The organism is Streptococcus raffinosi (assembly GCF_030284685.1).
GTDB classification, from domain to species: domain Bacteria; phylum Bacillota; class Bacilli; order Lactobacillales; family Streptococcaceae; genus Streptococcus; species Streptococcus raffinosi.
Genome location: NZ_JASUZV010000007.1, coordinates 57,672 through 115,342 on the forward strand (window position 1 = coordinate 57,672; position 57,671 = coordinate 115,342).

60 protein-coding genes, 1 other RNA gene, 1 pseudogene and 1 riboswitch (2 of these 63 cut by a window edge) are annotated in these 57,671 nt (G+C 39.7%); of the genes and pseudogenes, 10 read left to right on the plus strand and 52 right to left on the minus strand.

Annotated features, from left to right (window positions below; translation table 11 throughout):
- Positions 1-88: the end of a potassium channel family protein gene (locus QRD39_RS05885; protein WP_002889193.1), read on the plus strand. It extends 584 nt beyond the left edge of the window; 88 of the gene's 672 nt are visible here — the last part of the coding sequence; the start codon falls outside the window, past its left edge; it ends in the stop codon at positions 86-88.
- Between the two features lie 87 nt (positions 89-175).
- On the opposite strand, the gene QRD39_RS05890 is transcribed toward QRD39_RS05885, so the two are convergent.
- From QRD39_RS05890 to QRD39_RS05990, 21 genes are all read right to left on the minus strand, one after another.
- A complete protein-coding gene (locus tag QRD39_RS05890; protein WP_285955965.1) occupies positions 176-1,006 on the minus strand; it encodes an energy-coupling factor transporter transmembrane component T family protein in 831 nt (276 codons plus the stop codon).
- Positions 999-2,684 (minus strand): ABC transporter ATP-binding protein, encoded by a 1,686-nt coding sequence (locus QRD39_RS05895; RefSeq protein ID WP_285955966.1) that lies wholly within the window; start codon positions 2,682-2,684, stop codon positions 999-1,001. The genes QRD39_RS05890 and QRD39_RS05895 overlap by 8 nt, the downstream gene beginning before the upstream one ends.
- A gap of 68 nt (positions 2,685-2,752) precedes the next feature.
- Positions 2,753-3,298 carry an ECF-type riboflavin transporter substrate-binding protein gene (locus QRD39_RS05900; protein ID WP_002889196.1) on the minus strand — a complete coding sequence of 182 codons (546 nt, stop codon included), beginning with the start codon at positions 3,296-3,298 and terminating at the stop codon, positions 2,753-2,755.
- Positions 3,299-3,307: 9 nt separating this feature from the next.
- Entirely contained in the window at positions 3,308-4,156 is an 849-nt protein-coding gene (locus QRD39_RS05905; RefSeq protein WP_008535880.1) for an SAM hydrolase/SAM-dependent halogenase family protein, read from the minus strand.
- 150 nt (positions 4,157-4,306) lie between these two features.
- On the minus strand, positions 4,307-5,515 hold the full coding sequence (gene sstT / locus QRD39_RS05910; RefSeq protein WP_008535875.1) for a serine/threonine transporter SstT: 1,209 nt from the start codon (positions 5,513-5,515) through the stop codon (positions 4,307-4,309).
- A 123-nt stretch (positions 5,516-5,638) separates the two neighbouring features.
- Positions 5,639-6,331, minus strand: coding sequence for a methionine ABC transporter permease (locus QRD39_RS05915; protein WP_002889200.1), 693 nt, complete (start codon positions 6,329-6,331; stop codon positions 5,639-5,641).
- Positions 6,331-7,398 (minus strand): methionine ABC transporter ATP-binding protein, encoded by a 1,068-nt coding sequence (locus QRD39_RS05920; protein WP_143567532.1) that lies wholly within the window; start codon positions 7,396-7,398, stop codon positions 6,331-6,333. Before QRD39_RS05920 ends, QRD39_RS05915 begins: the two co-directional genes overlap by 1 nt.
- Complete coding sequence (locus QRD39_RS05925) at positions 7,391-8,764, minus strand: M20/M25/M40 family metallo-hydrolase (protein ID WP_285955967.1); 1,374 nt, start codon at positions 8,762-8,764, stop codon at positions 7,391-7,393. The genes QRD39_RS05920 and QRD39_RS05925 overlap by 8 nt, the downstream gene beginning before the upstream one ends.
- Positions 8,765-8,826: 62 nt before the next feature.
- Positions 8,827-9,729: a MetQ/NlpA family ABC transporter substrate-binding protein gene (locus QRD39_RS05930; protein WP_002889205.1), complete on the minus strand. Its 903-nt coding sequence runs from the start codon at positions 9,727-9,729 to the stop codon at positions 8,827-8,829.
- Between the two features lie 163 nt (positions 9,730-9,892).
- Positions 9,893-10,756, minus strand: a complete 864-nt coding sequence (locus tag QRD39_RS05935; RefSeq protein WP_285955968.1) for an amino acid ABC transporter substrate-binding protein — start codon at positions 10,754-10,756, stop codon at positions 9,893-9,895.
- Positions 10,757-10,925: 169 nt separating this feature from the next.
- Positions 10,926-11,642, minus strand: coding sequence for an ABC transporter ATP-binding protein (locus QRD39_RS05940; RefSeq protein ID WP_285955969.1), 717 nt, complete (start codon positions 11,640-11,642; stop codon positions 10,926-10,928).
- Between the two features lies 1 nt (position 11,643).
- Entirely contained in the window at positions 11,644-12,423 is a 780-nt protein-coding gene (locus QRD39_RS05945; RefSeq protein WP_285955970.1) for an energy-coupling factor transporter transmembrane component T family protein, read from the minus strand.
- A complete protein-coding gene (gene cbiM, locus QRD39_RS05950) occupies positions 12,420-13,397 on the minus strand; it encodes a cobalt transporter CbiM (RefSeq protein WP_285955971.1) in 978 nt (325 codons plus the stop codon). Before cbiM ends, QRD39_RS05945 begins: the two co-directional genes overlap by 4 nt.
- Positions 13,398-13,399: 2 nt before the next feature.
- Positions 13,400-14,239: an urease accessory protein UreD gene (locus QRD39_RS05955; protein WP_285955972.1), complete on the minus strand. Its 840-nt coding sequence runs from the start codon at positions 14,237-14,239 to the stop codon at positions 13,400-13,402.
- A gap of 1 nt (position 14,240) precedes the next feature.
- A complete protein-coding gene (gene ureG / locus QRD39_RS05960; protein ID WP_002889216.1) occupies positions 14,241-14,855 on the minus strand; it encodes an urease accessory protein UreG in 615 nt (204 codons plus the stop codon).
- Positions 14,856-14,884: 29 nt separating this feature from the next.
- A complete protein-coding gene (locus tag QRD39_RS05965) occupies positions 14,885-15,598 on the minus strand; it encodes an urease accessory protein UreF (RefSeq protein ID WP_045768779.1) in 714 nt (237 codons plus the stop codon).
- Positions 15,588-16,040 (minus strand): urease accessory protein UreE, encoded by a 453-nt coding sequence (gene ureE / locus QRD39_RS05970; RefSeq protein WP_008535851.1) that lies wholly within the window; start codon positions 16,038-16,040, stop codon positions 15,588-15,590. Before ureE ends, QRD39_RS05965 begins: the two co-directional genes overlap by 11 nt.
- A 138-nt stretch (positions 16,041-16,178) precedes the next feature.
- Positions 16,179-17,897 carry an urease subunit alpha gene (gene ureC, locus QRD39_RS05975; protein WP_285955973.1) on the minus strand — a complete coding sequence of 573 codons (1,719 nt, stop codon included), beginning with the start codon at positions 17,895-17,897 and terminating at the stop codon, positions 16,179-16,181.
- Between the two features lie 15 nt (positions 17,898-17,912).
- A complete protein-coding gene (locus tag QRD39_RS05980; protein ID WP_002886559.1) occupies positions 17,913-18,224 on the minus strand; it encodes an urease subunit beta in 312 nt (103 codons plus the stop codon).
- Positions 18,225-18,236: 12 nt separating this feature from the next.
- Entirely contained in the window at positions 18,237-18,539 is a 303-nt protein-coding gene (locus tag QRD39_RS05985) for an urease subunit gamma (RefSeq protein ID WP_002886558.1), read from the minus strand.
- A 24-nt stretch (positions 18,540-18,563) separates the two neighbouring features.
- The gene (locus QRD39_RS05990; RefSeq protein WP_154864190.1) at positions 18,564-19,079 is read right to left on the minus strand and encodes an AmiS/UreI family transporter; all 516 of its coding nucleotides are present in this window, start codon (positions 19,077-19,079) and stop codon (positions 18,564-18,566) included.
- 424 nt (positions 19,080-19,503) lie between these two features.
- Here QRD39_RS05990 and QRD39_RS05995 point away from each other — a divergent pair, with 424 nt between their 5' ends.
- Complete coding sequence (locus tag QRD39_RS05995; protein ID WP_285955974.1) at positions 19,504-20,901, plus strand: DUF4153 domain-containing protein; 1,398 nt, start codon at positions 19,504-19,506, stop codon at positions 20,899-20,901.
- A 52-nt stretch (positions 20,902-20,953) separates the two neighbouring features.
- On the opposite strand, the gene QRD39_RS06000 is transcribed toward QRD39_RS05995, so the two are convergent.
- The 6 genes from QRD39_RS06000 to QRD39_RS06025 all read right to left on the minus strand — a co-directional run bounded on the left by QRD39_RS06000 (position 20,954) and on the right by QRD39_RS06025 (position 26,882).
- On the minus strand, positions 20,954-21,286 hold the full coding sequence (locus QRD39_RS06000; protein WP_008535848.1) for a DUF805 domain-containing protein: 333 nt from the start codon (positions 21,284-21,286) through the stop codon (positions 20,954-20,956).
- Positions 21,287-21,394: 108 nt separating this feature from the next.
- Positions 21,395-23,491, minus strand: coding sequence for a peptide cleavage/export ABC transporter (locus tag QRD39_RS06005; RefSeq protein ID WP_285955975.1), 2,097 nt, complete (start codon positions 23,489-23,491; stop codon positions 21,395-21,397).
- A 168-nt stretch (positions 23,492-23,659) separates the two neighbouring features.
- Positions 23,660-24,559 carry a helix-turn-helix domain-containing protein gene (locus tag QRD39_RS06010; protein WP_285955976.1) on the minus strand — a complete coding sequence of 300 codons (900 nt, stop codon included), beginning with the start codon at positions 24,557-24,559 and terminating at the stop codon, positions 23,660-23,662.
- Between the two features lie 182 nt (positions 24,560-24,741).
- Entirely contained in the window at positions 24,742-25,392 is a 651-nt protein-coding gene (locus tag QRD39_RS06015) for a phosphatase PAP2 family protein (RefSeq protein WP_285955977.1), read from the minus strand.
- A 22-nt stretch (positions 25,393-25,414) separates the two neighbouring features.
- Positions 25,415-25,972: an ECF transporter S component gene (locus QRD39_RS06020; RefSeq protein WP_021145007.1), complete on the minus strand. Its 558-nt coding sequence runs from the start codon at positions 25,970-25,972 to the stop codon at positions 25,415-25,417.
- Between the two features lie 80 nt (positions 25,973-26,052).
- Positions 26,053-26,268: riboswitch (FMN riboswitch) on the minus strand.
- Positions 26,269-26,372: 104 nt separating this feature from the next.
- Entirely contained in the window at positions 26,373-26,882 is a 510-nt protein-coding gene (locus QRD39_RS06025; RefSeq protein ID WP_021145006.1) for a tRNA (cytidine(34)-2'-O)-methyltransferase, read from the minus strand.
- 289 nt (positions 26,883-27,171) lie between these two features.
- Here QRD39_RS06025 and trkA point away from each other — a divergent pair, with 289 nt between their 5' ends.
- Positions 27,172-28,521, plus strand: coding sequence for a Trk system potassium transporter TrkA (gene trkA / locus QRD39_RS06030; RefSeq protein ID WP_285955978.1), 1,350 nt, complete (start codon positions 27,172-27,174; stop codon positions 28,519-28,521).
- Positions 28,522-28,527: 6 nt separating this feature from the next.
- Complete coding sequence (locus QRD39_RS06035; RefSeq protein ID WP_143567545.1) at positions 28,528-29,967, plus strand: TrkH family potassium uptake protein; 1,440 nt, start codon at positions 28,528-28,530, stop codon at positions 29,965-29,967.
- Between the two features lie 21 nt (positions 29,968-29,988).
- On the opposite strand, the gene yidD is transcribed toward QRD39_RS06035, so the two are convergent.
- The 10 genes from yidD to QRD39_RS06085 all read right to left on the minus strand — a co-directional run bounded on the left by yidD (position 29,989) and on the right by QRD39_RS06085 (position 36,140).
- A complete protein-coding gene (yidD, locus tag QRD39_RS06040; protein ID WP_285955979.1) occupies positions 29,989-30,240 on the minus strand; it encodes a membrane protein insertion efficiency factor YidD in 252 nt (83 codons plus the stop codon).
- Positions 30,237-30,962, minus strand: a complete 726-nt coding sequence (locus QRD39_RS06045; RefSeq protein WP_008535833.1) for a pseudouridine synthase — start codon at positions 30,960-30,962, stop codon at positions 30,237-30,239. The genes yidD and QRD39_RS06045 overlap by 4 nt, the downstream gene beginning before the upstream one ends.
- An 89-nt stretch (positions 30,963-31,051) precedes the next feature.
- Entirely contained in the window at positions 31,052-31,639 is a 588-nt protein-coding gene (gene scpB, locus QRD39_RS06050) for an SMC-Scp complex subunit ScpB (protein ID WP_004183708.1), read from the minus strand.
- On the minus strand, positions 31,632-32,345 hold the full coding sequence (locus tag QRD39_RS06055) for a segregation/condensation protein A (RefSeq protein WP_285955980.1): 714 nt from the start codon (positions 32,343-32,345) through the stop codon (positions 31,632-31,634). Before QRD39_RS06055 ends, scpB begins: the two co-directional genes overlap by 8 nt.
- Positions 32,345-33,106, minus strand: a complete 762-nt coding sequence (xerD, locus tag QRD39_RS06060; protein WP_285955981.1) for a site-specific tyrosine recombinase XerD — start codon at positions 33,104-33,106, stop codon at positions 32,345-32,347. The genes QRD39_RS06055 and xerD overlap by 1 nt, the downstream gene beginning before the upstream one ends.
- A complete protein-coding gene (cbpB, locus tag QRD39_RS06065) occupies positions 33,060-33,542 on the minus strand; it encodes a cyclic-di-AMP-binding protein CbpB (protein WP_004183712.1) in 483 nt (160 codons plus the stop codon). Before cbpB ends, xerD begins: the two co-directional genes overlap by 47 nt.
- Complete coding sequence (locus QRD39_RS06070; protein ID WP_004183713.1) at positions 33,539-34,060, minus strand: metallophosphoesterase; 522 nt, start codon at positions 34,058-34,060, stop codon at positions 33,539-33,541. The genes cbpB and QRD39_RS06070 overlap by 4 nt, the downstream gene beginning before the upstream one ends.
- Positions 34,042-35,016 carry a nucleoside-triphosphate diphosphatase gene (locus QRD39_RS06075; RefSeq protein WP_285955982.1) on the minus strand — a complete coding sequence of 325 codons (975 nt, stop codon included), beginning with the start codon at positions 35,014-35,016 and terminating at the stop codon, positions 34,042-34,044. Before QRD39_RS06075 ends, QRD39_RS06070 begins: the two co-directional genes overlap by 19 nt.
- Entirely contained in the window at positions 35,009-35,824 is an 816-nt protein-coding gene (gene racE / locus QRD39_RS06080; protein ID WP_285955983.1) for a glutamate racemase, read from the minus strand. Before racE ends, QRD39_RS06075 begins: the two co-directional genes overlap by 8 nt.
- A 64-nt stretch (positions 35,825-35,888) precedes the next feature.
- Entirely contained in the window at positions 35,889-36,140 is a 252-nt protein-coding gene (locus QRD39_RS06085; protein ID WP_008535824.1) for a YneF family protein, read from the minus strand.
- Positions 36,141-36,376: 236 nt separating this feature from the next.
- On the opposite strand from QRD39_RS06085, the gene QRD39_RS06090 reads away from it, so the two are divergent.
- Entirely contained in the window at positions 36,377-36,919 is a 543-nt protein-coding gene (locus tag QRD39_RS06090) for a TetR/AcrR family transcriptional regulator (RefSeq protein ID WP_285955984.1), read from the plus strand.
- Between the two features lie 32 nt (positions 36,920-36,951).
- Here the strand turns inward: QRD39_RS06090 and QRD39_RS06095 are convergent, their stop codons facing one another.
- Positions 36,952-38,205: a diaminopimelate decarboxylase gene (locus tag QRD39_RS06095; RefSeq protein WP_285955985.1), complete on the minus strand. Its 1,254-nt coding sequence runs from the start codon at positions 38,203-38,205 to the stop codon at positions 36,952-36,954.
- Between the two features lie 136 nt (positions 38,206-38,341).
- Here QRD39_RS06095 and QRD39_RS06100 point away from each other — a divergent pair, with 136 nt between their 5' ends.
- The gene (locus QRD39_RS06100) at positions 38,342-39,478 is read left to right on the plus strand and encodes a DUF5105 domain-containing protein (RefSeq protein WP_143567552.1); all 1,137 of its coding nucleotides are present in this window, start codon (positions 38,342-38,344) and stop codon (positions 39,476-39,478) included.
- A gap of 36 nt (positions 39,479-39,514) precedes the next feature.
- On the opposite strand, the gene QRD39_RS06105 is transcribed toward QRD39_RS06100, so the two are convergent.
- The 3 genes from QRD39_RS06105 to QRD39_RS06115 all read right to left on the minus strand — a co-directional run bounded on the left by QRD39_RS06105 (position 39,515) and on the right by QRD39_RS06115 (position 41,571).
- The gene (locus QRD39_RS06105; RefSeq protein ID WP_143567554.1) at positions 39,515-40,204 is read right to left on the minus strand and encodes a Bax inhibitor-1/YccA family protein; all 690 of its coding nucleotides are present in this window, start codon (positions 40,202-40,204) and stop codon (positions 39,515-39,517) included.
- 23 nt (positions 40,205-40,227) lie between these two features.
- A complete protein-coding gene (locus QRD39_RS06110; protein ID WP_143567556.1) occupies positions 40,228-40,731 on the minus strand; it encodes an HD domain-containing protein in 504 nt (167 codons plus the stop codon).
- A 102-nt stretch (positions 40,732-40,833) separates the two neighbouring features.
- The gene (locus tag QRD39_RS06115; protein ID WP_143567558.1) at positions 40,834-41,571 is read right to left on the minus strand and encodes a TrmH family RNA methyltransferase; all 738 of its coding nucleotides are present in this window, start codon (positions 41,569-41,571) and stop codon (positions 40,834-40,836) included.
- A 103-nt stretch (positions 41,572-41,674) separates the two neighbouring features.
- On the opposite strand from QRD39_RS06115, the gene QRD39_RS06120 reads away from it, so the two are divergent.
- A complete protein-coding gene (locus tag QRD39_RS06120) occupies positions 41,675-41,953 on the plus strand; it encodes an acylphosphatase (protein ID WP_004183724.1) in 279 nt (92 codons plus the stop codon).
- Positions 41,954-42,039: 86 nt separating this feature from the next.
- Positions 42,040-42,957: a membrane protein insertase YidC gene (gene yidC, locus QRD39_RS06125; RefSeq protein ID WP_004183725.1), complete on the plus strand. Its 918-nt coding sequence runs from the start codon at positions 42,040-42,042 to the stop codon at positions 42,955-42,957.
- Positions 42,958-43,090: 133 nt separating this feature from the next.
- Here yidC and greA read toward each other — a convergent pair whose 3' ends face one another.
- The 11 genes and pseudogenes from greA to QRD39_RS06180 all read right to left on the minus strand — a co-directional run bounded on the left by greA (position 43,091) and on the right by QRD39_RS06180 (position 56,355).
- Entirely contained in the window at positions 43,091-43,573 is a 483-nt protein-coding gene (gene greA / locus QRD39_RS06130) for a transcription elongation factor GreA (RefSeq protein WP_004183726.1), read from the minus strand.
- An 87-nt stretch (positions 43,574-43,660) separates the two neighbouring features.
- Positions 43,661-44,839: pseudogene (gene mltG / locus QRD39_RS10175) on the minus strand (endolytic transglycosylase MltG); the annotation flags it as partial.
- Positions 44,840-45,730: 891 nt separating this feature from the next.
- Positions 45,731-46,225 (minus strand): GNAT family N-acetyltransferase, encoded by a 495-nt coding sequence (locus QRD39_RS06140; RefSeq protein ID WP_285955987.1) that lies wholly within the window; start codon positions 46,223-46,225, stop codon positions 45,731-45,733.
- 59 nt (positions 46,226-46,284) lie between these two features.
- Positions 46,285-47,613: a UDP-N-acetylmuramate--L-alanine ligase gene (gene murC / locus QRD39_RS06145; RefSeq protein WP_285955988.1), complete on the minus strand. Its 1,329-nt coding sequence runs from the start codon at positions 47,611-47,613 to the stop codon at positions 46,285-46,287.
- 26 nt (positions 47,614-47,639) lie between these two features.
- Positions 47,640-48,356, minus strand: coding sequence for a divisome accessory protein ZapJ (gene zapJ / locus QRD39_RS06150; protein WP_004183735.1), 717 nt, complete (start codon positions 48,354-48,356; stop codon positions 47,640-47,642).
- Positions 48,357-48,509: 153 nt separating this feature from the next.
- Positions 48,510-51,605, minus strand: coding sequence for a pilus expression-regulating Snf2 family helicase (locus QRD39_RS06155; RefSeq protein ID WP_285955989.1), 3,096 nt, complete (start codon positions 51,603-51,605; stop codon positions 48,510-48,512).
- Positions 51,606-51,713: 108 nt separating this feature from the next.
- A complete protein-coding gene (locus tag QRD39_RS06160; RefSeq protein ID WP_285955990.1) occupies positions 51,714-53,699 on the minus strand; it encodes a cell division site-positioning protein MapZ family protein in 1,986 nt (661 codons plus the stop codon).
- 2 nt (positions 53,700-53,701) lie between these two features.
- Entirely contained in the window at positions 53,702-54,868 is a 1,167-nt protein-coding gene (locus QRD39_RS06165; protein WP_285955991.1) for a THUMP domain-containing class I SAM-dependent RNA methyltransferase, read from the minus strand.
- A 148-nt stretch (positions 54,869-55,016) separates the two neighbouring features.
- Positions 55,017-55,384, minus strand: an RNA gene (gene rnpB, locus QRD39_RS06170) — RNase P RNA component class B.
- Between the two features lie 14 nt (positions 55,385-55,398).
- Positions 55,399-55,731, minus strand: a complete 333-nt coding sequence (gene gpsB, locus QRD39_RS06175) for a cell division regulator GpsB (RefSeq protein ID WP_285955992.1) — start codon at positions 55,729-55,731, stop codon at positions 55,399-55,401.
- Positions 55,732-55,839: 108 nt separating this feature from the next.
- On the minus strand, positions 55,840-56,355 hold the full coding sequence (locus QRD39_RS06180; RefSeq protein ID WP_008535798.1) for an SLOG family protein: 516 nt from the start codon (positions 56,353-56,355) through the stop codon (positions 55,840-55,842).
- Between the two features lie 76 nt (positions 56,356-56,431).
- Between QRD39_RS06180 and recU the strand changes: the two genes are divergently transcribed.
- Together recU and pbp1a are read left to right on the plus strand one after the other, a co-directional pair.
- Positions 56,432-57,028: a Holliday junction resolvase RecU gene (gene recU, locus QRD39_RS06185; RefSeq protein WP_008535797.1), complete on the plus strand. Its 597-nt coding sequence runs from the start codon at positions 56,432-56,434 to the stop codon at positions 57,026-57,028.
- Positions 57,028-57,671 carry the start of a penicillin-binding protein PBP1A gene (gene pbp1a / locus QRD39_RS06190; RefSeq protein ID WP_285955993.1) on the plus strand. It continues 1,648 nt past the right edge of the window, so 644 of the gene's 2,292 nt are visible here — the first part of the coding sequence; its start codon is at positions 57,028-57,030; the stop codon falls past the right edge of the window. The genes recU and pbp1a overlap by 1 nt, the downstream gene beginning before the upstream one ends.

The following is a 57,671-nucleotide window of genomic DNA, read 5'->3' on the forward strand; positions in this document are numbered from 1 at the left end:
GAAACAGCTGCCTAATGAAGGAACTATCCTAGTCGTTGCTGACAATCGAACACTAGAAAAATTTGACTATTTGGGGTATTTGAAATAACAGAAAACGTTCTAATCTTGTTCACAATGAACAGGACTAGAACGTTTTTTATTGTTGCAAAAATCCATACAATCTTTAACCCTAATATCATAACCAGGGATTGTAAAATCGACCCTGATTCAGAAAAATCAGTCCTATACTAATCCCTAACAGCAGAAACGCTAATAAGATTACAAGATAATCTTGCTTAGTCAAAGATTTATGAACATACCAGGTACGTTTTTTATAGCGACCAAAGCGACGTAATTCCATAGCTGTCGATATGGTATCAATACGCTCTAACGAAGAAAAAATTAATGGAAGAACGATTTGTAGATTCCCACGAATGCGCTTAACCAGACCTGCCTTTTTCGACAAATCTAAGCCACGCGCTTCCTGGGCCTTGCGAATCGTAAAGAATTCTTCTTGAACATCTGGAATATAACGCAATGTCAAACTAACGGAGTAGGCAAATTTATAAGGCAATCCAATCTGATTAAGACTAGCTGCAAACTGACTCGGATGGGTAGTCATCAGAAAAAGAATGGCAAGAGGAACCGTTGAAAAATACTTAAGCAAGAGATTAGCAAGATAGAAGATCTCCTGACTGGTTAAATAAAAGCGGCCCCATCCTTCAATCAATACGGTCTTAGTACCATAAATCTCCTCACCATAGCTAGGATCGAAAAGATAAACCATGACTAAGTTAAAGAGGGCAACGGCTCCAATGATTTCAACAACAAATGAAACATCTTTCCATCGAATATTAGCTCGCTTGAAAAGATAAATAGATAGAAAACCTATTACTAATATAAATCTAGGATCGTAAGTTGCCATACAAGCAACTGATACTAAAATGAAGAAAATCATTTTACTTGCACCAGATAATCCATAAAGGAAACCTTGACCTGATTGATAACCAATTAAACGATTAGACATAAGGGCCTCCTTTGTTAATTTTATCAATATAATACTCTGTCACGTCTACTGGATCACAGGATAATTTCTGACCCAAGGTATAGAGTGATGTCTGTTTCAGATTAGCTGCCTTCAACAGGTCGTGCTGATTGAGGATGGCGACAGGATTATCATCTGCAATAATCGCACCATCAACGACAACCAAACAACGATCACTGTATTCCAACATAAGTTGCATGTCGTGGGTAATCATCACAATCGTATGGCCTTGCTGCTGAAGACTGTCAAGGAAAGTCATGATATCCGTATACGTTTGGTAATCTTGACCAGCCGTTGGCTCATCTAAGATAATGATTTCAGGTTTCAAAACCAAGATAGAAGCTATAGTCACACGCTTTTTCTGACCAAATGATAGAGCAGAAATGGGCCATTTACGAAAACTATAGAGGCCACAGGTCTTCAAAACCTCATAAACACGCTCTTCAACTTCTGACTCGTCAACACCTCTCAAACGTAAACCTAAAGCTACTTCATCAAAAATCATAGCTTGACTAATCATCTGGTTAGGATTTTGTAAAACAAACCCGATACGTTCCGAACGCTCAGCGATGCTATCCTGGCTAATATCCTGACCTTTATAAATCAGCCTGCCGTGACTAGGGACAAAGCCACATAAAGCCTTGGCAAGCGTTGACTTACCAGCTCCGTTTTTACCAACAATTGCTAGACGCTCACCCTTTTTCAGACTAAAAGACATATTCTCAATTATAGGTAGGTTATCTCCGTAGCCAACTTTAAGTTTCCCAACCTCTAAAATAGGAGTTGTTTGACTTTCAGATGGAACCTTTCTCGTTCTGTCTGGCAAGCTTAAACCAGACAGGTCCAAAGTTTCTAGTTGGCTGAGTTGCTCTGCACTTTTGGTGTTAAATCCCAACTGACGTAAAACCGTCACATAGAGGGGCTCACGAATACCATTATCCAACAAGAGAGTAGTTGATAAAAGCTCATCTGGGCTACCGTTAAAGAGGAGTTTCCCATCATTGACCAATAAAACACGGTCAACAGGACGATAAAGAACATCCTCCAGACGGTGCTCAATAATAATCGTCGTGGCTCCTACTTCCTTGTGAATTTTATCAATAAGGGCAATCGTTTCTTGGCCTGATTTAGGATCCAAATTTGCCAACGGCTCATCAAATAAGAGGATCGGACTCTCATCAATCAAGACCCCAGCTAGACTGACCCGTTGTTTTTGTCCACCTGATAAATCTTGAGGACGATGACCCAAGAGAGAACTCAAATTCAAACGTTCGGCCCAGAGAGCCACCTTATCTTTCATCTCACCTTGATTGACACAATCATTTTCCAAGGAAAAGGCCAAATCTTCAGCTACCGTCAATCCAATAAACTGACCATCTGGATCCTGTAACACCGTAGATACCAATTGAGACCTATCATAGATTGATTGATTGAAAATGTCTTGGTCGCCTATAGTCACCTGCCCCTGCGCTTGACCTTTGTTAATGTTAGGAATGATACCATTAAGACACTGGGCCAGGGTTGATTTTCCACTACCAGACGGGCCTAAGATAAGTACTTTCTCACCCTTAGCAATATCAAAACTGATATTCTTGATTGTAGCTTCCGCTTGCGCATCATATTGAAATGTAAACTGATTAAAACTAATGTATTTATCCATGTTTCTACTAAAAAAGAGAGGGCTTATCAAAAAAATCTTGACAAGCCACACTCTGCTATAAATTATTTCTAGTCTTTAGTAAGACTACCTGATTGTGTACGTGAGTGGGCGTAAATTGCAAGTAGAGCCGTCCCTCCAACTGCAATTGTAATAAAGTTTGCCAATCCAGCAACAAAACCTTGAGCATAGAGGTAAGACCATTCTTGCGCAAATTGGATTTTATCACCGATTGGTGTCACAACACCATACGCAATAATAAGAGATAAGAGTTGGATGAGGTTAAACCAAATCATATTTCCAAATGTCAGAACCCCTTTTGTTGCATCGTATTTTTTACGAAATAGACCAATGACAAGACCTATAACACCACTAGCAAGAACCCAAGCCCATGAAATACTTCCGTATTGGATACCATCCTTAAGCGCATGACCAATGAGGCCCATGAAGAAACCTGTGATGGGGCCAAATATTACTGAAAACAGAGCCTGAACTGCATATTGCAGTTGGATGCTAGTATTCCCAAAAATAGGAATGTTAACAAACATACCAATGATAATAAAGAGTGCTGCACCAATACCTGTCGCAACTACTGTACGAATTGAATTATTTTTCATAATTTTACTTTAATCTCCTAAACGTTTAATTTCAATGTGCCAGTTAGATCCTACACCGACATTATAGGCCTTGGCAAAAGACCCTTGGTTAATGGCTAGTCCCACACGATAGAGGGAGTTGATATAAATAATTGGTTGACCAATACGAACATCCGCAAAAGATTTTCCATAGGTAACTTGGTTTTGGTAGACCAACATATCATTGTTAAAGATGGTCACTTCGAAACGATCACCAAAGTTTGGTTCCAAAGCGTAAAAGTCATCACGTGTGATTGAGGTCCAAAGCGATCCGAAACGGACGTCTAGAATGTCAATCGCACCACGAACCAAATGATCTTCTATGATGGTTTCAACCACTGGAAGTTCTAGAATTTTCTCCACAGGTAACTCGGGTCCAACATCTTCAAAACTGATATGACCAGAGGCTAATCTGGCACCTGTATAAGCATAAACATCACGTCCGTGGAAGGTATAAGATAGCTCGGTATTACTACGGCGGTTCTCAACCTCTGAAATTTCTCGAACAGCCACGATACCAACATTCTTTTTAATATAAGAAAGCGTGCCATTGTCGGGAGTAACGATATATTGCCCAGTCTTAGTCAGAGCAACCACACTTTTTCGTGACGATCCGACACCAGGGTCAACTACGGATACAAAAGTTGTCCCTTTTGGCCAGTATTCAACGGTTTGAAAGAGACGGTAGGAAGCTTCAAATGTGTTATAGGGAGTGATGTCATGGGTTAAGTTGTGCACTCCTAGGCTTGGCTCTTCTTGTAAAGCCACACCAATCATGGCCGAAACAGCACCATCAACCAAACCAAAATCCGATTGAAGTACTAATAGATTATTAGTCATAAATATCTCACCCTTTTCTATTAGAGACGTTTATTTTACCACATTTTATGGGTATTTTAAAGATGACAAATCCTTGAGCTAGCTATAGTCTTTGCCTATGTTGACTACATAACCTCAAAAAGTCAGCCCCAGAGGCTGACCTTTTATTATCTAAGCCTTATTCCAACGGCTTTTTTCTGCTACTGCTGTAAAGAGAACATCTGTTGACGAGTTGAGGGCCGTTTCACATGAGTCTTGGATGACACCGACAATAAAGCCGACACCGACAACCTGCATGGCCAAATCATTTGAGATACCAAAGAGGCTACATGCTACAGGTACCAAGAGAAGGGAACCTCCTGCAATACCTGAGGCACCGCAGGCAGAAATAGCTGAAACTACACTAAGAATAAGGGCTGTCGCAAAGTCAACCTCAATTCCCAAAGTAGTCACTGCAGCCAGTGTCAAAACATTAATTGTCACGGCTGCCCCTGCCATGTTAATTGTTGAGCCCAGAGGGATAGAAACTGAGTAAGTATCAGGATTCAAACCAAGGTCTTCACACAATTGAAGGTTGACGGGGATATTGGCAGCTGATGAGCGGGTAAAGAAGGCAGTAATCCCAGAATCTTTCAGACAACGGAAAACCAATGGGAAAGGATTCTTGCCCATCATCACAAAGGCAATGGCTGGATTGACCACCAAGGCAACAAAGGCCATAGTACCAACCAGAACAAGGATAAGAACTCCATAATCTGCCAAGACGCCAATACCATTTTCAGAAATCGTATTAAAGACAAGACCAAGAATACCAAATGGTGCTAGGTTAATAATCCAACGCACGATTTGAGAGGTCACCTCAGCCAAGGTATTAAGCAATTCTTTAGTGTGTTGACTGGCTGTTCGCATAGCAAAACCAAAGACAACAGCCCAGACCAAAACCCCAATATAGTTGGCTTGAGCCAAGGCGTTAATAGGATTATCCACCATCTTAAGCAATAAATCCTTAAACACCTCACCAACCCCCTGAGGTGCACTTGCTTTGGTAGCTGCGGCTGCTCCCAATTTCAATGAAATTGGAAAAATATAGTGGGAAATCACAGCTGTCAAAGCTGCAGCAAATGTTCCAAATAGGTAGAGAACAATTACCGTCTTCATGTTGCTTTGTTGGCCTTCACGTGTTTGGGAAAGGGCATTGGCCACCAAGGCAAAAACCAAGAGGGGTGCAATGGCCTTCAAACCACCAACAAACATATCTCCCAAGAGACCAATAACTGTTATCTTAGGAATAAGCAAACCAAGCAAAGCACCAATTACCACACCAATGGCAATACGCTTTATCAAGCTGGTTCTATTCCATGTTGAAATAAAACGTTGCATAACTCATTAACTCCTTTTATGTGGCTAACAAAACCACAAAACATTCATTGACTTCCATATTATGATATATTTCTCAAATCGTCAAGACATGAAAAAAGCCTGTTGAAAGCAGGCTTTCCACTCTTATTTATGACTCAATTTACGAGTTAAGAAGTCACCGACAAATTGGATAAGGAAGATCAAAATCAAGATCAACAAGGTTGCCAAGATAGTGACGGAAGTATTTGAACGGTTGTATCCATAGTAGATGGCAATGTAACCAAGACCACCTGCACCGATGGCACCGGCCATCGCAGTTTCACCCACGAGTGAAATCAGGGTCACGGTTGATACACGAACCAACTCAGGTAGACCTTCACCAAGGTAAACCTTAATCGTATCCCAAAGAGTAGCACCACTAGCTTGCGCTGCTTCAATTACCCCACGGTCTAAGTCTGCAAGTACCACCTGTACTTGACGGGCAAAGAATGGGAAGGTTGCCGCTGACAATGGAACCAAGGCCGCTGTCATCCCAAGGTTAGTCCCTACGATGAAGTAAGTAAAGCCTTTCAAAATTGCTAGGAGGATGATGAAAGGAATGGCACGAAAGATAGAGGTCACCTTATCTAGGATTTGGAAAACAAATTTATTTTCAATAACCCCACGAGGTCCTGTCAATACCAAGAAGAGTCCCATAACCAGACCAAGAAGTCCCCCAATGATGAAGGAAATCACGGTCATATAAAGAGTTGCGTAGATGGCATCTGGCCAAGAGTTAACCCCTTGCATACCGATACGATAAATATCTGGAAAGTTTTGTTGAATCCAATCTGCCATTATTGGGCTCCTTTCTTAAGTACCTGCAAGCTAACACCTGCATTTTCAATCGCTTTTTGCGCTGCAATAACCTTGTCAGAATCGCCATCCAAAACAACGACCAATTCACCAACAGGTGTATCACCGAGAATTTCAACATTCCCATAAAGGATATTACTTGAAACACCGTAATCTTTGAAGATTTCAGTCAAGAGTGGCTCATCTGTGGAAGAACCAGCGTATTTAAGTTGAACAAGAAGAGCTGAACTTGGCAAGTTTTTAACCAAAGGTTGCGCATTAATCTTAGTCAAAGCATCTTCAATTCCCGCTGCAGTTTCAATAAATTCTTGTGTCAAATCTTCTTGTGGATTTGAGAAAATATCAAGGACACTGCCTTCTTCCAAAAGTTGACCATTTTGCATGACAGCTACACGATTACAAATATCTTTAACAATTTGCATTTCGTGGGTAATCATAACCACTGTCAAACCAAGTTTCTTATTCAAATCTTGCAGAAGTGACAGAATTTGCTTAGTCGTTTTAGGGTCAAGGGCTGATGTAGACTCATCTGAAATCAAGATTTCAGGATCGTTGGCCAAGGCACGCGCAATCGCTACACGTTGTTTTTGTCCACCTGACAATTGTGCAGGATAGTTTTCTGCACGGTCAGCCAAGTCAACCAACTCCAAGAGGCCACGAACCTTTTTGTCCTTTTCTTCACTGCTTAACTTAGAGTGGCGGAGGGCAAAGGCAACATTTTCATAAGCCGTTTTCTGAGCCATTAAGTTAAAGTGTTGGAAAATCATCCCAATTGTTTGACGTTTTTGACGCAATTCTTTTGTCGTTAATTGGACCTTACCATCTGCAAAAGTCACATCCTTACCGATAGTGATTTGACCAGCTGTAGGCACTTGCAAAAGATTAATAGCACGCACCAGGGTAGACTTCCCAGCCCCTGAATAACCAACAATTCCGTATATATCACCTTTTTCAATCTGGATAGACACATCTTTAACCGCTTGGATTGTGCGACGTTTCTGTGTAAAGGTGATATCAATATTTTTCAAATCAATAATGACATTACTCATAACTTGCAATTAACTCCTTAATTAGTTCAATGTGGGTATAGTAGTCTGCTAGACTAACATTTTCATCCCCACCGTGGTCACGGCTATTAGCATTTCCTATCCCAAAAGCTGCCATAGGAACACCCAAAGCCTCGTAAATCATATGCATAGGTCCAGTACCGGCAGCCGTTGGAAGTACAGCAACACCTTCCTCATAAAAGCCTTTTGCCAACTCAATAACATTGACAATAGCCGGATCAGACATATCGCTACGATAACTTTCTTCACCAAGAGTGAAGGTTACCTTGATACGGTCAAATCCTTCTTTTTTGAGGTGAGCCTTAATACACTCCAAAACGTACTCAGGTGTCAAACCAGGAACCAAACGCATCTCCATTTTAGCTTTGGCTTGCGCTGGTAAGATAGTCTTAACCCCTTGCCCCTGGTAACCTGTCGAGATTCCTTCGATAGAAAGGGCTGGCTCAAAGTAATAAGTCTTTAAGAAATCACGGCGGTCACTTTCCAAAATTGGAAGTTTTAGCCCGTAAATTTTTCGAAGGCTGTCTGCATTTTCAATAGCATAGGTCTCAATGAGATTCATCTCGCGTTCGTTAGGTTGAATCACTTTATCGTAGATACCATCAATGAGAATCCGTCCCTGATCATCACGCATACTAGAGATAGCATTGAGTAAATACCATGACGCAGATTCAATCACAGCACCAAATTTAGAATGAATATCAACATCGGCACTCTCGACAGACAAGTCAAAAGTAATAATCCCCTTGTTGCCACCTGTGATTTCTAGTTGTCCTTTACTGTTTCTATTTCCCTGTTCCCAAACCAGAAGATCTGCAGGAAGAAGGTCGTCACGGTATTTTTCCAAATACTTTTCAAGATCAGTTGAGGCAGATTCCTCAGCGCCTTCCATCATAAACGTGATATTAACAGGAAGGTCACCGACCTCTCGAATATATTTACGAAGGGCTGTCAGACGAGCTGTGATATGTCCCTTATCATCATCCACACCACGACCATACATGTAACCCTTACGAACAGTCAAACGAAAAGGCTCATCCGTCCATGGTTGATCATTATCCGCAGGAACAGTATCATAATGCTGATAAAAGATAATGGTCTTAGCATCCGGATTTGGACTCTTAAATTTTGCCAAGACAAAAGGTGCCGTATAGGTCTCGTCAATTGTCACCTCTGCACCTATCCGTGAAAAGATTTCACCAAGGTAGGCAGCCACATCATAGAGACCAATATTTTGAGCAAAAATAGATTTTTTAGAAATCAAAGTCCGCAAAACTTCAAAATAGTGTTGAGCAGTTTCGTCATTACGGAACTTTTGTAACTGTTCTTCTTCACTAGAAAATGCCATCAAATTCGTCTCCTTCATACAAGACAAAACGGCGTGTTCTCACACGCCCTTCCGCCCTTAGCTTATTTCTTTGAATTAGCTTTCAATTGATCTTGTGTTGGTGCACCTTTCCATGCTGGAAGGTCAACCTTGTTAGAGGCATCATAAATGGTTTGGGCAACTTCATCATTTTGGTAAGCTTTAATCAAAACTTTGATTGCATCAGCCTTATTTGATTTTTCCCAATCCTTTTTAGCTGCAATGATGTTAACCCAATCTTTCAAATCTTGACTTGGATCTTCTTGGAAGAGAGTTGTATCGTAGTTAACGTTTTGTTGTTGGGCATATGAGTTATTAACAACTGCTGCATCTACAGATGAAAGAGTTTGAGCTGTTTGTTCAGCTGAAATTTCTTTAATTTCCAATTTCTTTGGATTTTCAGAAATGTTTTTGATTGTTGCCAATTCACCTTTTTTAACATCTAATTTAATCAAACCAGCTGTTTGGAGAAGAGTCAAAGCACGGCTTTCATTTGTACCATCATTAGGTACTGAGATAGTAGCTCCTTCAGGAAGATCTTTAACATCTTTGTATTTAGCTTTTCCGTTTTCAGTACCTGAGAAAAGGTGGATAGGGCTAAGAAGTGTATCTGCTGCAGCAACAATATCACCCTTGTTTTCTTTATTCCAGTTATTCAAGAAGTAAATGTGTTGGAAAGCATTGACATCAATTTCACCGTTTTTAAGAGCTTCGTTTGGTTGGTTGTAGTCCGTAAACTCTTTCAACTCAATCGTTACGCCTTTTTCTTTAGCCAATTCTTTGACCTTATCCCATACTGGTTCAGTTGCATCATCCAATGTCATGATACCAACTGTCAATGTTTTATCATCTTTAGCTGACTTGTTACCACCAGCACCACATGCAGCCAAAGCTACTGTTGAAGCGACTGCTAATCCTGCAATTCCAAGAATTTTTTTAAGTTTCATCATAAGCTCCTTTAAATTGTTTTAAGTGTAAAATTATTATCCCATAGGATGAGAATTGTAGCAAATTGTTTATAATTGTATGAATCTATAGTTATTAGCTATAGCCTATCCTAAATTTTATTTATAAGAAAATGCTGAGAAAAATCTATCCTCAGCCTTATTCTTATTTGTTTCCAGGAACTTTCAAAGCATCCTCAGCTGGAATATAGTTTTTGTTTCCAAGGAATTTTTCAGCCAATTTAGCCAAAGTACCATCTTTTTGGAGTTCTTCCAAACGTTTATTTACAAATTTTTGAAGGTCTTTTTGATTATCAGCAAACAAGAAGTAAATGTATGGTTGTTGATCAGACTTAAGTTCAATGGTCTTCAAGTTTGTCAACTTATTGTTTTTGATAATTGAATTAACTGTTGGAGCATCAAAAATCTTGAAATCATATTTACCTTCATTCAAGTTTGTCAACATTTGCGTAATGTTTTCATTAGTGTAGTTGAGTTCAACTGGCTTATCTGAATGTTTCTCATTAAATTCAGTCAATTGAGTAGCTGTTGATGTTCCTTGAACAACCTGTGTAGAATGACCAGCGATGTCATCATATTTCTTGATTTTACTATCTTTTGGAACAGTCAAGACTGCAGGTGTTGTTCCAATTGGATATGAGAAGAGGTATTTTTGGTCACGTTCTTCTGAGTAAGAGATATTGTTACCAGCCATTTGGTATTTAGCTGAGTCAAGACCTGTAAAGACTGAAGACCATTCTGTTTTTTGGAATTTTACTTCATATTTATCAGAGTCTTTGAAGACCGCTTTAGCCACTTCTACATCGTAACCAGTTAATTCACCGTCTTTTTCGTATGAAAATGGTGCTGTTGTTCCGACCGTTGCAAAATTAACAGTTTCTTTAGCACCAGATGATTTTGACGAAGATGTATCTGAAGATGTATCTTTTGATTTTGAAGAACATGCAGCGAGCAATGCTACTGAAGCAATGGCTACACCTGTGATTCCAAGAATTTTTTTAAGTTTCATAATTGTCTCCTTTGAGATTGATTGTTCTAATTGTAACAAAAATTACTAGTCTTAACTAATACTTAAACATAATCAAGGTGATAAGAAAATCCTATCACTCTGAAGTATCAATTGTTTGACAAAGTAAAAAAGGTAGAAAACCAATGTTGATTTTCTACCCTATTAATCATTAATAATGTGACAAGCGCTCAATCACTTGCTGATTACTGAGTACCTCCCTTGCAGGGAAGAAATCAGCCTTCCCATTCTCAAAAAGAAGAACATCTGCCTTCTCATGATGAAGATGCTTAAAGTGATGGGCTGACATAATAATAGTTTTACCGGCCGAATGAAGCTCATGTAGGAGTTCTCTAAAAAATTCTTCATATTCTTTAGAGAGATTGTTGAAGGGTTCATCAAGAATATAGACATCTGGATTGGTTACCATTATACTGGCAAAGGCCACTTTCTTCTTTTCACCACCAGACAGTTGATAAGGCACTCGGTCCCTTAAATCGTCAATTTTAAGCAGGGTTAAGGTGTCTTCAACACGTTTTGAGACTTCTTCTTCAGACAAACCTAACTGACGAGGCCCAAAGGCAATCTCATCATAGACTGTACTATTGAAAAGCTGACTATCTACATCTTGAAAAAGAATACCTAACCGACTATAGAAATCACGTTTTTGACGTTTGTCCTTCATCCATTCCCTGACCTCTTTCCCTAGGAAAAGAATACGGCCAGACTCTTCTTGTTTGAAGCCTGTTAATAGACTGATGAGACTCGACTTTCCAGTCCCATTTTCCCCCATCAACATCACATATTGCCCTTGTCTAATCTCCAAATCAAGACCAGTAAAGACCTTTTTTTGTTCATAGGCACAGGCCACTTGATTCAATTGAAACATCTCATCCTCCTAAAAGAATTTGTCCTAAAATTACTACTACTAATCCAATCAAGGCAAACCAATCCTTCCATGTGAACGACCGTGATGACTTGACATACTCACCAACAAAGCAACGTGCTTCCATGGCTTGAGTGAGCTCTTCACCATAACGCATTGCTTTAAGGTAAAGAATTCCCCAGACATTGCTTCCAATTTGGAAACGGTGGTTACCACCATAGCTACGCGCCTCAATTCCTTTAAGCAAATCCATTAATTGTTTCCCAAAAACATCAATATATTTTATAGTGATATCTATCTGGAGCAGAACAAGGTCAGGAAAATGCAAGCCTTTTAATGCCACCAACATCTCACTTATTGTACTCGTCTCTGAATAATAAGCAATGGCTACGGCAATCAAAGGAAGTCTTAAAAGAAAGAGGGTTTGTCCACCACTAAATAAGAGATGGGGCAGATAAATAATTATAGGAAAGACCAATAATAAAATGGTCTTTTTTAAGGTTCTGACTAAAACGGAATGGGGTAGGAAAGCCACAACAAACCCTAAGACTAGGGCTAGAATCCATAAGACCGTAAGGTTTCGACTAATCCCAACTGAAAAAAGAAACAAGAGGAGGAGTAAAACCTTAGCCGTTGGATGAAAAATTGATGCAACTGGCACGGGGTGTGTCTCAAACTTTTGGATAAGAGCTTCCAAATGGTGACGATTTCGGATAAGAAAGCTATTTTTACCAACTTTAGTCACTTCCGGACGCTCTTCTGACATCCAATCTGGCAGGATCATTTTTCAACCTTTCTACCAAAAATCAAGCGGTAGATGATAAAGGAAATCAAAACAGCAGACGCAGCACTTAGGATATATCCCAAGACTTCAGGAATTCCTGCAATACTATAATCAGGGAAGATGGCATGAAATGAGAATCCATTGAGCATACCTTTTGGCGCCTGAGCTACCACATGATAGTGGGACAATTTTTCCACCAACTCTTGAACATCCCATTCAGCAAAAGCTGTTCCAGTGGCCAATAAACCAAGGGGGGTTAAAATAATCATCGCCAAGATAAACAACAACAAAGGACGAAGCTTTTTGACAGTCGTTTGCTTATTATCCTCAAGATTTAAACGTTCAATGAATTGTTGAACACCTGCTGTGAAGAAACCTTCTACCAGACCAATTAAGAGGTGGGTTACACCCATGACTGGAATCGTCACCGACAATGGGTACGGATTATAAAGAGGGTTACCACTGCTATCTTTAAAGAAAATCGGCTGAATACCAAGTAAAACAGCAACTGTCAGGGCAGCAACCACAATGCCAATATAGCCACCAAAGAAACTTGCGATTATCTTGTTCTTAGTCCACTTATTCAAAAGAGTATATACAGCATAACCTACAAATGGCATAACAACAGCCATACAAAAAGTATTGGCACCAAAAGCCAGAATACCACCGTCACCAAAGAGTAAGGCCTGCATAGCCAGAGCAACACTAACCGCTAAACAGGAGGCCCAAGGCCCCAATAAGATAGCAATCAATACCGCACCAACAGCGTGAGCACTCGTTCCACCTGGTGCTGGGAGGTTAAACATCATGATAAGGAAGGACAAGGAAGTCCCAATTCCCAACATAGGAATCGTTTGCTTATCTGTATTAACCTTTACCTTCACTTCTTTGACAGCCTTATACCAAATAGGCAACATCACTGCTCCCATTGCTGCACAAGTCGTAGGACTTAGGTAATTTTCAGGAATATGCATTTTTATCTCCTCATATCATTTTTTCTCAAATTTAAAGGACTTAATCCTTGTATTTCTCGTCTGAAATAGTCAGCACAAGCATAAATCACACGTCGATTATCTTCAGCAGTCTTTCCCAAGATACGTAAAACCAAACCTGGAATATCCAAGGCCGAGATAGCAAAATCAGACTCTAGATTCAAGTCTTCTAAGTGCTTCTGCAAAGCCTTGACAAAGGTATCGTCAATAGCTGGAGACACCATTACCAAACTATTGTAATTGCGCCATCCCTCAAAATAACCAAGCTTAAACATGTCTTGCTTTTGAGGTTCCAAAAGGGTCTGATCACTGTAAACAAGTTCATTATCTTGGTAAATCCGTGTCAAATTACGAAAATAATGGTATTGGAATGGTAGATCCTCGTGAGACCAACCTGCCGTCACACCATCTGAATAAATCAAGTGGGCAGACTTATCCATATCAATACGACTTGTTTGAAAATAGCGTGATTTTAAATAAGGAATCACTTCATCAGCCATATACTCCAAATAACTCTCTTCTTCAAGTGTGATAGACGTATTCTGTTGCGTTAACTGCCCCTTTTCACACTTGTAAACATAAGTCGGTGTTTGGGTTGTCACTAGGGCATGAGCATCCTTATTAACATCAATCGTTACTTGATACTGTTCACCCTCAACAAATCCCCCACCCATATTAATGAGAAAATAATAAGGGACACCATTGGCATCTGAATTATCCGCTGACACTCGAGAGTTACCTTCTTGGTATTTCTTATGAGAGATTGTGCGACCATTTCGATTCGAAAAACCAAGATGGACAAAACCATCATATGTTTGCGTCATCTTACAAATCCTCTAGTAGGAAATTCTTACGAATCCATGTTTCTACTTCCTTGACATTATCTTCATTATTCAGATTTGTGAAAATGAAAGAATCCTCGTTACGGAAATGAAGGGTATCTTCACGCATACGGTCGAGGTTAGCTCCAACATAAGGTGCAAGGTCAGTCTTGTTAATCAAGAAGAGGTCACTCTTAATCATCCCTTGACCAGCCTTACGAGGAATTTTTTCACCCTGAGCAACGTCAATAATGTAAATAGTGAAATCAACCAAGTCAGGGCTAAATGTCGCAGCCAAGTTGTCTCCACCACTTTCAAGGAAGATAACATCCAAATCATGGTTGAAGCGTTCTTGAAGGGTTTCAATCGCTTCAAAGTTCATAGAAGCATCCTCACGAATCGCAGTATGAGGACATCCACCAGTTTCTACACCGATGATACGGTCTTCATCTAGGCTTGAATTTTTCGCCAAGAAAAGGGCGTCTTCTTTGGTATAAATATCGTTGGTAATAACCGCTAAATTTAGGTCAGACATACGTCGTGTGAGACGTTCAAGCAAAAGAGTCTTCCCTGAACCAACAGGCCCACCAACTCCAATAATTACAGTACGTTTTGTCATTGTTTTTTCCTCTCAACCTTGTTAATATTCTAAGACATGAATAGGCGGAACACCTGAGTTTCATGTTTCATCTGAGCTAATTCAAGACCAGGTGTATTGGCCCCAAGGTAGGACGCATCCAGCTCTTGAATGGCTTGTGTTATGTGTTCTAATTGTGAAAAGCTACGTAAAACGATCTCTTGTCCAGCAAATTGTCCAAGGGGAATGGCACGAACAGCATTTTGAACCATAGTCGAGATAACGCTATAGCCATAAAGGGCTATGGCCTCACTGCAACCAATCCCCTTGTTGAAGACATAAAGCGCAAAGACAATAGCAGGATTGCCATAAACCTCACCCTTACGTATTTTGGACTGATAGTCATCCAATACTGGAATAGCATGAAGTCTTTGAATCAGGCGCAACATTTGCTTAGCAATCATCTTCGTTCCTTGTCTGGTTTCACGCGCTTGCGTCGAAACAGTCAAAGTCTTATCATATTGCCAAACTTGAGCCAAATCATCAGAAGCCATGGCATCATAGACTAGCTTAATCACAAGCCCTTCACCATACTTAAATTGGCTATCTAAATAAGCCTCTTGCCATTCCTCATAGCCCTTATCATCTGTTACAGTATCTTCACGCAGATAATTTTCCATCCCAAAAGAATGGTTAAATGATCCAATTGGAAAGGTTGAATCAACAATTTGAACAATTTCAAGATAGTCTCGCAAAGACACGTTAGCAAAAGGATTAATGTTCATGGGCAGTCAAATTCACGTGACGAAGGGGTTTGTCAAGGACCACTTCCTCAATCGTGTAGGCAATGTCTTTTTGAGTCAATACTTGCTCTACAACAGGGTCAACTTCCAAATAAATCTTGGCATCTTTCACCTCAATTGGTTTATGAGTATTCCCAAGAATGTGAGCTGTAATTCCCATTTCATCCATATCTTTAGGAGAAATGACAATCAAATCCTGTGATTCAACACCAATCGCCAAAACATGATGGTCATCAATGAAAAAGGCAGAGCCATTTTGCAATTTTTGCCCCTTATCAAGACGAATACCAAATTCATTGCCGTGGTCGCTTTTCACACGAATAATTTTTTTATTAAGATCATCACTTGAAAGAATGACTGTTTCAATATGATATTTATCAACATCAATATCTTTAACAAGAGCATCTACTTTTGTAAAAATCATACTTTTTCCTTTTCTATTACATTTAAAAACTGCATCAAAGTCAGTTAGCGCTTTAAGGAAGCACTAAAACCGTTTTCGCCGTAAAATACAAAAGAGGTTGGAGGAAATATTCCAGCCTCATTTATATGACACTCTTTCTTAGAACAAGAAATAACGTTGAGACAATGATGTCGTATGGATTGGTTCACAAGTCACTAATTCATCATCGATAAAGACATCAAAGGTCTGTGGGTCAATACGGATTGTTTTTGGAGCGTAATCATTAAGTTTCATATCACGCTTAGTCAAGTTACGTGTATTCTTAACCGGAAGAACTATCTTATTCAAACCAATTTCTTCTTTGATACCGTGATCATAAGCATATTGAGAGACAAATGTAAGATTTGTTTGGTGAACCGCTTGACCATATGCACCATATAATTTACGCATGATACGTGGTTGAGGTGTTGGAAGACTTGAACCAGCGTCACCCATAACACCGTAAGTTAACATACCACCCTTAAGCACCAATTTAGGTTTTGCACCAAATTGAGCTGGCTCCCAGATAACAAGATCCGCAAATTTACCAACTTCTACAGAACCAATATAGTCTGCAATACCATTAGTGATAGCAGGGTTAATAGTATATTTAGCCACATAACGTTTGATACGGTTATTGTCGTTAAACTCTGAATCCCCTTCAAGTGGACCACGTTGAGCCTTCATCTTATCAGCTAGTTGCCAACAACGCATAGCAACCTCACCGACACGTCCCATTGCCATGGCATCTGAAGTCATGATACTAAGGGCACCCATATCGTGAAGGACATCTTCTGCGGCCACTGTTTGCTTACGGACACGTGATTCCGCAAAAGAAACGTCTTCTGGAATTTTTGGATCCAAGTGGTGACAAACCATAACCATATCTAACAACTCACCAATAGCATTTGTGGTGTATGGGTTAGTTGGGTTAGTTGATGATGGCAAAATATTTTCTTTACCAGCAAAGACCATGATATCTGGAGCGTGTCCACCACCTGAACCTTCGGTGTGGAAGGTATGAACAGTACGGCCTTGGAAAGACTCAAGAGTGTTTTCCATGAATCCACCTTCATTCAAAGAGTCGGTATGGACCGCAAAGGAAACATCGTATTTATCCGCAACTTTAAGAGAATTATCAATTCCTGCGTAGGTTGCACCCCAGTCTTCGTGTGTCTTAATACCTGCTGCACCTGCCTTGATTTGCTCTTCAACCACTTCAGTTTCAGAACCAACACCTTTAGCGAGAAAACCAAAGTTAGCAGGCATATCATCAACAGCTTGCAACATACGAGTAATGTGGAACTTACCTGGCGTACATGTTGTTGCATTACTTCCGTCGGCAGGACCAGTACCACCACCAAAGAGGGTTGTGATTCCATTATCCAAACCAAATTCAGGAAGGTCAGCAGAAATATAGTGTACGTGAAGGTCAATACCACCAGCAGTCACAATCAAACCTTCTGCTGCAATGGCTTCTGTACTAGCGCCCACAACAAAGTCCACATTGTCCATTGTATCTGGGTTACCACCTCGACCGATAGCTACAATCTTACCACCACGAATACCGATATCCGCTTTAATAATTCCTGTATAGTCAATGATGGTTGCACCTGTAATAATCGTGTCCACAACTGATGGATTTTCACGTGTTTCCGTAGCACTGACACCCATACCATCACGCAAAACTTTACCACCACCGAACTTAGACTCCTGTCCATATACTGTGAAGTCTTTTTCAATGGCTGCAAAAAGATTGGTATCTCCAAGACGTACGCTATCTCCTACAGTTGGTCCATAGTGTTGAGCATACTCTTTACGATCCATTTTAAAACTCATCTATCTGCCCTCTTTCTAGTCTAAGAAACCATTGACTTTGTTATTGAAACCAAAAATACGACGTTTGCCTCCAAAGTCAATAAGTTGCACTGTTTTCGTTTCACCTGGTTCGAAACGAATGGCTGTACCTGCTGGAATATCTAGACGTTTGCCTCGTGCTTTTTCACGGTCAAATTGAAGACCAGCTTCGTTTGCTTCGTAAAAATGATAGTGAGACCCTACTTGGGCAGCACGGTCACCCACATTTTTCACTTCAAGACTAATGGCCTCATAACCACCATTATAATCAATTGGCTCACTCGCCACATGGTATTCACCTGGAATCATTACATTTTCTCCTTACTGAATAGGATCATGAACAGTAACCAATTTTGTACTGTCTGTAAAAGTAGCTTCAACTTGAATCATTGGAATCATTTCCGCAATTCCCTCCATAACATCTTCACGTGTTAAGAGATTACGAGCTTCATCCATCAATTGAGCAACCGTCTTACCTTCTCTTGCACCTTCAAGTACATAATCTGTAATCAAAGCGACTGCTTCCGGGTGATTCAATTTGATTCCTTTATCTTTACGTCGTTGAGCAATCATAGCCGCAAGACTAATCATCATTTTTTCCTGCTCACGCATTGTCAATTGCATCGTTTTTCCTCCTTAAATCAATGCTTACCATTTGCCCCAAAGCATCAAAAGCCCTGGAATCCAAGCTGTTACAATTCCTTCAAAAATAGCTAGGTAAGGAACAAATTTCCCTAGGTCCTTCTTAAGGTTAATTTCAATAAAGGCAGTTAGCCATAGAATACCCCACAAGAACCAAATAATACCATACCAAGCATTACCACCATATCCAGATGTTAAGCAAAGAATCCCTGCTGGTATCGTATTAATTGCCACAAATAAACTAAACCAGCCGTACAAACGTTGATCAAAATCAAAAATCGTATTGATAGCTGAATAAAGATAGGTAAAAGCAAACAAAAGACCTGTGGCACTACCATAAAACCAGTCAGCACCTTTTCCTGTGCAGGCCCCATAAGCAATGACAATAATATTGAGAATCAATCCCAAACCACCTGTAAAGATATTCATGACAACATTTGATTTGTCGGGAATCCCTTCCAAGCGATGAAATCCATTACTCATTAAAACCATGCCAACATAGAGTAGGATGACACCTAACATAAGAACCTCCTAAATTTCTTTTATGTTAATATCATACTACTTTGACAACACATGTCAACGAATTTTCAGAATTTTTGCAACATCACTGTAAGCCTCAATCTCACATAAAATGTCAAAAAATAGCGTCACTTTTGACCATCATTTGACCATCAAGTAAAATGATTCCTTGTACTATTTCGGTTGAAGGTGGACAAACCATTTATAAATTAGGCAAACACTATTTTCGAATGAGAAAGATACTGCCAATCATCAGCCAGATTCTATCATCTCGTGTGAGAAAAATTTTTATGGTGGCGTTTTATTCCTCTCTCCTTCTCTAGTCCTAAGTCCATAGACCTATTTTTAGTAATTTTACGGTTGCGTAACAATTATCTTCATTTTTTATGATAAAGTCTTCTTTGGATTTAAAATCTAAAGGAGAATTATGATGGAAACAAATAACTGCAATACCGATTTACAGGTAGTCTCTCAGGAGTATCCCTACGAAGAGGAAAGTCTGCAAACCAAAACAAAAAAACTCTTGAAACATCTTTCACCAAAAGACATCTGGAAACTCAAGAGCTTGATTATCGGTTTACTTGTCGCCTGCTTCTTCTATGTTACTTATCTTACCAATCTTTCTTTTGCCTTACCGGCAATAATTGTACTCATAATGACTGTCGAACTTGGCTGTCGTTTACTGGCAGGAAAAGAAAAGAGAGGAATGCGTCTTGAATCAGGAATATTTATGACTACTAGCCTCCTACAAGGTCTGCAAATAAGTCTTTGGGGACTACACGACAGTTGGGAAAGTGCTCAAATGCTCTGCCTTCATGCCAGTTTTCTACTTTATTTAATGGCACGAACTGGACAAAGTAGCCAGGATAGACTGGGAATTATGGTTTGGATAGACCTCATCTACACTAGCTGCCTCTTCCCTCTGAAATATTTTTTCCTTGGAGTTTTTACACTCCCCTATAAAACAAGACCTAAGCAAGAACTTTCTATAGAAGAGCGACACAACCGCCAGCTCCATAAGGGGATGATTTTAGTTATTATTTTTGTAGCCTTGATACTTACTGTATTTGCTGCCAGCCAGCTCAGTCAGGTATTACCTGCTTTCGGACAACTTTGGAAACAAGTTTTCCAGACACTTGCTACTTTGTTTAACTTCAACATTCACTTCGAAAACAGTGGCCTAATCATCTTCCGTTTGCTTTCAAGTATTCCTCTAGCTTTGGGACTTTTTGCTCAACTGGCTGCAGTCTATTTAGCCAAGGATAAGCCACTCAGTCAAACTCAACTTGAAACTAGTCTCAAAAAGACCCGTCTTTTCCCAAAACTGGCAGCTTATATTGTGATTGGAAGTCTCTGCTTCACTTATGCCCTATTTTTACTCACTGCCACAAGTCAAATGGGAGAACTCCTTTCTCTCAACCAAGTCAATATCCCAGCCCACCAAGCCTCACATATGGCTGTTCAGGGCTTCTGGCAATTGGTTCGCGTTTCTATTCTGAATTTTGGTGTCTTAGTGGGACTCTATCTTTACTCAAAAGAAAATATCTTTAACCACAAAGGACTCCGTTGGATTAGTACTCTACTCTTTACTTTTACTAGCCTCTTTGCCCTTATCGCTGGTTGGAAACTCTTTGGGGTCTATATTGCACTTTATGGCATTACACCACGTCGCTTACTGTCAGGATGGTTTGTGACCGTGCTCTTCGTTTGGTGTATCCTTACGCTTATTAGACTTTATAAACCCATTCAAACAACTCGTCTAGCCATCTTTTATGCGACTATCAGCTTTACCCTCGTTAGCCTCTTAGGTAGCTTTATTTTATAAGAAAAAGGAGTGAAACTAGATTTCCTAGTCTCACTCCTTTTTTTCATTGGAGTTATTTTGAATTTCTTGTTGGGAAGGCGTACATTACCCAGAGAGCTACCGTTAAAGGAGTTGCCTTTAAAACTATCCAAGCAACATTAAAATCAGCATCACGTAGACGACGAATCTGAATTGCAATCGTAGGAAGTGCCGTTGCTGCTATGAATAAAATGAAAGCCGTCAATGTAAAGCCAGCAGCTTTTGTTTGCCCAAGTAAGTCCATCAGTAGGAAAATCAAGCTACCGATAACGCCATTAATCAAGACTACCCACCAATAGTCTGATCGTTTTGTACGACCATAAAAATCGAGATAGCCTAACCAAAAATTTTTATATGCCTCTAACATGTTTACACCTCTTAGTATGATGTTAACAGTATACTATAGAAACTTTATAGGTGCAAGATGTGAAATGTTAGACTTCTTAAGTTTTTTTCATATAAGTAAGGAAATTTTTTAAATAAACTGAAATGGATTGAAAATAGGACTATCTCCTTCGACCTGTCCGTTAGTCATGGTTACTATGCGACTAACATGCTGACGGACACTGGCTCGGTGAGCAATGAAAATCACTGTTCGTTTCATTTTAGTAAGATTAGTCAACACCCTGTTCTCTGTATCACTATCTAGACCGCTGGTCGCTTCATCAAAAATCAAGATAGGTTGTTTAGACAAGAGAGCCCTTGCTATCGCTAACCTCTGTTTTTGACCACCAGAGAGGCCTCCATCTTCAGATACTTGGGTCTGAAAGCCTAGTGGCATTTTTTGAATATCGTCTAAGATATCAGCTTGTTGGCAAACTTTAAGAAGTTTTTTCTCATCAACTTCTCCTTCAAATCCTAATAGCAGATTTTCTAAAATGGTTCCCGTAAACACATAGGTTTGCTGGGGGACATAGGTCACCAATTGACGTAACTCTGCATGACTAATGGCACTTTTATCCAGACAAACATGTCCAGCAGACCTTGTATAATAGCCCGACAAAATTTTAGCCAAAGTTGTTTTTCCAGACCCACTCTGCCCCATGAGAGCAATCTTCTCACCCTTGTTAATGGTCAAATCAACATCACTAAGAGTCTCTTGCTGATAACTGAAACGATGGCTAACACCTCTGAGAGTTAATTGCTTAAAGGTCAAATCCTTGAGTTTTCCTTTTTCTTCCTTATCCACAACATAAACTTCTTGAAGACGATTATTGGCTACCTTGGCCTGCTGAATTTTGGATTGGAGATTGATAATATTAATTAAAGGAGTTGTAAAATAATTCAGCAACATATTATAGGTAATCAACTGACCAGCAGATAGCTGTCCTTCCATGACCAATTGCGCTCCATACCAGAGGATAAAGACATTGGAAACTAGCTGAACCCCAGTCTTTAAACCATCTTGTGTTAATTGCCACTTGGCCTTAGACAAGGACTTCTTCAAGTAGTCATGGAATTTCACCTCAATTTCTCGATAACGTCTCTCTTCAACTCTTAAAGATTTTAGCGTTTCAATGCCTCTCAAATCATCAATAACGGCGGTATTGACTTGACTGTTTGCCTCCATCAACTGATAATTTTCCTTCTCAAAAAGCTTATAGAAAGCTAGAATAATCAAAATATAGAGAGGTACTACAGTTAAAGTCATCGCAAAAAGCGAAGGGTTTTGTAAAATGAGAGCCACAGCTAGAGTCATCACAATGGTCACATCTAAGAAAATCGATAAAATAGTTGAAGCCAAGGCATCGATAATGGTGTTGGCGTCTCCAAAACGTGACGTGATTTCCCCAGTACGACGTGAACTAAAGAAACTAATGGGCAAAGAAAGCACATGCTTGATATAAGGAAGGATGACCGCAATGGACAAGTAATTACCCAATCGATGCAATAGATAATCTTTGAAGAAAGTAAAAACTTGTTGAGCTAGATAAGCGATACACAAGCCTAGAGAAATCATGGTCAGAAGAGAATAGTCTTCTTGAGGAATCAAGCGGTCTATCATAGACTGCAAATAATAAGAACCAATAATATTAACAAGCGTCACTAGAAAACTCAGCAAAACAATGACTGCTATCAATCCCTTACGACGAAATAAAATTGGTAAGAATGAAAGGAGACCAGGTACCTCTTCCTTATATTTAATGTAGGTTTCTCCTGGTTCAAAAAATAGAGCAACCCCTGTCCATTCCTTGTCAAAATCTTCTAGTGACATTTTAATGACCTTCTTGCTAGGATCTGGATCACCAACGACGACCTGACCCTTGGCTTGACCAAACACCGTATAATAATGTTGAAGACCACCATCCTTAACCACATGTGCAATAAAAGGATAAGATAGATTTTCTTGTTTAAACAAGTCTAAATCCGTACGAATAGCTTGCGTTTCAAGACCCAACTGCTTGGCTGCTTCAACCAAGCCAAGCGCAGAAGTGCCTTCACGAGAAGTCTGAGCCAACTCCCTCAAATAAGCCAAACTATAAGATGAACCATAGTTTTTAAGAATCATGGCCAAGGCAGCTACACCACAATCACGCTGATCAACCTGAGAAATATATGGATATTTTGACATGGTGACTCCTATTTAATAATAAATAATGAAGAATGGTGCTGCTGCAATAAGTAATACTAAAAATTTTCTTAAGTTTTTCAAAATTAAACTCCTTAATATTTTTATTAACTATATGATAAACGTTTAACTATAAAAAAAGTAGTGACATAAATGTCACTACTCAGTTGTTTACAAACCATCTGCCGCTTTCTCTGCTCGAGTCTTTTCTTCCAAAACGGAATCTTCTAAAACCGACGCAAACATTATAGCCTTATCATAGTTTTCAGCAGCTTTTTTCTTGTTCCCATTATGTATAAGCTCATACTTAGCTTCTAAAATATAAACACCTGGTTTGTAACTATGAAACTGTGATTTTTCTATGACAGCTAAAAGTTTATCTATTACTGTTAAGAAATCTGAGAAGGACTCATGAGAAATCTTTAAAGCAGCTATAGCCATCAAATCATTAAATAAGGCAATATTATAAGCATCATCCGTTGGGATGTTTTGACTTAATACTCTATTTGCTATTCTGTCAAAAATCTTTTTATCATACTGCTTTCTCCCATAAAGATGATAGAAATAATAATCAATAACTAACAAATCATTAGTTGAAAACTTCTTCTTTCTTTTGACTTGTTCAAACAAATCTTCATAGATTTCTTCGACTTTAGGTCTCTCCTCCCAACTGGTAAAACTCAATATATTTTCGAGAATATCTAGAGTCAATAGTTCCTCTTCTGGAAGAATATCAAAGAATTGATCATACACATCTTCAATAAGATCCAACTTCTGTTTAACTCTCTCCTTATCTCCGTACGTTGGGAACTTTATTAAACGATTTTTCATCTCATAGTAAGTATCAGGAATTTCAATCCTGTCATGATCCAATAAGTCAGCCATGCTTTTCCCCAGACGTTTTGCTATGTAGGATAATTTATCCAAAGAAGGGAGAGACTCTCCTTTTTCAATACGAATTAACTGGCGAACGGTCAACTTCTTACCATCTAAACAGAGTACTTCACGTGACATCTGTTGACTTTCACGCTCAGTTTTTATTCTTAATCCGATACTGTTCTTAATACTCAATAAAATCTCCTTTATTCAATTCAAAAGCTTAAGGCTATTATATCACAATTGTAATGTAATTGACATATAGTTAGTATTTTTTAATGTATCGATAATTCATATGATCTTTAAGAAATACGGACCTGTATCGTTGCCATAATAATGAGTCAAAGGTTGGAAACATCTGTTCCAACCTCTTGATGCTATTTCTGTTTACTTTGGAACCGCCATTCAAAGCGAATACGGTCGTAAGTCGGGTAAATAGCATTCAGTAAACCAAATGCCAAGGTAAAACCGGCCAAAACATCTGTAGGATAGTGAACCCCCACGTAAATACGGGAAAGTCCGACGAGCGCAATTAGAAGCCCCGTAACAATATAAATGACTACTTTTGCTCCTTTTTTAGCCAGACGCTGGGCAAGGACAATAGCAATAGCACCAAGAATCATGAAGGTTCCCAGGGAGTGGCCACTAGGAAAAGAATAACCACCAGCATAGACCAAATGCGTAATTGATGGACGTGGGCGTTGGTAAATATATTTCAGACTTACAATCATGATACTAGCGAGAACGCCACTGGTTCCCACAAAGATAGCTTCAGATTTGTACTGGTTTAAATAAAGCCAAATTACCGCTACAATTGCAATAATGGCCTGAACAGGTGTGTTCCCAAGGACCGTCACCGCCTTAAAAAAATGCGTCAGTCCTGTTGGCAAATCTCCTCGAACCCAGGTCTGGATGCTGCTATCAAATCCTGTCAAGGCTTCAGGGTAGAACTTGACCATGTAACCGAGAGCAACAAATAGTAAGAGGGCAAAAGAAGTATAAATATAATGTATTTGTTTGTGTTTCATATTTATAATTTTACTAGAATTTTTATAATTTTACTAGAATTGACTTAAGCGGAGCATAAATCAGAGCAAAGACTACTGCAAAAATCAAACCTTGAAGCAAATTAAAAGGTACAACCATAGTAAAAAGGTATTTATAAAGTCCTATGAATTGTCCAATATCGAAATTAGCAAATTTAGCATAGAGTGGTACTGCATAAATGTAGTTGAGGACAACCATGGCAAGTGTAAGAGCTAGTGTTCCTACAACTGAACCAAGAATAAAATTCTTACTTGTTTGGTTTTTCTTCCAGAAATAGCTAAGTCCCCAAACAAAGAATCCTAAAGCAATAAAATTCATAGGAAGTCCAATTATTGAACCTGGACCCCCATTGTTTAGCAAAAGCTTCAGCAATGAACGCAACAAGAGAACGCCAATAGCACTCTTAAAATCAAAGATGACTAAGGCAATCAGAACAGGAAGGATTGAAAAATCAACCTTCAAAAAATCTGCTGCCGGAATCAATGGAAATGAAAAATAAAGCAACAAGAATGAAATTGCGGATAAAATGGCGATATAAGCCAATTTACGTGTGTTTGTCATAAAAAAATTCCTCCAAATTTGAACAATTTGAAAGAAGTTCCCAATGGATTTGCCTATGCCAAAAAAGCCTACGCAAAAAGACTGGTCTTCTTCCATCCAGACTGTACTGTCGGTTGAGGAATCACACCTCATCAGCTTGCGCTCGCGGACTTATCTAAGATTACTATCAATACCATTAATGTCTAAAATCCTCCAAAAGCTGACGAGCCACCTAGAGAATCTCTTTCAATTAGGTCCTAACAGTAGATTATAGAATCACCACCGGTCGGGAGTTTCACCCTGCCCTGAAGACCTTTTAAGAGTAACATAAAAAAACCTTGGTGACAAGGTTTTGGAATTATGGATTTCTAATCTATTGATAACCATTAACTATATACTCTTGGTATGGAGATAAGGCTGTTTATTTTAATTTGTCATGCTGATAACGGTGACTCAATTCCAACCCCTCGAACTGCTGCTGACGAAGAGCCTCATAAACAATCATGCAAACCGTATTTGATACATTAAGACTACGGACATGTTCATCATTCATCGGAATACGGATAGCTTTTTCAACATGCTCACGCATAAATTCCTCGGGTAGACCCGTATCTTCACGTCCAAACATAAAGTAGTGGTCCTTGCCATCATCATAGGCCTCATCAGAATAAGTTTTATCCGCAAACTTCGTAACTAAATGTAAACGTCCTTGCTGATTTTTAGCCATAAAATCAGCTAAATTATCGTAATAGGTAATATCGAGTTTATCCCAGTAGTCTAAGCCTGCACGTTTCATTTTCTTGTCATCAATCGGAAAACCCATTGGTCGAATAATATGAAGAGGGCTATTGGTCGCTGCACAGGTACGGGCAATATTCCCTGTGTTTTGTGGGATACGAGGCTCAAACAAGACAATGTGATTACGTGACATAGCAATTCTCCTAGACATAAAAAATACCATGTCGCCCGGAGTCAAGCTCAGCAGACGACATGGTTGTGGACGTTCATTAGCTTAAATCATGACAGGTTAGATTTAAAATAACGAATCTTTAAACACTATTTTAGCACTATTGTTATAAAAGTCAATACTATTGACAGAAAAAAATTATTATTTGTGATCTTGTCATCTAATTTTCATAGGAATCACTTATAAAGGCCTGAAAAGGATGATTTTTCAGCCAAAATAGAGTATCATAGAAGTGATTATTTGGAGGTAACTCATGCGTATTATTGTCGTAGGTGCCGGTAAAGTCGGTGCCGCACTCTGTCGTTCTCTTGTCGAAGAGAAGCACGATGTTATTTTAATTGAGCAGAAGGAAGAGGTCCTTAAACGCCTCATCAAGCGCTACGATATTATGGGCTTTGCCGGTAATGGTGCCAACTTCAAAATTTTAGAACAAGCCGAGGTCAATAATTGTGATGTTTTTATTGCAATGACTGACAAAGATGAAGTAAACATGATTTCAGCGGTTCTGGCCAAACAAATGGGTGCTAAAGAAACTATCGTTCGTGTTCGTAACCCAGAATATTCCAATGCTTATTTCAAAGACAGAAACTTCCTTGGATTCTCAGCGGTAGTTAACCCCGAACTGCTAGCAGCTCGGTATATCGCCAATACAGTTGAATTTCCGAATGCTTTATCAGTCGAGACTTTTGCTAATGGGCGCGTCATTCTTATGGCCTTTAAAGTCACCGAAAACAGTCAATTATCTGGCATGACCCTTGAACAATTCCGGAAAAAATTTAGTAACATTTTGGTTTGTACGATTGATCGTAAAAATGAACTCATCATTCCAGATGGGAATGCCACCATTCAAGTTGGCGATAAGATCTATGTAACTGGGAAACGTGTTGACATGGCACTTTTCCACAGCTACATCAAATCAAAAAGCATCAAAAATCTTATGCTGATTGGTGCTGGACGTATCTCCTACTATTTGCTCAACATCTTGAAAAACACACGTATTAAGGTCAAATTGATTGAGCAGAAAATGGATCGAGCACAAACTTTTAGTCAGGTCTTCCCAGAAGTTTCTGTCATTCTGGGAGATGGTACTGCCAAAGACCTTCTTCTTGAAGAAAGTGCTGCTAGTTATGATGCGGTAGCTACGCTTACTGGGGTAGACGAAGAAAACATCATTACCTCTATGTTCCTTGAGAGTCTTGGTATTCATAAAAACATTACCAAGGTTAACCGTACCAGTCTTTTAGAGATTATCGATACACGTGAGACTTCAACAATTATCACACCAAAGAGTATTGCTGTTGATACTGTTATGCACTTTGTCCGTGGACGCTATAATGCCAAAGATTCGAGTCTTGATGCTCTTCATCATGTGGCAAACGGTCGCATCGAAACCTTGCAATTTCAAATCAAGGAAAATAACCAAATTGCCGGTATGAAGCTTTCTGACATTGATTTCGCTAACGGTGTTCTTATCGCCGCTATCATCCGTAATGGGAAAGCGATTTTCCCTACTGGTGAGGATAGACTGGCTTATGGTGATAAAATCGTGGTCGTTACCCTCTTACAAAACGTGACTCACATTTACGACTTGTTAAAGAGGTAAGCTGCCATGAATAGATCTATTGTCCGTTTTCTTATTTCAAAACTTCTGCTTATTGAAGCTGGTCTCTTAGTAGTACCACTTATCGTTGCCCTTATTTACCATGAGGATGCTAAGGTATTTGCTAGTATTTTGGGAACGATGGGGATACTTCTCCTCCTTGGTGGTATTGGCTCTCTCTTTAAACCAAAAAATTACCATATTTACACAAAAGAAGGAATGCTCATTGTAGCCCTCTGTTGGGTACTTTGGTCCTTCTTTGGAGGCTTGCCATTTGTTTTCGCTGGACAAATTCCAAGTGTTATTGATGCTTTCTTCGAAATGAGCTCAGGTTTCACAACCACAGGAGCTACAATTCTCACTGACACTGGGGTCCTGACACACTCTCTTCTCTTCTGGCGAAGCTTCGCCCACTTAATTGGAGGGATGGGGGTATTGGTTTTTGCATTAGCTATCATGAACAACAGTAAAAATGGTCACCATGAGGTTATGCGTGCAGAAGTCCCTGGCCCAGTCTTTGGTAAGGTTGTTGCCAAGCTGAAAAATACAGCTCAGATTCTGTACATCATCTATCTGGTCATGTTTGTGATTTTTGCTATGATTCTATGGATTTGTGGTATGCCACTCTTTGATAGTATTATCATTGCTATGGGAGGTGCTGGTACCGGTGGTTTTGCAGTCTACAATGACTCTATCGCTCACTATCATAGCGACTTGATTACCTATGTGGTTACAGTTGGTACCCTTCTCTTTGGGGTTAACTTCAACCTTTATTTCTATATTTTGCTTCGCAAGGTCAAATTCTTCTTCCAAGATGAAGAGTTACGGACTTATTTTGCGATTGTTGCAATCTCAACAGGTTTAATCGTCCTCAATATTTTTGGTATCTACCACAACTTGGCTGATTCGTTTAAATATTCATTCTTTGAAGTGTCAACCATCATCACAACCACTGGTTTTGGTCTAACAGATATTACCAATTGGCCTCTATTTTCTCAGTATCTCCTGCTCATCTTGATGTTTATTGGGGGATCAGCAGGTTCTACGGCTGGTGGTTTCAAGGTTATCCGTGCAATGATTATTGCTAAAATTGCTCGTAATCAAACCCTAGCAAGTCTTTATCCTAACAGAATCCTTTCCCTTCACATTAATGGAAGCGTTCTTGATAAAGAAACACAACATAGTGTCCTTAAATACTTAGCTGTATATGTATTTATTATGCTAGGTCTAGTAGCCCTTCTGTCATTGGATAATCAAAATCTTTTAGTCGTGACAAGCGCTGCTGCTTCAACCTTCAACAACATTGGACCATTACTAGGAACCAGTGATAGCTTCGCTATTTTTAGTCCTTTGTCTAAGCTTATCATGGGATTTGCTATGATTGCTGGACGCTTGGAAATTTATCCTGTATTGCTCCTATTCCTACCAAAAACTTGGTCAAAAATTTAAGCATAAAAGAACTCCTTTGGATTACTTATCCAAAGGAGTTTTATGACGTTTTAGTCTAAAATAATCTGGAACCGGATCCTCTCCAGTTTCTGAAAAGGGGTGACATCGTAAGATACGAGCAATACCCATAAGAACACCTTTTAAACCATGTTTTTCAATGGCTTGAATCATGTAAACCGAACAGGTTGGACGAAAGCGACAAGACGGTGGAAAGAGGGGAGAAATCCATCTCTGATAGGCTCTAACCAGAACAATCAGAAACCTCTTTATCATTTAACCTTGTTAACAGCAGCGTTATGAAGCTGACTGATTTCTTTCTTATTGAGACGACGTGATTCACCTGGACGAAGGCCTGTCAAATCAAGAGTCCCAAAACGGGTACGTGACAACTTATCAACAAGCAAGCCCACTGACTCAAACATTTTCTTAACCTGGTGGTTACGGCCTTCATGAATGGTTAATTCAACGACTGAACGGTTCTTTTCATGATCAACCTTAACAATATTGTAACGTGCTGGCTTGGTTTTCTTACCATCAATCACCACACCACGAGTTAAAGGACGAAGATTTTCCTTGGTCGCAATGCCTTTCACACGCGCCAAATAAACCTTGTCAATCTCATTACGTGGGTGAATCATTTTATCAGTAAAGTCACCATCATTAGTCAAGATAAGAAGGCCCGTCGTATCCCAGTCAAGGCGACCGACTGGATAAATACGTTCCTTAACATGAGGCATAAGATCAATAACCGTCTTACGATCCTTTTCATCAGATACTGAAGAGATGACCCCACGTGGTTTATTCAGAAGATAGTAAACTTTCTCCTCATTGTAAATAGGACTGCCATTGACTTCAACAGTATCACCGTTTTTGACAATTGTTGCCAATTCCGTAACTGTCTTGCCATTTAGGGTCACACGACCTTCTTTTATGAGTTCCTCAGCCTTACGACGACTAGCCACACCAGCGTGGGCAATATATTTATTAATACGCATTCTTTTTCTACAGCTTTTGCGCTATATCCTTTCTACCTAGCATCTCTGCTATGTTCCTTTAGCTTTTGGTAATCAAACTTTACCAAATCTCAAGCTTGATTATCGAAATCCACATGTTCTTCCAAATCTTCTTCCTTAAAGAGACTGGTTTCCTGATCCTCGAGTTCTAGTTGGTCGATAGCCACCAATTCATCCAAACTGTTAATTCCCATATAATCTAGGAAATAATCCGTCGTCGCATAAAGGTTAGGGCGACCAACAGCATCTTTTTTACCAGCTTCTCGTACCAAATCGAAAGCCTGAAGCTTAGTAATGGCGCCACTGGAATTAACACCCCGAATAGCATCAACCTCAGCACGAGTAATAGGCTGTTTATAAGCAATTATAGAAAGAACTTCAAGGCTCGCTCGAGAGAGACTTTGGTTAATTGGCGTTTTTGAGTACTCACGAAGAAGACTTGCAAAGTCTGCCTTAGTCACTAGCTTGTAGGTATTTGAGGACTCCAATAAACAAAGAGCTGAATCCTCATCTGCCTCATACTTTGCCTGCAATTTTTCCAAGGACTGAGTAAGTCCCGTAACTGGCATTTCCAAAAGCTGTGCCATAGTACGTAGACTGAGTCCATCTTCACCAGCCACAAAAAGTAGGGCTTCTAATCGTGCTAAGTGACTACTCATTCGTCCATTCCTTTCTTAGTGTGATTGTTCCAAAAATAGTTTCCTGCTGTACCGAAATGCGATGTACCTTAATCAATTCAAGGGTTGCTAAAAAGAGGGTAATCACTTGGTTCATATCCTTAGCGTCTGTGAAAAGATCTGCTAGAATCAACACATTTTTAGCACTAAAGGCCTCTTCAATGACCAACATCATGTCCTCAATCTTATAATCATCACGCACAATAGTCGTGTGATTTCGACGAATCTCCTCCTGCTTTTCCGCCATAATCTTTGAAAAAGCCAAGAAAATATCTTGAATGGTCTTGTCCTGATTAAGGGACACATCTTCATAAACCAATTCAACCTTTGGCTTTGAAAAATATTGGGCTCGCTCTTCATGTTGTTTGGCAAGCTCTTGACTAGCCGTCTTAAAGCGAGCATACTCTTCCAATTGACTCAAGAGCTCAAGCTCCGGATCATCCGCTTCGGGCTCAGACTCTACAACTGTCGGCAAAAGCTTGCGACTCTTAATTAGCATGAGTTGACTGGCCATGAGCATATATTCACCAGCAACCTCAAGCTTCATTGCCTGCAAGGTTGCCAGATAAGCCAAATATTGCTCAATGACATCAACAATGGGAACATCGTAAATGTCTACTTCATATTTAGAAACCAGGTGGAGCAACAAATCCAGTGGCCCCTCAAAATCTTTTAACTTAATATCCATTAGGTCTTGTAGTATTTCTCCAAGGTCACTGGACTTTTTAGCCCTAGCAAACGAGCCAGTTCAAAGGCGCCCGTTCCCTTTTCAATCTGTCTAAGAATAAACTGCTGTCGCAAAATCTGTGCGGTGACCCCAGGTAATCCACATGCAGTAACATAAGTCTGAATTTGCTTATACAACCATTGACGAGTGAAGGGCTTACCCAGAAGTAATCCCTGACTATTCTCATTCTTAATCATCAACAAGGATTGATTCAAAGCGCCATCTAGTCTGAGAACACGCTTAGTGCTTCCCTTGGCCACAGTTACAATACCAAATGCCAAGTCAATATCAGCCCAGTCTAGCTCCAAAAATTCAGAAGGTAGGAGTCCTAACTCTAGAATAAACAGACAAGCTAGTTTACCGGGTCCCTCCTGCCCTTCATAAAGTGCTAAAAGCTCCAGTCTCTCTAGCTCCTCTTCTTGAGTAGACACCCTTGCTATTTCTGAAAGTGTTAAAAATTCAGATAAGTCACCCTTTTGATAGAGGTATCGCAAAAATTGATTAACTGCGGACCGCTTACGCTTTTGTACCGAAGGTTTCCAATCCTTCAATTGGTTTTCATAAACCTTGAGGCTAGTTGCATCAATTTGTCCAGAGATTAAGTTGGCAAACTGTTTAAGGTCATAAGCATAGGCCTGCCTTGAACTATCAGAGACGGTCTTGGTACTCAGAAACTCAGTGATCTGAGTTGCCAGTTGTTTTTGGAATGATGATATAGTCATGTGTAAAGTCATGTAAAAGGCTATTGACTGCCTTGAGAATCGATTTTCGTGTAATAATTCCTTTGAAAATACCTTGGCTATCAACAACTGGAAGAAAAGGATTATTGACCAACTTATGCATGACCTCATTCAGACTAGCATTATCTTCTACTGTTTCCATAACGTCTGATGTCATCGGTCTAATATCACGGTTAACCATTTCCCACTCTTGCAAGTTGTGTTCTTCTTGATAACGTTTTATATCTGTCAAAGAAATCGTTCCAAGATAGTGTTTATCTTTGGTCAATACTGGAACACGAGAATACCCGTTACTTGTCAAAAGCAAAACCACATGATTAGCCTTATGGCTATCAATAAAAATGGCAAGCTGATCTGACGGAATCAAATAATTATCCAAATGAGTCAATAAAAAATCTTCAAATTCTTTAGCAATCATCGTTCAAATTCCTGTGTCAGTTCTGGATAAAGCTCATGATCACGTGTGTAATACTCCACACGAATCTTAGCATTGTCTATAAGCACCTTAGCATAAAGCTTAACATTGATAGGTCCTCGTGGCTGCGAAACAGATCCTGGATTGATAAATACTGTTTTACCGTTTCGCCAAGCTGTTGCTGCATGCAAATGCCCATAAAGACAAATATCAGCGTCCTCTTGTTGTGCCCAAAGATCTAACTTATCCCATGTGAAATTGATGCCGTAAAGATGGCCATGCGTTTGAGCAATAATCACATCACCAAGTTTAACTACCAAGCGTTCTGGATAACCTGAGTCATAATCACAGTTCCCACGAACCACATAAATACCGTCCCAAACCGGGTCACTTGATTCTAACTCAGAATCCCCATTATGGAAAATAGCGTCTACTTTACCTTGGTAACGCTTCTTGATATCTTCTACAATATCACGATCTCCATGAGAGTCGCTCATTACAATTATTGATTGTTCTGCCATGCTGGAAAAACCTCCATAAGTTTCTTAACAGCCTGACCACGATGCGACTGTTCATTTTTTTCTTCTGACGAAAGCTCTGCTGCCGTCTTACCTGTCTCACCTACTAAAAAGAGAGGGTCATAACCGAAGCCATTGTCACCTTTGGGTTCTCGACCAATGTAGCCCTCCCAGTCTGCCTCAACAACTAGACTATCACGTCCAGGGGCTGCAACCACTAAGGTTGTATGGAACTGAGCTGATCGTTTATCATCATCAAGCACCATGGCGAGCTCATGTAATAACTTAGCATTATTCTCAGAATCGGTCGCATCAGGACCTGCAAATCGAGCAGACCAAACTCCAGGCAAGCCCCCAAGAATATCAACCTTCAATCCTGAGTCATCTGAAAGCACCATTTTACCAGTTAACTCAGAAATCGTTTCTGCCTTCAAACGAGCGTTTTCCTCAAAGGTTGTGCCTGTTTCAGCAACTTCAGGTAAGTCTGGATAATCATTAAGATTTTCTACCGTAATACCGAGTTTTCCAAAAAGTTTACGAAACTCCTTAGTTTTTCCTTCATTACGTGTTGCAATCAACAAAACGTCGCCAAATGTGGACTGACTCTTAGAACCAAAGAAATCTTCCATAGCGACTCCTTCTTTAGGCACATGGACATAGACAAGTTTTTCACCTTCACTGACGAGTAAGACACCTTGATGTTGCGTAACAGCTAGGTCACGACCAGTTTCCTCTTTCAAGCAATCCAAAATAAAGGATACCAAGCGAAGGTCTGAAGAATGTTTAGCAATATGTAACTGAAAGCCACTAACAGCCAAAACGTTAGTCAAAGCTTGAAAAAAGTCAACAAATTGTTCATAGGCCTCATCGCCACCAAAACAGGTCAACTGATTGTAACTGCCAAAACTAGCCAAGTACCAGTCTTGCTCATCTTTATATTCAAAAATTGATTTAGTCATTTTCTAACTCCTTGTCCAGATCTACGTGCTGAACAGTAACGGCTTCACCTAGCCATTGATCCGCAATTTCTTTAAAACCTCGCACACTGGCTGTGGTGTAATATTCTTCTGTCTTATCTTCAACTTCACGACTACGATTAATCTCAAAATAATTGAGCAAAACGGATACATCACGAACAGTCTCAGCACCGCTATCAATTAACTTGACACTTGGTCCCATGACATTTTGGATAATAGGGCGTAATAGTGGGTAATGGGTACAACCCAAGACCAAGGTATCTACCTTACCAACTAAGGGTGCCATGCTTTCGTAGACAATCTTTTTAGCCACACTTGATTTAATCTCATTGGATTCAACAATGGGGGCAAAGCGAGGACAAGCTAAACTTAAAACAGCCATCTGTGGTGCCAAACGTTTGATTTTTTGTTCATAGATGTTAGAGGCAATCGTCATAGGGGTGCCAATCACACCAATTTTGCCAGACTGACTAGACTTAATAGCTGCACTAGACCCTGGCAGAACCACACCCAACACTGGTATATCCAAGGCTTCTTTGATTTCTTCCCAAACCACTGCCGTTGCTGTATTACAGGCAATAACAATCATCTTGACATTTTTAGTCAGAAGGAACCTAACCAACTGCCAGGTATACTCTCTGATTTGTTCCGCTGGTCTTGGACCATACGGGGCTCTAGCAGAGTCGCCAATATAGACGACAGACTCATGAGGCAACTGACGTTTAAGCTCACGTACCACCGTCAGGCCTCCGACGCCAGAATCCAAAAATCCTATAGGTCGATTATCCATCTTGCCTCCTTATCCTCTTACGTTACATGTAAAAAGCTGAGATTCACGTCCCAGCTCCCCACCATTATTTTTTCTTTTTCTTGCTATTTGCAAGTGCTTGTTTTTGTTGCTTGATAATTTGGTTATATGTTTGACGTACCCTTGCCTCATTAGGTTTTTGTCCTGCTGCAGACATCATGGTACGAACAGCGTCCACATTCAAACGAGGATTTTCAGCTAACTCTTTCTCCATTTGTTTGCGGGCAAAATATGCGCCTCCGTAGAAGCCAGCCAAGAGGGCTACAAAAACAAGAATAATCCAAAGGACGGTGTTCATAAATTCTATTCTCCTATAACGTTAATTATCTCCTATTATAGCAAAAATGCCACCTACTGACAAATAAGACGATGGTTTCTAAACTACCAAAAAATTTTTAGATAAAATACTAGTAAAATGAGACTTTCAGTTTATTTTACTTACAACTGTAAAGGACTTGTAAGATTTCTAGAAAAAAAATAGGTTATTATATAGGTTGTGGAATTATTATTATGTTTATATAAAGGGGGTTATTTATGCTAAAGGAAGCAACTATTTCCGAACGAAAAATTGTCAACGCATTTATTGAACTCTTAGAAGAGAGTTCGCTAGAACAAATCAGCATCACAGACATCATCAAGAAGGCCAATCTTAGCAGACCAACCTTCTACTACTACTATTCAAATAAAGAGGATTTGGTTGAGACCACCTTCTCAAAAATTTTAGATAACATCTCAAGTATTCTGCAAGAAGACATGACTTACCAAGAAGGTGTTGTCACTGAGATGCTACGTTATCTTAAGGAAAATCGCAAACTTTGTCTCACACTCATGACGCATATTCCCAACATCAATGGAATGATTCGTGAATTCATTATCGAGACTATCCTTAACTCTGATATTGAAAATGTCACTGACCTTATGGAACAAAGCTATCATATCCCAGCCAAGTATTCATTGGAAGTTTACGTTAGCACTATTGTTACCATTCTGACACTTTGGCTCAAAGAAAACTGTATCGAATCTCCTGAGGAGTTAGCAGATATCATTCTTGAAGCTGTTATCATTAAAGTAAAATAAGCTAGAGCCTTACAGACCTAGCTTATTTTTTGTTAGATTTCAAAATCAAAACCGTCAAGTGTCGCAAAGTAATCATTCATGGTCTCAGCACGACGAATCATACGAGCTGTTCCATCTTCTTGATAGAGGATTTCCGCAGAGCGAAGACGACCATTATAGTTGTAACCCATTGAGAAACCGTGGGCACCAGTGTCATGGATAACCAAAGTATCTCCAATACGAGCTTCTGGCAATTCACGGTTCTTAGCAAACTTATCATTATTTTCACAAAGCGAACCTGTCACATCAACTACTTGAATCTCGCCATTGGGATTGGTCATATTAGTGATGTGGTGGTAGGCATCATACATAGCTGGACGGAGCAAGTTAACCGCAGACGCATCGACACCTACATAACGACGATAAGTGTCCTTAATGTGAAGAACTTTAGTTACTACGAGACCATGAGGTGCTGTCATGTAACGACCAAGTTCAGTATAAATACTGATGTGACCTAGACCATTTGGAACCAAAATCTCATCAAATTTAGCGTGGACGCCCTCACCAATAGCTGCAATATCATTTTGTTTGTTAGCCGGAGTATAGTCGACTCCAACACCACCAGACAAGTTAATAAAATCAAGACTGACACCTAATTCGTTCTTGATTTCTACAGCCAATTCAAATAGCTGAGCAGCTAAGGTTGGATAGTACTCATTAGTGACGGTATTAGATGCTAAAAAGGCGTGCAAGCCAAATGATTTAACCCCTTTTTCTTTGAGGTAGGCATAACCCTTAAAGAGTTGTTCCTTAGTCATCCCAAATTTAGATTCTTCAGGATGGTCCATAATGTCTGTACCAAGAGAAAAGACACCACCTGGATTAAAACGCAAAGAAAGGGTCTTTGGAAGTCCCGCAACTTCTTCTAAAAAGAAAATATCTTCGTAAGCATCAAGGTTAATTGTCGCATCAATGTTACGAGCATATACAAATTCTTCAGCACGTGTGTCATTAGAAGTAAAACTAATCGCAGTGTTATCAAACCCAATTTTCTTACTCATGACAAGCTCTGTATCTGTTGCACAGTCCACTCCACAGCCTTCTTCCTTCAAGATTCTTAGGATTGCTGGATTAGGTGTTGCCTTGACAGCAAAGAATTCTTTAAAACCTGGATTCCATGAAAAGGCTGCATTTACAGCACGTGCTGTTTCACGAATGCCTTTTTCATCGTAAAGATGAAAAGGTGTTGGAAATTCTGCAGTAATCTGTTCAAGTTTATCTGCCGTAATAAAAGGTGTTTTTGTCATTTTATTCTCCATTTTTTTGCATAGTAACCTTATTATAGCATAAGAAAAGGTTTGAAAACCAAAATTCTAATCATCTCGATGGGGTTTTCATGTTACAATAGACATATCACTTAAACAAAAAAATGGGAGATTATTTATGAAAAAATATCTTTACTCTGGGGCACTTGCTCTAGCAACCATCTTGACATTATCAGCATGTGCCAAGCCAAAACTCGATGCCAAGTTATCTGTTAATGATGTCGTTCAGATGTCAGGAAGCAACCTCAAACTTAAGGATAACCAAAGTCTGATTGAAGTATCTTTTAAACTTGAGAATACTTCTGAAGATATGGAAAAAGATTTGAAAACATCTGCTAAACAATTCTACCTCAAAGATAAAGATGGTAAAAAAGTCACAGCAAGTAAGCTTGACAAGAGTGACCTGCCTTCTCTCTTTAAGAAGAATAAGGACGTCAAGGACGCTACGGATGATTTTGGAAAAGTTGAATCAGACGACTATAAGTCTGCATCCCTCTTCTTCGAAGTTAAAAACAACCAAACCTATAAACTATACTTTGAATCTAAAGATGAAAAAACCGAGGGCGAAACTGTTTCTACCGACCTAAAAGGCTTTGACGGTAACGCAACTACTAATGTTAAAAAGGCTGTAGATGCATATTTCAGTGCTGTTCTTCTAGGCGGAGAGAGTAAGGACTACAGCAAGTTTGTCTCTAACGATTTAGACAAGTCTAAAGGCGAACTCAGCCAATATTTCTCAGATCACCTTCAATACAGTTATGAAGGAACTGGCAATATCAAACCAACTGGAGATGAAGTTCCAAAAGTTTTCGACTGGGTTCAAACTGCTAACCGTGAGCGTGGTCATTATACTGTTGACAATATTATTGTTACTAAGGATAAGGCAGAATTTAACCTTGATTTGTCAACCATTAGTATGAAAGAAGCTGACGATGCCTATGTTGCTAGCCATCCAAATCTCACAGATGAGCTTAAAAACTATCTGCAAGGTAAGGGAGCTAACGCTGATAATGTCGACCAATTGACCAAGCAATACTACATGGAAACTTACTTGCCTAATTCAATCAAAGAAGTCAATCCATCAACGCCAAAAACTGAAGGAACCAATGTATTTGATGGTTATTCAGTCGAACTAACCAAAAAAGATGATAAATGGGCCTTCCCAGATAAAGAAAACTATGTAGGAAATTGGGAACACTATCCTCTCTTCTATGCATACACAGGGCAACAAGGGACACTTACAAGTTATCGTTAAACATCAAAAAATCAGCCGTTTGGCTGATTTTTTTAATTAGTCACGACTTGCAAAGAGTCGTAAGATATTTAAGAATAAGTTAATAAAATCTAAGTAGAGACTCAATGCCATTGAAACTGCCCAACCATCTGAGACTTGGCCATTCATAGCGTAATAAACCTTTTTAATCATTTGGTTATCATAAGCAATTAATCCAGAGAAAATAAGGACCGATATAATACTAATGACAAAGCTCATTGTACCACTTGCTAAAAAGATATTTACCAAACTGGCAACAATAATCCCAATCAAGGCTGCCATAAGGAATTTAGCCATTCCTGACAAATCACGTTTAACAGAAATACCAATAAGTGACATAGTAAAGAAGACAATCGCAGTACTAATGAAGGCTTGAAAAACAGTAGCCTGCGTGTATTGGACAATGATAAAACTTAATGTAAAACCATTCAAAGCTGAATAAACTAAGAATAACGGCAGGGCCGCAGGTGTATTCTTTCGTGCAGCACCACTAGCCAAAAAAACCAGAGCTAACTCAACAAAAATGGCTGCCGTATAAACCCAAGAATAGTTCATGAGAATATTAACAAAAAGATGTGAGAAGGGGCCCAACATTAAATAAGAAATGACTGCTGATAGACCTACTCCCATACCAACAAGGCCATAAATTTTTCCGAAAAAGCGGTTTAATCCCGCATCACTAGTTGTATAAATTGCATTGGATTCCATAAATATCTCCTTAAAATAATAAATTAATGGTGGTGACTTTGTAGCGCCTTACGACGAAAATGCTTACGATTTCTAATTCGGTTTCGTAAGGGTGTCGCCGCTTCCTTAACCGCCCAATACTTATCTACCATGGTAACAATATAAGATTCCTTATACTTTGGTGGGGCAATCGTTGCTCCCCACATATGCTTGAGGATAATATCCTCTTCTTTTTTGTTTAGGTTAACAAGCTTCCTAGCGTTACGCACAGCAATACGTGGATGCACCCAAGCATGACTCTTATTAAATTTGGTCACCCGCCAATCATAATAGAAAAAGTCATGTAAGAGACCACCACGAGCAGTACTCTTCGCATCCCAGCCAAATTTTTTAGCGATCTTGTAGCTGGTATAACTAACATTGACCGAGTGTTCCAACCGTGTCGAATGGTGATGCTGTACAATGCCATCCAATTTTTGAAAACGTGGGTGTGAGATCAAATGTCCTACAACTTCCATGAATTCTTTATCGTCTTCTGGTCGTTTCATAATAATACCTCATTAACGTTTCTAATGCTTCTTCATTATACCACTAGAGCTTAAATTTACTTTAAAAGGTGCGCCTTTTTCGTCTAAAATCATCCCTTAGACCTAGAGACTAAACATGAGGATTCCTGCTGCCACAGCAACATTTAAGCTTTCTGCTCGACCTGGCATATTAATATGTACAAGTTGATTCGCAGACTCAGCCATATCTTGACTAATTCCCTGACCTTCATTTCCCATCACTAGGGCAAAATTGCCATCTGTCTTAACTGATCTATAGTCAACGGAAACAGTTGAAAGTGTCGTTGCCAGGATGGGGAAACCTTGTTTTTGGCAAGTCTCAATCATCTCAAAAATTGGTCCGCGATAGATTGGTAGGTGAAAATGACTTCCCTGCATGGAACGTAGAGTCTTCTGATTATAAATATCAGCCGATTTGTCCGACAAAAAAACTCCGTCATAACCCGCTGCATCTGCTGTACGAATCATTGTTCCAACATTTCCAGGATCCTGCACATCCTCCAAGAGAAGATACTTACCTGAAAGAGACTCTGGCAGACTCTGAGATTCTTTAGCAACTTCTGCCACGATTCCCTGAGGCGTCTGAGTTTCACAGAGCTCCTTGAGCACCTCGGGGCTGACTAATTTGACCTTAGACACATCTACCACACGATCTGCCATCTCCTCAAGCACGAAAACTTGAAGAATCTCAGCACCACTTGCTTTAGCCTCCTCAAAAAGATGCCATCCTTCTAAAAGATAGCTAGTTTTACGATGCTTGCCTTGCAATAATTTTCTAGCAGTCTTAATGCTAGCATTTTGCTTTGATTGAATGATTTCCATACCCTCATTATAACAAAAATTCCTTGATAAATCTTGGGCTTGACCGACTTTATAGCAAGGATTATACTAAAAGAAAGAGCTTTCAAATAGGAGGTCATAGACCATGCAAAAAGTAAGATTAATTGTCTCAGGAAGGGTGCAAGGCGTTGGCTTTCGCTACTCAACTTATGCCTTGGCATTAGAAATCGGTGACATCTACGGCCGGGTCTGGAATAATGATGACGGAACAGTTGAAATTCTAGCACAATCTGACCAGCCTGCCAAATTAGCCAAATTTATTCAAGAAGTTCGAAAGGGACCTTCAAAATGGTCTAAGGTGACCTACGTTGATGTCACCATGGCTAACTTCTCTAATTACAGTGATTTTCGCATGGCCAATTAAGATAGGACTACCATTTTTAGCTTGTTCTCTTTCCTAAAAAAGGGTAAAATAGACAGGTATAACTAAAAAACAAAAGGAATGATATTGTGAATAAAAATCAAAAACGACTAGCCCTCATGGGGCTTGCTACCAGCATGCTTTTCTTCCTATCAGGATGTGTGAGCCTTGATAAATCTGGTAATCCTACTGGTTGGGTCTGGAACCTTCTTGGTCGCCCAATGAGCCACATCATCACCTACTTTGCAAATAATCTAGGACTTGGGTTTGGACTTGGTATCGTCTTCGTAACCATCATTGTCCGTTTGATTATCTTGCCACTTGGTCTTCATCAATCTCGTGGTGCAGCCTACCAAGCCGCAAAACGTGAATACCTTGCACCTATCTTGGAACCAATCAACGAACGTTTGCGTAATGCTGAAACTCAAGAAGAAAAGATGGCTGCCCAATCTGAACTCATGCAAGCCCAACGTGAAAATGGTGTCAGCTTGATGGGGGGCGTTGGTTGTCTGCCTTTATTGATTCAGCTTCCATTTTTCTCAGCTCTCTACTATGCTGCTCGTTACACTCCTGGTGTACTACATGATCACTTCCTCTGGTTTAATCTTAATAGCCGTGACTTCCCATTGATCATCATCATTGCCGCCCTTTACTACTTCCAATCTTGGTTGTCTATTCAACAAGTTCCTGAGGAACAACGTAAGCAAATGGCAGTAACTATGTACAGTATGCCAATCATGATGATTGTCTTTGGTATCAGCTCTCCTGCAGCTGTAATCCTCTACTGGTTTGTCGGTGGTATCTTCTCTATTATCCAACAATTGATTACCAACTATATTATTAAGCCTCGCTTGCAAGAAAAGGTTGCTGAAGAGTTTGCAAAGAATCCTCCAAAAGCACCTCGTAAAACACCAGGCACTCGCAAAGATGTGACACCTAAAAATACTCAAGCTATTGCTAATAAACCAAAGAAAAACCGTAACGCCGGTAAGCAAAATCGAAAATAATGCATCAACTCTCTTGGCAATTCCGAGAGAGTTTTTCTTATGCTATTTTGAGGCATACCTTATTAGCCATTCTTTAGATTACATCTATATTAACAGCAAACAAAAAGCCCTCCCTAGGAAGAGCTACGCTAGCTTAGGCTGTTTTTTCAACGCTAAGAATCTCAACAGAATAACTACCCGCTGGTGACTCGATAGCTACCTTATCTCCAACTTTCTTACCAATCAAGGCTTGAGCAATTGGACTTTCATTTGAAATCTTACCTGAGAAGATGTCGGCACCAGCTGCACCAACAATATGATAGGTATCTTTATCGCTTGTACCAACTTCTTGAACGACTACTGTTTTACCAATAGCAACTTCATCATTTGCAACAGCGTCACTGTCAACAATCTCTGCATAACGAATTTTTGTTTCAAGAATTTGAATTTGACCTTCAACAAAAGCTTGCTCATCTTTAGCTGCTTCATACTCAGAGTTTTCTGAAAGGTCTCCGTAAGAACGGGCCACCTTGATACGTTCTACAACCTCTGGACGACGGACGAGTTTATACTCCTCCAATTCTGCTTCAAGTTGTTCTTTCTCTGCTAGGGTCATTACATATGTTTTTTCTGCCATGTTTATCTCTTTTCTATTGTTGTTAAGCCGATTGGCTTGGGAAACAAGATTACTACTTGTTTCCTTGATTTTGATTAGTCAATGAGACTATTTATCTTTTATCTTGCTATTAATATAAGTTTCAACATTATGTTGATGGTCTTCATAATTTTCCGCAAAATAGACATTTCCATTGGTCACGTCTGCTACAAAGTACATATATTTAGAAGATGATGGATTAATCACTGCTTCAATCGCTGATAGACTCGGACTGTCTACAGGACCTGGCATCAGCCCCTTATGAACATAGTCATTATAAGGAGAGTCAATACTTGTGTCAATGTTTGCATCTTCCTTTAGAGTCGTCTCTTGCCCAAGTTTTCCAAGGGCATAAAGAACTGCGATGTTACTTTGCAAGGCCATGTCTGAGCTAAGACGATTATAGAAGACGCTGGCAATGTTTTTACGGTCATCATCCGTAGCTCCCTCTTTTTCAACGAGAGATGCTAGGGTCAAAACTTCATTTACATTATGATTACTTGATGAAATCGTAGCATAGTAAGGTGATAGATAAGTGTTCATCGTAGACAACATTTCCTCTGCTAAAGATTCCACCGTTGTATCATCATGGATATTATAAGTTGCTGGGAATAAATAACCTTCAAGAACATATTTAGCCTGGTTAGAGTCCGGAAGATTAGCCAACAAGGTTGGATACTTGGTTTTCATCTTAGAAATGAAAGCATCATCCTTCATAAGTTTCAAGAAGTCTTTAGCCTTTAGTCCAGTCGATGATTTTTTACCTTTTTTAGCTGATGAATTAACTTCTACTGCCTTGGCGATTTGATCAATCGTATATCCTTCTTTAACCAAGACTGTGCCAAGAGATGGCTCCTGAGGTTTATCACTTCCTTTTTTCTGAAGGGCCTCAATAATTTCATCCATGGTCATGCTGGCTTGGAGGTTGTAGTAACCACTTTTTAAATTTGAAATATTCTTAAACTTAGTATAGTAATTAAAGACCTTACCAGACTTAATAACACCAGCTGATTCTAGGAGTTGACCGATGTAACTACTACCTGAATTTTTAGGAATTTCAACACTGATAAACTTAGTCGAATTAGCATCCTTTGCCCCTACAGCTTGACTAACGTAACGGTAACCAAAGAAACCTGCTAGTGACAAGATAAGAATCAAGAAGATAATAATATTTCGTGCAATCTTCCCAGCACGGCGGTTATTCTTATTACGCTTTTGATTTCGGTTAGAACGTGAAATTGGCTCTTCGTCGTCAACTTCATCAGGGGTGGCATCTTTCTGCGAAGCCTTTTTCTTTTTTATTTTCTTGCGCTTTTTCTTTTCAGGTTTATCAGAAGCTGCTAGAGCAATGCTCTCATCCTCCTCTTTGTCTTTAGTGACTGCATCTGGCTGAGTCTCCTCTGGTACAGCGTTATCACTTGTCACCTGATGTTCTTTCAAGAAATCTTCTTTTTTAAGATCTGAGGTCATCTTGGCTTCCAATTCTTTAGGGTCTGTGTAAATAGCTTCTTTAGACTTGGCTTCAATGAGCTCCTGAGCAACATCTGCAGGGATGTATTCCTCCTCAGAGGCCGCATCAAGACTTGTTTCCCAAACTGGACGTTGGAAACGACGCTTCGAAGTTACCTTAGGTTGAGGAATATCGGTAATCTTCTCCTCATTAAGTGGTTCTTTTAGGCTAGATACTGATTTTGAATGACTGTCAGCTCCTAAGGACTCAGCTTGAGACTGAGAAGACAAACTAACACTCCCTTGGACATCTGGTTTCGACTCAGAAGTCATAGATTTAGCTGTATCACTGTCAGAAACAGCATGCGAACTAAAATCTTGGTTACTTACTTTATTAGATGCTGATTCCGTATGAGTATTTTGGCTGTCAGCTGACGTTGAAAGTGGTGTCTTGGGCATAGTTGCACTTTTATTATGCTCCTCCTCACGAAGAGAACGGAGCCGTGTTGCTTCTTGTAAATCTCGAAGAATCTGATGTTTAAAACTTAAGCTATCTTCAACAGATTCCGAGTGTTCATTAAACTTGTCCGTCAAGGCATACCTCCTCTATAGTAACAAACGCCATTATATCTTAAAAAGTCAGTTAATGCAAATCAATTAGCCCTTTGTCACAGTAACTTAATACTGAAATCACTGGGATTTAGACTTTTCCCAGACCAAATTGTACCATGAGCTACCTCCATGATTTGATTCTGATTCTCCCTCATCAGTGAAACCATTCATTTCATAATAAGCAATAAGATAATCATGACAAGTCAAACTAATACCCTGACGCTTTTGTGCGATAGCAAGATCTTTAAGTGCTGCAATTAAGGCCGTTCCAACCCCTTGCCCTTTAAACTCTTTTGAGATAGATAAACTAGTGACTGCGATAAAACCTCCTTCACTGGCATTCGGAGTTACCTTATGAAACAAGTCGTCTGTTAAGTAACGATTATCAATTACAGGTCCTTCGATATAACCAACCACCTTACCATCAATCTCAGCAATTAAGAAGGTATCACAAATAGTCTCTAGGCGCTCTAAAATAGCCTCTGGTGTTGCAGCCTCTTCAGGCGAAAAATTGTCCTGTTCAATACGAACCACATCGGCCCAGTCTTCCTTTCGGGCGTGTCGAATAAGCATATCAATTTCCTTTCTATCAAGAGAAAAAGCTGAGCGAAATCGCTACAGCTCTTAATCTATTACATATGTGTTTGCAAGCTCGCAAGTAGCTCTTCGAACGAACGTTCATAAAGTTGGATATCTCCTGCTCCCATAAAGACATAGACAGCATTGTCATGGTCAAGAAGAGGCGAAACATTTTCAACTGTAACAACTTTAGCAGGCTTTTTAATTTTAGCCGCAAGGTCTTCAACCTTAACATCTCCATGGTCCACTTCACGTGCTGAACCATAAATTTTCGCCAAATAAACCGCATCCGCCTCATTCAAAGCTTCAGCAAATTCATCAAGCAATGCAATGGTACGTGTAAAGGTATGTGGTTGGAAAATGGCAACAATTTCTTTGGATGGGTACTTTTGACGTGCCGCATCAAGCGTAGCAATGATTTCAGTTGGATGATGAGCAAAGTCATCAATAATAACAGTTCCGTTGATGATTCTCTCTGTGAAACGACGTTTAACACCTGAGAAAGTATTAAGATGTTCAGCAACCAAGGCCATATCAAAACCAGCTACATACATGTTAGCGATAACCGCAGTTGCATTCAAGATATTATGACGTCCGTAGGCTGGCACATGGAATTCCCCTATGATTTGTCCATCATGTTTCACCTTGAAATTAGATCCTGTCGTTGTACGAACGATATCTATAGCCATGAAGTCATCATTTTCTTCAAAGCCATAGTAGTAAATCGGTGCATTGGAAGTGATTTTACGGAGGTAAGAATCCTCACCATAAACAAAGAGCCCTTTTTGTACTTGCTTTGCATAATCATCAAAAGCTGAGAAAACATCATCAATACTTGTAAAGTAATCTGGATGGTCAAAGTCAATGTTGGTGATAATTGAGTAAGCAGGGTGGTACGGCATGAAATGACGTTCATATTCATCAGCTTCAAAGACGAAGTATTGCGCATTGGCAGAACCACGGCCTGTCCCATCACCAATAAGGTATGATGTATCTGTGATATTTTTCATAACATGTGACAAAAGACCGGTTGTAGAAGTCTTACCATGTGCACCAGCCACACCAAAGCTAGTGAACTGGTTCATGAAATGACCCAAAAACTCATGGTAACGCTTGAACTTATAACCATTTTTAACGGCATAGGCAATTTCAACGTTGTTATCTTCATGAAAAGCATTTCCAGCAATCAATTCAACATCATCTGTGATGTTTTTTTCATCGAAAGGAAGAATAGGAATACCTGCTTGTTCAAGACCACGTTGGGTGAAGTAATATTTTTCCACATCTGAACCTTGAACTTTGTGTCCCATTTGGTGGAGCATCAAAGCCAAAGCTGACATACCAGATCCTTTAATTCCAATAAAATGATAAGTTTTTGACATAGTTTCTCCTTACAATCGCATTGCGATTAGTTTGCGTCTTCTAAATGCGTCAAATTCAATTCTTGAGCAATTCGGTGTTCACGGTAAGTTTGACGTTCTGGATAATTGTAAACCTGGCTACGTTTCAAGAAATCATAACTATTTTTCTTGACGTTCTTACGAGAAGGGTTACTAGGCTGTTGATAAGTTGGAGCCACTTCTGCCAAGATATAAGTATCTTGTTGCAGACGATTGGCCAAATGATGAATCTTTGAATGTTTACCATTAGGTGCCAAAGTTCTCTTGATAGCACTTACCGGAGCACCCAAGATAGATGCTGTCACAGGTTTTTTATCCGTCGTGATAGCAGCTGGTTCAACTGTAGCCTCAAAGTTTGGTTTAACTTCTTCCTTAGGCTTAGTAGCCAATTGACGGCTAGTCGTATGTTTCGTTTGTTGAACCTCTTGGCGCAAGAATTTTTGGCGTTTCTCACGAACATCACGCTTAGCCTTCTCACGAGCTTCCTCAGCGTAAGTCATACCAGCTTCATGCGTCTCCACTCGTTTTGACTCTTTCTTACGATTATTAGGCTTAGCTGACAAGAAATCATAATTAGGTAATAAATCATTGTAGTCCTTTTCTTGGTAAGGGCCACGGATATTTGTGATTAAATCTTCGTTTTCGTATAGGCGCATAGAGACCGGTTCTTGCAAGCAAGATTCCCCGTCTGGAATCAGCGGAAATTGTCGTCTTTGGCGATACATAAAAGACTTCCTTTCATTTTCGAGATGATGCGTATCTTAATAAAACAATCGAGAATGGGTAGATACGTCTTGCAGTATTCTATTATAGCCTAATTCAAAAGATTTGCCTAGTAGGACTTTGTATTTTAGTATTGAAATATCAATTATAACAATTTAAGATATTGCAATACCAAGAATTTCTTTAATGTCTTCAATTGTCATGCTGGCACGGCTTTCATTGCCATCCAAAACTGTCGTGACAAGGTTTTTCTTGCCCTCTTGAAGCTCAAGAATTTTCTCTTCGATAGTCCCTCTTGTAATCAAACGGTAAACTTCGACATTTTGTTCCTGACCTATACGATGGGCTCGACTAATGGCCTGCATTTCCACCGCTGGATTCCACCAAAGGTCAATGAGAATAACAGTATCGGCACCCGTTAGGTTCAGTCCCACACCTCCTGCTTTTAAAGAAATCAAGAAGGCATCTCGACTTCCCTGATTAAAAGCTCTGGTCATCTCCTGACGACTATCAGATGGTGTAGACCCTGTTAATTTATAAGAGGAAATGCCTAATTCTTCCAAAAGACCTTCTGTAATATCCAACATGCCACGAAATTGTGAAAAGATAAGCACTCGATGGTCGGATTCTTTAATTTGACTAAGCAGATCCCTCAGACTATCTATTTTTCCACTATCTCCAGCATAATCCATAAATAAAGCAGGTGTATCACAGATTTGACGAAGACGGGTAATACCTGATAGGATTTCCACCTTACGTCGATTGATTTCCTGGTCACTGGCCAAGATTAAACCTTGCTGCATCTGTTGCAATTGCGCCAAATAAATCGCCTTTTGATCATCCGACAATTCACTTTGGTGAGTCACTTCAATTAAATCTGGTAAATCAGGAAGCACCTCTTCCTTCTTTCGTCTGAGTATAAAGGGTGAAATATAACGGGCTACTTCCTTAGGTGTCAACTTAAGAAAAGCTTTTTTAGCAGGCAAAAGTCCGGGAAGAATAATTTGAAAAATAGACCAAATTTCCAATAAATGATTTTCAATAGGGGTTCCAGACAAGGCTAAACAATGCGGAACAGAGAAATCACGAAGATACTTCGCAATCTTTGTTTGCGTATTCTTCATGACTTGAGCCTCATCTAAAATAAGATAATCATATTTACCAGCCTTGTATGCCTCAAAATCCTGACGGAAGGAAGCATAACTAGTAATAATAATCTGATGATCCTCAGCAATAATGTCATCACGTTTAGGTTTAAGTCCGTAAGAAACCGCTACATCTAACTGAGGCGTAAATTTTTTAAATTCATCTTGCCAGTTGTAAATGAGGCTTGAAGGTGACAAAACTAAGACACGTTGTCCCTCTTCCAAATGTGCAGAGAGGTAGGCAATGGTCTGCAAGGTTTTTCCCAAGCCCATATCATCGGCCAAAATACCACCAAAACCATAGTGGTGCAACATGGACAGCCACTGAACACCTCGTTCCTGATAGGGACGAAGCGCAACTTCTACCTGATAGGACGGTAAGTCAAAGGTTTCAGGATGTCTCAAATGTTGCGTCAACAGTTGAAAATCCTTCGAAAAACTAACCGAATGATTTTCTGAAAGAGCATCCATTAATTGGTAGGCAGCTAATTGAGTCAGCTCCAGATGCCCCTGTCCTGAATAACGAGCCCTCAAGCTTTTTAGACTCTCGCTAACACGATGTGTCGCCTCATCAAAGACAATCAATTGACCACTACGATTGATGAAATAAGGTGCGCTTTCCATCAAAGCTTCCAAAGCATGATCCACGTCCTCGTCATCAAGACTTGAAAAATCAAAAGAAATATCTAATAGATTTCCCTGGCGTTCTACCTGAACTTGTGGACTCTGCTCAACACGTAAGTCACGCAAAGTCTCCCCAATCAGGACCGTACCTGCATTTTCAAAAGCTGGAATAGTGTTGGTGAAAAAATCATAGAGTTCCTGGCTGCTATTTAACAATTTGTTCGATTGAAAATCGGGAGGGAAACCATACTTGTCCATCAAACGAAAAACAGCCTGTTCATGCCGATAATTACTCGTAAAGCCTAAATGGCTCAACTCATGATGATTATTCACGAGGAGACCATCAAAATCAAAGGCCAGTGCCAAGGTAACCTCATTTTCAGACTTCAAATCGAAATGAAATCTGGGCGTAAAATCCTTGATATTAAAGGCCTTAGGAGCTTTAACTGGTCCCATAGTTTTAAAATCAAAGAGACTAGCAGCTAAAATGGATTGCTCATCCAAATTAAAGCTGACATGCTTATTCAAATCACTCCCAATAGGCAGTGAGCGTAAACCAACCAAAAGCTTTTGCTGCTTGCGATTGAGACGGTAAAAAACACCTTGATAAAAGAGGATGCGATTATTAAAGAACGCCTGGCTATTCTTTTCAGCAACAGTCAATTCAATCATTTTAGGTTCAACACAAATCTCAAATGAGAAAAGGTTGGCTTCAGCAGTCAAATCTTCAACCAAAAGCTGATGGTATTCCAAGCCCTCCCATTCAAAACTAAAGCCGTCCAGTTCTTGCATTAATTTCAAACCCTCTTCGAAAAAACCGTAAGAGAGTCGCAGGTGTCGGGCATTGTTTGGCAACATGAAGTCCAAATTAGTCTTTGACTCATCCGGAAGCATCCGCCCCAAAAAATTCAAAAATGATTGTGAAGCCTGATCAAACTGGATAAGAGAAAGGGGTTCATAGTAGTTTTTACCTATCTGATAATACCCTTCAGTCTCTATCAGCTTAAGAAAGGCAGGAATATCACGAATGACATAGGAACGTTCATCTGGCAGGCGCCTTAAGCGTAAACTCCACCAAATTTCTGAACCATAGGTAGACTCCTCGCCTTCTACAGTTAAGCTATACCTAACTGTATCATCTTCATTCAGAGAAAGTCCCTCTAAAAATAGACCACCAAAAGAATGACTTCGCTCTTGTCCCTGAGCGGATTCTTGCTCCTCCTCCAGTTCTGCTAAGAGTCGCTGGCCTTCCTTATCATTTTTGAGATAGTACTCAACTGCAGCTAAATGTGGACAATAGCCTTTTTGAGTGAAAGCATCACAGTCACATGTAATTTCAGAATCATTGAGTGCATAAATTAAATGATGTTGGTCCACTGTTGTGTCCAACTGAGTTTCTGAGACCTGATGAATGGTAATTACGCCCTTTTCGAATAGTTTAATACCCTCATTACGGACTCTACCCGGCATCAATTTTGCCATAGTATTCACCCCTATCCTATCCCTCTATTATAGCACAAATTCCTTATAAACTAGGCCTGTATCACGATAAATCAAAAACACCCCCTCAGGGAGTGTTCTCAACTTTTATTAGTAATCAAGTTTGTCTGAATGTCCTGAACCATTACCAACAAAGTAACCTGTCTTACAGTTGATACTGAAGAGGTAAGTTCCATCAGGAAGATACAAGTTGTAGTAACCATTACCATTGATGATGTTAACCGGTTCAAGGATGAAGTTATCTCCTGAGAAGTAACCACGGGAGTGTGAGGTACTGATAATCTTATCAAGAATACCATCTCCCCAAGTCCAAGCAGGGTTACTTGTATCCGCTACGACATTGGCATTGTATGGCACACGTGAGCGATCACGTTGAAGGATAGATGGATTGTAATTAGTAATCCCTCGTGTCACAATTGTTGAAGCTGCAGCTGAACCACCTGTAGTTCCACTAGCTACACCTGTTGAAGCTGAGTTAGCTGAATCACTTTGAGCCCCAGAAGTATTTGACGCAGTAGCATCACCAGTATTAGAAGCAGCTCCAGATGTGTTACCACCTGATGGTGCAGCAGGACTAGCCGTATTGTCGCTGGCAGAAGCTGTCGCTGCAGACGTTGCACTAGCAACCTTAGCTTTTTCTTCAAGTTGTGTTTTACCACCCTTGATTGCTTCTTGAATGGTACTATCAAGACTAGCGTTACCAGTGGTAGTCACACTTTCTGGAAGGTCATTGAAATTAGCATCAGATTTAACAGAGATAGAGCCATTGTAGCTACCATCTACAAGAGCATCTGACTCATACTTACTATTAATCTTCTGAACTGCTTCAATTTGTTTCTTCAAATTATCATATTTGGTTTTAGCTGACTCATAATACTTGGTTTTTTCCAACTTTTTAAGCAGTTTTTCCAAATCTGGTAACTTGCCAAATTGATCATTAGCAAGTTTTGTTTGCTCATCATCTGTGAAGAAATTCTTATACATTTCTTCGAAGGCCTTATTATCCGCAGCTGCTGTATCCTTACTTGATATTGATGACGTTGCTGAAGAAGCTGTGCTGGCAGTTTTAGCAGATTGGCTATGAGTGCCGTGATAAAGAGCATAGCCTCCACCAATAATAGCTAAAGCAAGAACCGTTAAAGCACCGATGACAACTCCTTTACGACGGTAAACTGGAATATCATCATCAAAAACACCCTTATGAGATGGTGAAACAGACTCTGCAGAGATTCTTTCGTCTGCTGAAGGACGATTAACACTCATTGATACCTTTGGTGTCACTGTTTCATCATCAGCTTTAGCACCTGTTACCCCTGCAACCGATGCAGCAATAGCTGACAAATCAATGGTTTGCGAAATAGCAACATCATCCAACAAAGGCTTAGAATCTTGGGGCTCAGGAGTATTGCTATTAGCTACTGCAGGGTCTTGGGGTAGCGGGTCATCAATGTTAGCAATCAAAGGATTGTTATCATCAATATTATCTACAGTTGCTTCACTATAGACCGGTTGCTCAACTGAAGTAGCTGGTTCTGCGATAGCATCGCCAAGGTCAAATTTCTCTGCTTCTGATGTGATAAAACGATCTGCGTTCAATGACGTGATAACCGTTTCAGAGCTTTGACTTTCAGGTTGAACAATCACCTCAGGTTCCACAGGAGCATCTGGCAACTGTCTATCAACAGCAGGTGAAGTCACTTCTTCCTTAGCATCAGTAACATCAAAACCAAATGTGACCGGTGTAACCTCTTCAGTAGCTGTTGTTGAGTTGATTGAGTCATTAGCCATTGATTGGCCAATCAAACCTGAGTCCGCAAATTCTTGACGTTGTTTTTGAATAAAGGCGTCCAAAGGTGAAGTGTCACCATCAGCTTCAATTTTTTTGGAGAATTTTTGAGAAGCAACTTCTTCACGGTGTTGCTTGATATACTTATCCAAAATGCTATCCGTTTCTGTAACACCAGCATTAATCTCAGCTTCTTTGCGGACAGCCTCACCAACTGTCATTTCCTTAGCTTCTTGAAAATCTAGTTTTTGGCTACCTTCATAGCCATTTTGTGTTTTATCTTCTGACACGTTTAATTTACCTTTCTAGCTTCTGAACGGCGAACACGTTCTCCAAAATATTGATATAAATCAACTCGAAGGGTACCGTTATATAGCTTACGTTTTTTGTCGGCTTTCATACCGTATTTACTTTCAAATTGTTCATCACTGGTCAAGATAAACTTGCTCCAAGTTTTAAGCGGCGCAAAAGTTTTGCCCATTTCATTATACAAGATATCCACAGCCTTGTCATCCAACAAGCGCTCCCCATAAGGAGGATTTGAAATGATGACACCATTGATTTTATCCGTTTTTAAGTCTTGCAAACGCATTTGTTTCAATTTAATAACATCTTCAAGACCAGCCTCACGTGCGTTAGCTTTAGCAATCTCAACCATACGGCCATCAATATCACAACCCATGATATCCAATTCAGCATCATAATTTGCCTTACCTTCCGCTTCATCACGGACCGACTGTACTAAATCTTTATCCACCCAATTCCAGGCTTCAAAGGCAAAATCACGATTAAATCCGGGAGCAATATTCATACCAATTAGCGCCGCCTCAATACAGAAGGTACCTGAACCACAAGTCGGGTCAATCAGGGGTTTATCGGGATACCAATTACTCAGTTCAAGAATGGCGGCCGCCATATTTTCTTTAATCGGTGCTCCACCCTTATCGGTACGGTAACCACGTTTAAAGAGACTAGCACCTGTGGTATCAATCAATACCGTAGCCTTATCCTTTAAGATAGACACTTCAATCTTAAATTCCGCACCCGTTTCTTGAAGGGGTACGCCTTCAGGACGGTGGAAATACTTCTGTAGTTTCTTAACGACAGCTTTCTTGGAGATTGCCTGAACAGATGGTTCGTTATGAAGTTTTGATTTGACACATTTGGCCTTTGAAATTGGAAACTTCGCTCCGAGGGGAAGATAATTCTCCCAATCTAAGGCAAAGACCCCCTGAAAAAGTTCCTCAAAGGTACGTGCTGGAAACTCACCCACCACAATCTTAATGCGATCTGCAGCTCTCAACCAAAGATTGGTTTCAGCAATAGCACGAACATCACCCTGAAAACGTACCTTACCATTTTCAACCTGAGTATCATACCCTAACTCACGCAATTCACGTCCAACCACTGCTTCAAGGCCTGCCGCAGCCGTTGCTACTAATGTAAATGTTTCTTTCATTGTTACCCTTTTATCTAATCATTACAAGTCTAAATGTCATTAACCTCTCGCTTATCTTTTTCCTCTGTATCCTTAAAAAATTTGAAATGAGGGAATTCTTGCTAAAAGAAGGCTGAGACATGTGTCCCAGCCTCACCTATATGCAATTTTCTATAAGCCATGTTTTGTTCCAGAAGTGACTAGGTACCACTTCCTTCGATAATCATCTGTCTACTGCAAAGCAGTCAGGATGGTCCGTTCGTTTCCAGCCATCCCATGCCCCTACCAAAGTTTGGGTTGCTAGCTTGAGGGGTTTACCGCGTTCCACTTTTTAGGTTTCCCTAAAAACTCCGTCACTGTGGCACTTTCAGAGCTACTAAAACCTATCCAAAGACTTAGCCAGTTCACTCGCCGTAACTTGAAAATCAAGTCCCTAGGCTTATTAATTCACCTAGCACAAACACTACTGGCATCACAGCCAGTGCTAGCATGGACTTTCCTCATGGAAGACTAGCAACCATGCGATTATCCAAAAATTGCACAAACCAGTTTTATTCGACGATTTGTTTTCCAAAGACCTCTTTCTCCAAACGACTGATACGTTTTAAGATATCATAGTTTGAAGCCGAAGCAACATTGGCATTCGCACGTGATGGTTCACTTGTTGTACTTGCATAAGCTGAACGACTCGCAGGAGCAGCTGAGGCTTTAGCCTTCAATTTTGCATTTTCCTCTTGCAGTTCCTTAACCAGTGCAATATAAACACCATAGTCTTTGATGACATCGTCTAGAAACTCATCAACTTCTTTTTTATCGTATCCACGCATGCTTGTTTTAAATTCTTGTTCGTAGATTTTCTTGGGCGTTAAATTAATCTTAGCCATTTTTATTCTCCAATACTTGTCTTATCTAACTTACTAATACTTTACTGTCTAATGTTTTTATGATACAGAAAAAATAATAAAATTGCAAGCTTAAAAAACAATTATATCCTATTCTGACATCAACTCATTGAGGTCATCAAAAGTCAGCCTAGATAGAGGATAGTCCTTTGCTTCTAACATCATATCGTAAAAATATTTCAGATTTGTTTCATTTTCAGGTTCATAAAACACATAGGCCTGATCGGTATTGTCAATGAGAAACTGGTTAAACTGTTTGAATTGAGCTGGTGATTGGTAGGCAGGAAAACTATACTTAACAAAATCGACCTGCTTAAAAGCTGCAAGTTTGGCCTGATTCGCTTCATTCCAATTCTGCCCATGCGTTTCAAATGGAAAAAGGGTGGCTAATTTCAAAGAGTAATCTTCTTGAAGTTCCTTAGCCACTTCCAACGCCCAAAATTCAAAACCAAGATTTCCAGTAAAAATTATCCAGTCTACCCCTTCATCCAAAAAACGCTTAAAATCACGCTTAATAGCTTTTTTTATGATAGTTACCTTGGGATCATTATCTTTAAAAACACCAAGTTCAAAGCTCTTATAGCCAGTTACCAGTAGTGATGTCATTCCTTGTTTTTCTCGTTCATTTTATGGTATAATGAAATAGTCTTTATGCATATCTTATAAAGAAGAAGGGAAAGAAATGGTAAACTATCCCCATCAGATATCTCGTAAGATTGCACAGGCACGTCCTAAAAAATCCAATAGTGTTGACTTTGCCAATCGGGGAATGAGCTTTGAATCTGCTATTAATGCGACTAATGATTATTATTTGTCACGTGGTTTAGCTGTTATTCACAAAAAACCCACTCCTGTTCAGATTGTCAAGGTTGATTATCCAAAGCGTTCAAGAGCAAAGATTGTAGAGGCTTACTTTAGACAAGCCTCCACTACCGATTACTCTGGTGTTTACAAAGGATACTACATTGATTTTGAAGCCAAAGAGACACGACAAAAGACATCGATGCCTATGAAAAATTTTCATGCGCATCAAATTGAGCACATGTCTCAGGTTATCAATCAAGATGGGATTTGCTTTGTGCTACTTCATTTCTCAACGCTTAAGGAAACCTACCTTCTGCCCGCTAAAGACCTGATTGCCTTTTATCAGATTGATAAGGGGACAAAATCAATGCCTCTTGATTATATCAAAAAAAGAGGCTATGCAATTGCAGAAGCAGCTTATCCTCAAGTTCCTTATTTAGAAATCATTGAAAAATTATTAGGTGGTAACACATAATGGCTAAATTTAATTTCAGCAACTTTAAAGAATCACTTAACGGTTTGACTAAACGTGCTAAAAACATAAAGATCAATCGTTCAGATTCTTCTCGCTATAGCAAAGGAAAACGCTCTGCCGCTTCAGACCAAAGTTTGGGCTGGCGTATTGCAAAATACGGATTTATTGGACTGCTCACTTTCTTTGTAGTCTGTGTCATCGCTGGTGGTAGCCTCTTTGCCTACTATGTTAGCAGTGTCCCTAAACTTACAGAGAATAAACTGCAATCAACAAACTCAAGTAAGATTTACGACGCCAATGGCAGTCTTATTGCTGACTTGGGAGCTGAGAAGCGTGAGAGTGCATCAACAGATGAAATTCCAACAACTCTAGTTAATGCCATCACCTCTATCGAGGATAAACGTTTCTTCACACACCGTGGGATTGACGTCTACCGTATCATGGGGGCAGCTGTTAACAACCTTCGTCGTAGCAGCACCCAAGGGGGGTCTACGCTCGACCAACAGTTGATTAAGTTGGCTTACTTCTCAACTAACACTTCTGACCAAACCCTTAAACGTAAGTCGCAAGAAATCTGGTTGTCACTCCAAATGGAGCGTCAATTCACTAAACAAGAAATCTTGACCTTCTATATTAATAAGGT

Bases quoted from the DNA above. Each gene is read 5' to 3' on its own strand.
- QRD39_RS06015 (WP_285955977.1), bottom strand. From the start codon at position 25,392: ATGAAACACAAACAAATACATTATATTTATACTTCTTTTGCCCTCTTA.
- murC (WP_285955988.1), bottom strand. From the start codon at position 47,613: ATGTCAAAAACTTATCATTTTATTGGAATTAAAGGATCTGGTATGTCA.
- QRD39_RS06115 (WP_143567558.1), bottom strand. From the start codon at position 41,571: ATGGAAATCATTCAATCAAAGCAAAATGCTAGCATTAAGACTGCTAGA.
- cbiM (WP_285955971.1), bottom strand. From the start codon at position 13,397: ATGCATATTCCTGAAAATTACCTAAGTCCTACGACTTGTGCAGCAATG.
- QRD39_RS05985 (WP_002886558.1), bottom strand. From the start codon at position 18,539: ATGCAATTGACAATGCGTGAGCAGGAAAAAATGATGATTAGTCTTGCG.
- QRD39_RS05980 (WP_002886559.1), bottom strand. From the start codon at position 18,224: ATGATTCCAGGTGAATACCATGTGGCGAGTGAGCCAATTGATTATAAT.
- yidD (WP_285955979.1), bottom strand. From the start codon at position 30,240: ATGATAAAGAGGTTTCTGATTGTTCTGGTTAGAGCCTATCAGAGATGG.
- ureG (WP_002889216.1), bottom strand. From the start codon at position 14,855: ATGACAAAACGTACTGTAATTATTGGAGTTGGTGGGCCTGTTGGTTCA.
- QRD39_RS06035 (WP_143567545.1), top strand. From the start codon at position 28,528: ATGAATAGATCTATTGTCCGTTTTCTTATTTCAAAACTTCTGCTTATT.
- QRD39_RS05900 (WP_002889196.1), bottom strand. From the start codon at position 3,298: ATGAAAAATAATTCAATTCGTACAGTAGTTGCGACAGGTATTGGTGCA.
- zapJ (WP_004183735.1), bottom strand. From the start codon at position 48,356: ATGTATCGCCAAAGACGACAATTTCCGCTGATTCCAGACGGGGAATCT.
- ureE (WP_008535851.1), bottom strand. From the start codon at position 16,040: ATGATTTTTACAAAAGTAGATGCTCTTGTTAAAGATATTGATGTTGAT.
- QRD39_RS06165 (WP_285955991.1), bottom strand. From the start codon at position 54,868: ATGAAAGAAACATTTACATTAGTAGCAACGGCTGCGGCAGGCCTTGAA.
- QRD39_RS05995 (WP_285955974.1), top strand. From the start codon at position 19,504: ATGATGGAAACAAATAACTGCAATACCGATTTACAGGTAGTCTCTCAG.
- QRD39_RS06020 (WP_021145007.1), bottom strand. From the start codon at position 25,972: ATGACAAACACACGTAAATTGGCTTATATCGCCATTTTATCCGCAATT.
- QRD39_RS06100 (WP_143567552.1), top strand. From the start codon at position 38,342: ATGAAAAAATATCTTTACTCTGGGGCACTTGCTCTAGCAACCATCTTG.
- cbpB (WP_004183712.1), bottom strand. From the start codon at position 33,542: ATGATTGCTAAAGAATTTGAAGATTTTTTATTGACTCATTTGGATAAT.
- sstT (WP_008535875.1), bottom strand. From the start codon at position 5,515: ATGCAACGTTTTATTTCAACATGGAATAGAACCAGCTTGATAAAGCGT.
- QRD39_RS06025 (WP_021145006.1), bottom strand. From the start codon at position 26,882: ATGTCACGTAATCACATTGTCTTGTTTGAGCCTCGTATCCCACAAAAC.
- QRD39_RS05895 (WP_285955966.1), bottom strand. From the start codon at position 2,684: ATGGATAAATACATTAGTTTTAATCAGTTTACATTTCAATATGATGCG.
- trkA (WP_285955978.1), top strand. From the start codon at position 27,172: ATGCGTATTATTGTCGTAGGTGCCGGTAAAGTCGGTGCCGCACTCTGT.
- QRD39_RS06005 (WP_285955975.1), bottom strand. From the start codon at position 23,491: ATGTCAAAATATCCATATATTTCTCAGGTTGATCAGCGTGATTGTGGT.
- QRD39_RS06085 (WP_008535824.1), bottom strand. From the start codon at position 36,140: ATGAACACCGTCCTTTGGATTATTCTTGTTTTTGTAGCCCTCTTGGCT.
- QRD39_RS06045 (WP_008535833.1), bottom strand. From the start codon at position 30,962: ATGCGTATTAATAAATATATTGCCCACGCTGGTGTGGCTAGTCGTCGT.
- QRD39_RS05945 (WP_285955970.1), bottom strand. From the start codon at position 12,423: ATGATCCTGCCAGATTGGATGTCAGAAGAGCGTCCGGAAGTGACTAAA.
- QRD39_RS05905 (WP_008535880.1), bottom strand. From the start codon at position 4,156: ATGACTAATAATCTATTAGTACTTCAATCGGATTTTGGTTTGGTTGAT.
- QRD39_RS06070 (WP_004183713.1), bottom strand. From the start codon at position 34,060: ATGGCAGAACAATCAATAATTGTAATGAGCGACTCTCATGGAGATCGT.
- QRD39_RS06180 (WP_008535798.1), bottom strand. From the start codon at position 56,355: ATGACATCACTACTGGTAACTGGCTATAAGAGCTTTGAACTTGGTGTT.
- QRD39_RS05915 (WP_002889200.1), bottom strand. From the start codon at position 6,331: ATGGCAGATTGGATTCAACAAAACTTTCCAGATATTTATCGTATCGGT.
- racE (WP_285955983.1), bottom strand. From the start codon at position 35,824: ATGGATAATCGACCTATAGGATTTTTGGATTCTGGCGTCGGAGGCCTG.
- QRD39_RS05925 (WP_285955967.1), bottom strand. From the start codon at position 8,764: ATGGCATTTTCTAGTGAAGAAGAACAGTTACAAAAGTTCCGTAATGAC.
- QRD39_RS06105 (WP_143567554.1), bottom strand. From the start codon at position 40,204: ATGGAATCCAATGCAATTTATACAACTAGTGATGCGGGATTAAACCGC.
- recU (WP_008535797.1), top strand. From the start codon at position 56,432: ATGGTAAACTATCCCCATCAGATATCTCGTAAGATTGCACAGGCACGT.
- scpB (WP_004183708.1), bottom strand. From the start codon at position 31,639: ATGAGTAGTCACTTAGCACGATTAGAAGCCCTACTTTTTGTGGCTGGT.
- ureC (WP_285955973.1), bottom strand. From the start codon at position 17,897: ATGAGTTTTAAAATGGATCGTAAAGAGTATGCTCAACACTATGGACCA.
- QRD39_RS06090 (WP_285955984.1), top strand. From the start codon at position 36,377: ATGCTAAAGGAAGCAACTATTTCCGAACGAAAAATTGTCAACGCATTT.
- QRD39_RS06140 (WP_285955987.1), bottom strand. From the start codon at position 46,225: ATGCTTATTCGACACGCCCGAAAGGAAGACTGGGCCGATGTGGTTCGT.
- gpsB (WP_285955992.1), bottom strand. From the start codon at position 55,731: ATGGCTAAGATTAATTTAACGCCCAAGAAAATCTACGAACAAGAATTT.
- QRD39_RS06110 (WP_143567556.1), bottom strand. From the start codon at position 40,731: ATGAAACGACCAGAAGACGATAAAGAATTCATGGAAGTTGTAGGACAT.
- QRD39_RS06120 (WP_004183724.1), top strand. From the start codon at position 41,675: ATGCAAAAAGTAAGATTAATTGTCTCAGGAAGGGTGCAAGGCGTTGGC.
- QRD39_RS05940 (WP_285955969.1), bottom strand. From the start codon at position 11,642: ATGTTTCAATTGAATCAAGTGGCCTGTGCCTATGAACAAAAAAAGGTC.
- QRD39_RS06000 (WP_008535848.1), bottom strand. From the start codon at position 21,286: ATGTTAGAGGCATATAAAAATTTTTGGTTAGGCTATCTCGATTTTTAT.
- QRD39_RS05955 (WP_285955972.1), bottom strand. From the start codon at position 14,239: ATGACGCAAACATATGATGGTTTTGTCCATCTTGGTTTTTCGAATCGA.
- greA (WP_004183726.1), bottom strand. From the start codon at position 43,573: ATGGCAGAAAAAACATATGTAATGACCCTAGCAGAGAAAGAACAACTT.
- QRD39_RS05890 (WP_285955965.1), bottom strand. From the start codon at position 1,006: ATGTCTAATCGTTTAATTGGTTATCAATCAGGTCAAGGTTTCCTTTAT.
- QRD39_RS06155 (WP_285955989.1), bottom strand. From the start codon at position 51,605: ATGGCAAAATTGATGCCGGGTAGAGTCCGTAATGAGGGTATTAAACTA.
- QRD39_RS06095 (WP_285955985.1), bottom strand. From the start codon at position 38,205: ATGACAAAAACACCTTTTATTACGGCAGATAAACTTGAACAGATTACT.
- QRD39_RS05965 (WP_045768779.1), bottom strand. From the start codon at position 15,598: ATGAACATTAATCCTTTTGCTAACGTGTCTTTGCGAGACTATCTTGAA.
- QRD39_RS06055 (WP_285955980.1), bottom strand. From the start codon at position 32,345: ATGGATATTAAGTTAAAAGATTTTGAGGGGCCACTGGATTTGTTGCTC.
- QRD39_RS05935 (WP_285955968.1), bottom strand. From the start codon at position 10,756: ATGAAACTTAAAAAAATTCTTGGAATCACAGGTGTAGCCATTGCTTCA.
- QRD39_RS05990 (WP_154864190.1), bottom strand. From the start codon at position 19,079: ATGTTAGGTGTCATCCTACTCTATGTTGGCATGGTTTTAATGAGTAAT.
- xerD (WP_285955981.1), bottom strand. From the start codon at position 33,106: ATGACTATATCATCATTCCAAAAACAACTGGCAACTCAGATCACTGAG.
- QRD39_RS06075 (WP_285955982.1), bottom strand. From the start codon at position 35,016: ATGACTAAATCAATTTTTGAATATAAAGATGAGCAAGACTGGTACTTG.
- QRD39_RS05920 (WP_143567532.1), bottom strand. From the start codon at position 7,398: ATGAGTAATGTCATTATTGATTTGAAAAATATTGATATCACCTTTACA.
- QRD39_RS05930 (WP_002889205.1), bottom strand. From the start codon at position 9,729: ATGAAACTTAAAAAAATTCTTGGAATTGCAGGATTAGCAGTCGCTTCA.